Here is a 56,849-nt window from a genome sequence, read left to right as displayed (position 1 = left end):
GATTTGATTTTACTGGGCGCACGTTCTGAAACATTTATGATCTTGGACCCCACGACAACGGACGGGTCACATTATGTGGTGCTTGATAATGATCCGCCCAAACAGGTTGCAAAAGGTGTATTTCGCATCACCACTGCGACGATGTCCGGGTTGGAGGATGAGTGGAAGACGCTGCTGCGAGTGATTGGGCGCCAGATTGGAATGCCGAGCCTGCCATTTCGCGCCAAGGAAATTTTTGAGGAGGGGGAGGATTCCCTCAATATTGATTTCGTCGAATTAGAAGAGAGTATAAAACAGGCGGATGAAGCGCGCATGGAGCGCTATACGCTGACTTTTGCGCGCAAGGCTGGAACTGAGTTTCAGCGCCTTGTTGATGCTGAAGACTATACTGATGAAGCAGGACAGGCCTTTATATCAGCGCGGTATTCAGAGCGTCGCGCCGAGGAGGCGGCGGCTATGGCACGCGAAGAATTGGGAAAGTCATTTTCTCATACAAAACCAAATTCCGCTGGTGTGTGTTGGGGCCGGATCAAATGGAAAAAGACAGAGTTTGTCGAGGATATTCTGTATGAAGGTGAAACCGATGGCATAGATGCGCATGGGTTTGGAATTTTGACGCAGAAAGTGGATGGCAGAGACCAGACCTATAGCGGTCAGTTTATCAATGGCGTAAGGGTTGGTTTTGGTGTTGGGTTTGATGATGTTTTGACATGGGTTGGCGCATGGTTTGGCGATCAGCCGCATGGACATGGTGTTTTCTTGCAAGGAAAAAACAAGGAATCTGCAAACCATGTTCAGGGAGAGGTGTATGTCCCTTTGGAAACGGAAAACTATATGTTCAAAAAAGAGCAGAACAAAAAGTTAGGCCGTTTCAAGGGTAGAAATAGCAAAACTTTATAACACATTATCTGGGGCCAAAATCGGCTTGTCTATTGGCTTCTTGAATATCAGCAAGGCGCATTATTTGTGGCCGGCGTGCTGTGCGTTTTTTGCCTTTGTTTTCCATCATGGCGCGTATGAGCGTTAGGAACATAATACCAAGATCGACGGCGATACTGGCGAAGAGCGCGATAAATTCTTTTTCACCAAAATTTGTTGTTTTGTCCCAAGGGGGTGTGATGGTTTTTGCCAAATTGAAGAAAGCTGCGCGTGTCGCTTTTGGGCCTTCAGTAAATTCAAACTCCGGCGCTTTCATATCTTCGAGGGAGCGCAAGGATTGCGCAGATGCGCGTAGTTTTTCGGTGAGGACCGTATCCCAACAATAAGAAGAATCATTAGTGCGTGACGGATCTGCGCGGTTTGGGTTTTGTGGATCAGGACCAACATTGGCTGCGAGCGTTTCAAGACGGTCAGCAAATAGCGGCGCATTTGATATGCGTAAGGCGTTGGCTTTTGCGGTAAAGGCACGGGCATCATCAAAAACTTGGGTGAAGACGCGTTCTCTATCGGTTGAGGATAAGCGCGGCGCAATGGCTAATTGTTCTAATAGCGCAATTTCTTCAGGGTTTGTGACGCCTGAAGGTACGATGTTTGTGGATAGCGCGCTGATACGGTGCTGCAATATTGTGCGGTCATTTGTGAGGCGGCCAATCCAACTATCGGATACATCATCCCGCAAGGCTTTGGCGCGATCAGCGAAGGCGAAACGTGCGCGGGTGAGGGGGCCATCTCCTTCTTTGGAATTGGGACGGTTTGAACATGTGCCGCCTTGGCTGGCTTCAATGTCTGCGCGCTCGCGAGCGGTGGTGGATGCGCCGATTACGGATGTTTCCACAATGCTGAGGGCTTCATTGGCGGCATCGACAGATGTAGAGACTTTTTCAATGGCAGCGGAAAATTGATTGCGGGTAAATTCTTCACCAGCCAATTCTTTCCAGAAGAAACCATATCCAAATCCAACAGACCAGAAGGCGAAGAATAGGTAAAAGAAGCAGGCAAGAATACGCAGCATGATGCGGCGTTTAAATGTTTTTGGTTTTGCGTCCGGGTTTTCTAGAAGGTCGTTCTTGGTCGGCGTTTCGCGGACCGGCTTCATGCCGACGCCGAGTGCTGCGTTTAAGCCTGCAACCATTGTGAGGACGACAAAAATTGTGATGCCCCATATGGGTGCGGCTTCTGCGAGGGTGAGGGAGGTCTTACCTGCATTTGCCATGCGCAGATCTGAAAATCCCATAGCAGTGGCGATAATGGAGACGACGATAAAACCCGCCAGAGCAACAAGACTTGCGCCGTGACCTGTGAGGAATGACCAGAAGCGACCTATTTTTGACAATGCACTATCGGACACGCAAACTCCTCAAACGTCTAGGCGATACTCTACGACTTAACCAAAAAAAGCCTAGACTGAACAATACAGTTCAGTTGCTTTAAGAAAGCCCAGACCGTGAATCGCTTCAAGGGGGAAACTTATATTCTTGATAAAGTCCTTACGTCACTTCATTGTGAATGCTAGACGTTTTTTAGGTTAAATATGGGACAGAAACCATGACAGACGCCAAAAACATTGAAATAGCGAACTCGACTGCTGAAAAAACTGACGTTTTTATATCTTACAGCTCTAAAGATCGCGATAAAGCAGCAATGGTCGCAAGTGCGCTAACCAAAGCTGGTTTGAATGTTTGGTGGGACCGCTCTTTATTGCCTGGTGATAGTTATGAGATCACTATCGAGAAGGCTTTAAAAGACGCCAAAGCGGTTGTGGTCTGCTGGACGGAGAATGCAGTGGCATCTGATTGGGTGCGCTCTGAAGCTGATGATGCCCGTGTGAATGGTAAATTATGTCCCGTGATGTTGCAGGCATGTGATATTCCAAAACCGTTTGACCGTGTGCACACTGAAATGCTGATGAATTGGCACGGCAATCGTGATCATCATGCATTTCAAGAATTAGAAGAAGCAGTAAAAGCGCGCGTTGAGGGGCGGGCGGCCAAAGCTATTCCGTGGAAACGCAAATGGATTACGCGAGGTGCGCTTGTCTCGTTTCTGGCAATGGCGGGTGTGGCCGCAGCGAATGTGTCGCTAATTAAAGATTTGCTCGTGGATGATGATGCGCGCATTGAAAAACTGGTATCCGAACAAATAGCGGCGGCGTTGGCGGCTTCAGGGCAAGATTTGGATGCACGTAGCGCAGAGTCTTTGAAAGATGCTGTAAATGCTGTGTTTCGCTCTTCTGATGTGGAGAAAGCTGCTGCAAGAGAAGCTTTGGCGGCTGGTAATGTTGAAGAAGCTGCGCTTTCACTGGCGGAAGTGGCGGCAAAACAAGCGCAAGCTGCGGGCGATGCCGTAAATGCAGCGGCACAAAGCTATAGCGAAGCGGGGGCATTGTTTGCGGCAACAGATACTGCAAAGGCCGTTGATGCGTATGAGCAATCGTTAAAATTGGTTCCGAGTAATCCAGACGCTGCCAACGGGCTTGCGCCACTCTATGAGCGTATGGGCCGTATGGATGAAGCTGAAGCTTTGTATAATTCCATACTGACGGGTGCAGGCCAAACAGATGAAAAATGGGAAGCAAAAGCGTTGGGCAATTTGGCGCTTATGGCGCAATCACGTGGTGAATATCAGACCGCTTTAGATGGACTAACCAAAGTTAAAGCGATTTTTGAAAAACAACGTGATCAAGAAGCCGTCGCGCGGGCATTGGTCAATCTTGGTAATCTGACACATGCGATGGGCGATTATGAGAAGTCCATGTCATATTCCAAGCGGGCGCTTGCTTTGTCTAAGCAATTGGGCTTGCCAAAAGGTGAGGCGGCTGCGCTGGGCAATATTGGGTATGCTTATATGTCTATGGGGGATGTGGATGCTGCGCGTGAAAACTATGCCTTATCGCTTGAGGCGATGGACCGCGCAGGTATGGAGACTGAAAAGGGCAATGCCTATCTCAATCTGACATCCATGCTTTCCAATGAAGGCAAGCTTGATGAAGCTGAAGCGATGGCCCGCAAAGCGCTGGCATTGGCTGATAAAATGCAATCGCGTTTGATTGAAGGCGGGGCGTTAAATCATCTTGCGATTATTGCGAGAGAGCGCGGTGAGTTTGATGAAGCTTTATTACACCATGAGCAAGCCATTAGCGCACTGGAGAAAATCAATTCAAGAGAATTGATCGTCAAGGAATTATGGTCGCAATCTTATACCGCCGAAGATATGGGGGATAAAGCTGAAATTGTGAGGCTGCTCAAAGAGGCTGTCTCTGTAGCCGATCAGATGCAAGATCACACGACGCAGGTGCGGGCATTGATGAAACTGGCGCAGGCTGTCGCGATGCAAAGCACTGCTGAAGAAGCGCTTGGTTATGTTGAGGATGCACAGCAACGATGTGTGGAGGCTGATGATGGCGCATGTCTTGGTATGGTGCTGCTCGCACGGTCTGATTATGTTGCTTATATGGGAAATATGCAGGGGGCAGTTGATATGCTGGGCCAGTCTGTTGATGCTTATGCGTCCGTCAATGATGTTGATGGACAATTGAATGCATTGCGTCAGATTGCAAACCTAGCATCGCGTGCGTCAGTGGCCAGTCTTGTTATTCAAGCGACAGATGAAAGCCTTGCTTTGGCGCGGATGCAATCGCCTGTGGATGTGTCGGGCTTGAGCACTGACTTAGAGCGCCGCGTTCAAGCCTTTTATGAGCTGGATGATTACGAAAGCGCGATGGGGGCAGCTAAGGAAAATCTGACATTGCTAAAAGATTATAACGGAGAATATGCGCCCATCATGAAAGCGAATGCGCATGTGATGGTGGCAAATTTATCTAGGGCTCAAGGGGAAACTGAGAGCATTGATGCACATTTCCAATCGGCCATTTCAATCCTCGAAATCAGTGGCACAAACCCTGAGCAATTGGCGAGCATCCGTCAAATGGCGGCGCAATAGGGATTTTGATGGCATTATTAGGAAATATATTCTGGTATTTCCCCTTTTTGGGATTTGTGTCAGCAGCAATTGTTTGGCTTGTAGGAATGTTGTTGGTGTTGACGGTGGTGGGCGCACCATTGGGAACTGGTTTGGTCGAGTTGGGACGATTTTTATTCTGGCCATTTGGTAGTCGCATGGTGGAGGCTAAGCACGCTGGTGGGTTAATCGCTCAAAATGGCTTGTGGCGCGTTTGGGGGTGGTTGGTGCTGCTCTTATGGTTGCCTATAGGCATTGTGGTCGCAATCGTTTTAGTCGTTAAAGGCGTGCTTATGTGTTTGACGATTGTGGGTATTCCCGCTGGGTTGGCGATATTAAAATCTGTGCCCACAGCTTTAAATCCGGTGGGTAAGCGACGTGTATCAAAGATTGAAGCGGAAGAGATTGAACGCGCCCGGTTTTATCAAAATAGGATATGAGCATGGGACCACCAGAGGATGATTATAGGTTTATCGCGCTGGATGTCGAAACGGCCAATAATGATCGCGCGAGTATATGTCAGATAGGTTTGGCATGTGTGGGTTGGGATGGAGAGATATTGATATGGTCTACCTATGTGAATCCAGACGTTTCTTTTTCTGCATTTAATACGAAACTGCATGGTATTGGAGCAGATACTGTTCGGCACGCGCAAATGTTTCCAGATGTGTGGGGACGTCTTCAGCCATTTTTGAAGCAACACGCAATGGTGCAGCATAGTCGTTTTGATGAATTAGCGATAAATGCAGCCTGCCAGATGCATGCTTTGCCTTTGCCTCGATTGGCATGGACAGATAGCGTGAAAGTGGCGCAACAAGCTTGGCCACAATTTAAGGGCAATGGCGGGCATGGCTTATCAAGCCTTAAAAAGCGACTTGGCTTGAAGTTCAAGCATCATGATGCAGGAGAAGATGCGGGCGCTTCAGCGCAAATAATCTTGCGGGCCGAATCTGTCCTCGGCCATGCTTTTGGTAAGGTGACATCTATTCCCACCCAGCGTCAGCTACGTTTGCCGTTTTAAAATACGACGTGCGTACAGGCGTGGTTTAGCGATCTAAAGCTTTGGGAAAGTTTCTTTTAGCCGACCACCAATGCGGATGGGATCAATACGGGTTGCGAGGCCAGTTGCATCATCAGTTTCAACAAATACACCACACATTGTGCCTTCACCATCGGCTGGTTCCATACGCGGGCTTGGGAGGCGCGTTGTTTGGCGTTGAATGATAATTTCTTTTTTCATGCCGATTACGCTGTCATAATCACCGCACATGCCAGCATCGGTCATATAAGCAGTTCCGCCCGGATAAATCTGATCATCAGCGGAAGGTGTGTGGGTGTGGGCACCGACAACAAGGCTAGCTTGACCATCAATAAGGTGTGCCAGACAGGCTTTTTCAGAGGAAGCTTCGGCGTGAACTTCGACGATAATGGCATCCGCGACTACGCCGAGAGGGGCTTCTTGCAATGCACGCAATACGCCTTGGAAGGGGTCGTCTAGACTGTCCATAAATACGCGGCCATGTATTTGGATCACATAGATACGGCGACCATCAGGCAGGGTGTAGAGGTGAGCGCCGCGTCCGGGGATTTCCAATCCTTGGGGGTAGTTGTAGGGTCTTATTAAACGTGGTTCACGCTCGATATAGGTAAGCATTTCGCGTTGGTCCCACGAATGGTTTCCAAGTGTAATACAATCGGCACCAGCGTCAAAAATATCGTTTGCGATTTTTTCGGTTATGCCAAACCCGCCGGCAGCGTTTTCACCGTTTACAACGACAAAATCCAGACCAAGGTCAAATTTGACGTCTGGCAGATTATCAATAACAGCAGCGCGACCGGATTTACCGACCACATCTCCGAAAAAGGCTAAACGCATAGAGAAGTCCACATAGGCAAGGGGCGTAAAAGGGAGGCTTTACGCCTTTGTCGGCCGATTGTGAATAGCCAGGGCGTTGTTAGTGAACCTTCGTGATTTCATCTATCGTGAAAATTTGTAGTCCGTTACAGTGAATAGAGACTGTTTCAAAAGGCGGTCTTGCCATGCCTTCGGAATATTTAGCGCCTGTTTCGTTTGATAAAGTAGTGTCGGATTCGACGATATTGAGAACTAAATTTGTTTCTGTCGTCATCTCATTATTTCGCTCTAAAGCTGCGAAAGTGTCTGCTGGGACGAGCTCGGCTTTGATGTGTACAATCCGATTTTTTTGAGGTGTCTTGGCATTTTCAATGCGCGGCTGAGGCATATGGTTGACCCAAGCATATGCATTTTCGATCTGAAATTTGCAGGCCTGTGTGTCTTTGCCGTGATCATCGTCTTGATTGGCATGGGAGCAAGCGTTCAATCCAATTGTTGCCAATACTGCAAGCGTTATAGCTTTTGATATGGAAGAAATGGTTTTCATCTTGGCTTCCTGTTTTGCGTGTCGCTAAGTGACCGTCTGAATCAATTAGATCATACAATTGGGAAGTATTCGAGGCGCTATTCGTCTTTTTGGTTTTGCGGAGCTGCGCGCGCAAGAAACAAAGGTACAGAATTATTTGGTGTTTCTGCCCAATCCAGCGCGATATCATGCGCTTCGGATGGGACAGCATCCACTTGTTGCTGGGAGTAACCAAGGCCTACAAAAAAGCAGGGGCCATCTGCGCGCAGCACTTTTATAGCGCGATCATAATAGCCTTTACCATATCCAAGGCGCGTGCCGCGTGCATCAAAGGCAAGCATGGGCGCGAGAACAAGTTTGGGGCGGATCTCGATAGCGTCGGAAGCAGGTTGCAGCAAACCAAATGGACCTTTGACGAGATCTTCTGGCTTTTCATGCAGGCGGAACGTCATATCGCCTGAGCTTTCAACGCGCGGCAGAACGATTTTTGCACCTTTTTTTCTCAATCTATTGAGCAGGGGAAGCGGGTCAAGCTCATCGCCAATGGCGCGATATCCCGCCACAACGGGACCAAAGCGATCAAGTAATTTTAATGGAAAACGTTTTGCAAGTTTGTCGGCAGCATCAGGGTCTCGCGCTGCGGATTCGGCGCGAATCTCCTTCATGTGAGCTCGAAGAAGGTCTTTTTGCTGCGCGTTCGGAGATGACAAATTTTATTCCTATCCAGTTTAATAGAGGTGGCGCCACAAACGCCGTGGGGTATGTGTATTCCCATCGACCCAGCAAGCTAGGTGGGCACCAGGTAGTTAGGACCACGATCCAGACCAGAGCCAGCTCCCTGATGAAAATGTAAGGTCGCTGGAATAAAACTTCCCTACACAAACGCCGCAGCAAACCACCAGACTCTCATGTAAGCGCGTTATGTGTTCACAACAAGTGAATGTTTGTACGGAAGCCAATTAAAAGCTAAAAATAAATGAGGAATAGCCAAAGAATGTCTCATCTTCATTGGATGCATTGGGTGAAGTTTTCGCAAAAGCACCTTTGAGAAATACAGATGCACCGACATCTAGACGTAAACTTTCTGGAATGAGCCAATAACGCGCGCGGCCATCGAGTGTGTGTCCGATGAAATCACCTGATTGGCCTGTGATGTCGCGTTGTTTGGCAATTACCCAGTTATCTGTGCTGGACGCCAAGAAAGCGGCAGAATAGGCAAGGCGTGCATCCCAGCGCGAATTGGGTTTTACTTGGATACGCGCACCTGGGGCAGATAAGTTTGCGGGTGTTAGCGGACCGTGAATTGATGTGTTGTTGAGGTCGGTGCGGCGAGATCCAAACAGGCGTTCATATTGGTCATATTTGTCATCATTTGGATCTTCATCGCCTGATGCATAGTAATATTCAAGCGCAAGGCGGGGCTGCCAAGGTGTATCGAATGTGTAACCAATGGCTGAGAAAAGCATTTGTGCATCGACATCTAAATCTGTTGTATCTGATGTCAATGAAGTGGAACGGCGCGTACCGGTTCTCCATACCCCTTCAATATCCATATCCCATTGGCTAGATATTGGTTTGCGGTAGAGTCGGAAGCCGGGGCCGATATACTCTCTATTTGGTGTGGCTGTGATTGCATTGTCTTTTTCATTTAGTCCCGTAAACGAAGATTTCGCCCCATATATCTTTTGCAATAGAAGGTATGAAATCTGAGCGGCGGTAGTGAACGCTCCAGATGTGGCGATCCCATTCTTCACTGTCACCTGAAAGAGAATTGTCATTCAAATCATTTGAAGGATCAGCAGGATTGCGGTCTATTGGTACAACATAAGCGAGATGAAGTTCATCGCCGCGATCATTTGTGGAGACAGCATGGATGCCTGTGTAGGCTTTTATGACATTGGCAAATGAGACACGTTCAATTTGGCGTTTTGAGCCAATGCTGACAGTTTGTCGGCCCAGTGTGATGTCCATTTGTGAACCAGAACCCAATAGGCCTGGTGTTTGGAAATTGGCGTATAATTACAGAATATCGAGCGGGTTGGTGATGCTGCTGGAATTTGGAGAGTCTTTATCGTCTAGATATGTGCGGCTGTCCTGAAGTTCTATACTGAAAGTGACTGGTCCGGTATCCAGTTTTGCGTGAATGAGTGTCCGAAATAACGACATCTGGTCGCTACCCGTACCGCCAGCGCGAAATTGCCCATTAAGCGCTTCATAGCGCATGCGAGTTTCGCCAGACACGCTAATGTTTTCGGAGAGGTGATTGTCAAACCGGAATGGTTCCTCTTGCGCAAAGGCATTGCCGGAAAAGCCGAGCATCAAAAGAGATAAGCCAACACGCAGTGATAACCGGTTTTGTACGGGCATGATAAACTCCACTCATATATGCTCCTGGAAGCATTTTTCCGGCTTTATTTCACATATACCCGAAATAGTGAAGTAATAGTTTAACCGTCAAAGTGGTGAGGAAGAATTAAAGATGCTGGATCTGCTTTGGGGTCACCTCTTGAGGGGGTAGGTTTGCGTCCAAAACGGTCCATGCCAAACCAGTATTGCCCTAAATGTTCACCAATAGATTCAAGGCGATCCATATTGGTGCTGGCTGAATTTTCCAGAGCGCGCATAGAATTGATTAATCCATCAACACCTTTTTTCTCAAAGGCTCCGAGAAAATTTTCACCCTCAAAGGCTTCATCGCCAATAATGTCGCGTACGGCTGGTTCATCAAGGTCCAGATCAATGCGTTGGAAATGGAGTAGGGAGTCATTCATAATGCCCAGATCATCCATATCGCCAAGTTCTGAATTGATTTTGACTGGGAAGGCGGGATCGGACATTGCTTGAAGCCATGTGAGACCATTTGTTGATGTGTCTGGTATCATGCCGCGCAGGGCCTCAATTGCTTTTAGGCCAGCCATTTTGCCTTTAAAATCTTTTACGCTGAATGTTGGCCGGTACGCGCCTGTTCCTAGGGACAATACAGAGATGTTTTCTGGCCCTGTCTTCCACCCAAACCCGAAAGGAGATTTTGGTTCTCCATTCCACTTTGGCCAAGGCTTGGCATTGTCGCGCCACTTTGATGTTGCAACAAGAAAGGCTTGCATGGCCGGATTATTGTGTGGGCTGACACCGCCATCAAAGAATAGCGCTTTTTCGGCTGATGAAATTTGCTTTTCAACAGGGCTTAGAAAGAAGGGAGCTGAGGCTGATGCCTGCACAACTTCTTGAAGGATGTAATGCTTATTGGCGATAAATTTTTCACCGGGGCCGCCATTTGCATCGTAATAGCCTTGCCAATGTGGAGAATTCCACTCCCAATATTTCGATTTGGGATTGTTGGTGAGTACCCACGGGCTGCCTTTATCAATGCGCTTTGAGCAGATCATTAATCCGGTTTGCAGATATTCAGACCCTAATTCTAGCCTATGCGCTGGGTCAGCGCCTTTACTGATTAGGAAATCACGAAAACATGTATTGATCACTTTAGTGAGTTTGCGTGAGTCAAACTTGGGCACCATGCCGATAATGCCGTGTTTTTTCTGACCAAACACATCATTGGCAAGTGTTCTGTAGAGTGATTTTATTTCGCTGACTTTATATCCCATCGCCAGCAGGGTCGCCATGATTGCGCCTGTGGAGGTGCCGGCTATCAAATCGAAATAGTGACACAGACGAAAATCTTCACGTTCTGCTTCAGGCAGTCGTCCGGCAAGTTTTGCTTCGACCTGTTCAAGAATACCGCATGTGAGTATGCCGCGGACGCCGCCACCATCTAAGGCCAATATACGTTTAGGTCCGTCACTAAAAAGGTGTGTCTCTAGTGATTTTGGTCTTAGTCCGTTTCTCATAGCATATCCCTTGCTTTGTCCCCGCATTAACTATGGCAGGAAGATAGAGCGAGGGAAAGTCAGATTTGAAGTCTTGGTGGAAACTTCCCATTCTTAAGGCGTGGATTTATAGGCGATTGCCCTTGGTTTTGTTGCAAATCGCGTGAGCAAGTTGCAGGTTTTCTATTTTGTCATCGCCGTGTTTTGATTTGGGAATGATATGGTCAAATGTCGGTCGCTGTTTTTTCCAAACATTTGCATGTGGCGTTTCAAAGCGTGAATTTGGCATAGGCTCACCGCAAATTGCGCAATGGCCATCTTGCTTGGTCCAAAGAGATTGAAACCAAGCATGGGGGAGGCGATTGCGATGTTTAGAGCCAGACATTTAGCTGTTTAAAATATCGGGTATATTCCAGCCTCGACGTGCGCATGCTGCCAGCACAGTGTTTTGCAAGAGGCAAGCGATTGTCATCGGTCCAACACCGCCGGGAACAGGTGTGATGTGTCCAGCTACAGCCTCGCAGCTGTCAAATTCAGCATCACCGACAAGACGTGTTTTACCTTCGCCGCGTTCAGGGGCATCAATCCGGTTAATACCCACATCAATGACGACAGCGCCGGGTTTTACATATTCGCCCGTGAGCATTTGTGGGCGGCCAACGGCAGGCACAAGAATATCAGCTTCGCGGCAAACAGCTGCAAGGTCTTTGGTGCGTGAATGCGCAATTGTGACGGTGCAGTTTTCAGCGAGGAAAAGTAGAGCAGCTGGCTTTCCAACTAAAATTGAACGCCCAACAACCACAACATTCTTGCCTGAAAGGTCATTTCCTAAAGCGCGTTTGGCTAGGATGACGCATCCTGAGGGTGTGCATGGACGAAGGCCAGGTTTCCCCAAAACGAGACGACCCGCTGAGGCTTCTGTTAGGCCATCTACATCTTTATCTGGACTGATTTTTTCTATCGCTGAGTCAGCGTCCAAACCTTTGGGCAAGGGGAGTTGAAGTAAAATTCCGTCGACTTCAGGATCATCATTTAGTTTAGCGATTTCTGCTTCGACTTGGTCCTGCGTGGCGTTTGCCGGTAGGACATTATGGAGCGAGCGCATACCGCATTCTTGCGTTTGTTTGACTTTGGAGTTGACGTAAACTTGGCTGGCTGGGTCTTCTCCGACAAGAATAACGGCTAGTGTAGGCTGAGATGGGAGTTCTGAGACTGCCTTGGCCACATTGACGCGCACATCTGCTGCAATCGCTTTTCCATCAATTCTTGTCGCCATGTCTATCTCCATACTTTTCTGCAAGTTGGCTGGATAAGTCAGCACCGTCGCTGATGCGAATGGTCTTTAACCGATCCGTGGACCCTTTGACTACAGCTACTTTTGATTTGGGAAGGTTAAAATGGCTAGCAAGTAGTTTTTCTACGGCTTTATTGGCTTTTCCTTTGTCGGGAATAGCGCGCACACGGAGTTTTAGGTAGGTTCTGCCTGCGGCGTCTTGTTCTGGTGCTTCAACGGCGTCTTTTGATGCATTAGGTGTGACGCGCGCGACGATGTCTAAATCATCGTCGCGAGTTTTCCAGAAAGTGGACATCAATTATGCGCTAGATACCTGCGCTGCTGAATGCAGGGTAGAGGTAGCGTACAATGAAGCTTTGCAAGAAGTAGATTGCAAAAATCAGAACAATGAAAGACAGGTCCAAACCACCCATAGAAGGGATAAATCTTCGAATTGGTTTAGTCAGAGGATCAGAGATTTGGTGCGTGATACTATAGATTGTTGAAACAAATTGGTTGCGAGTGTTCACAATCCCAAATGCAATCAGCCAAGATAACACAGCTTGTGCAATGAGAACCCACACCAATAATTGAAGGGCCATCATAACGACATCGAGCACAGCCAGCATATTTCTTATCTCCTTAGGAATATAGTTTGTGAAACTATACGCACAAATCATTCCATTTTCTTAAAACTACTAAGCACTAAAGAGTTATCTGGTGCGATTACAAGAGGAAGAGGTAAGAAGATGAACGCTTTGTGATGTAAAATAGCCTTAATGTGGCCTCAACAGTGTAACGAGTGCTTAAGTGTGTTGGTGTATAAGGGGTGTTATGACATTCTATTCTGCACGATTTGCTCTTATTGCGACTATTGTGTTGGCGTTGGCCAGCCCAATGGCGTATGCATTGGCGCCAGCCGCGAAAGCTTCTTCCGGTCAGATTGATCCAACAGCGAAGAAAATATCTGGCTCTGAGGATTATGTACCATTTTTTGGAATTCGCGTTTCTGTTGCTTCAGGGTTTGCTGTATCCGCAGTTATGGCTGTTGATGCTGGCCTGCACATAGAAAAATCAAAAACACGCAAACATGTAGAGGCAATTCGCCCGCGCATTATGGATAATTTGCGTATTGCTGTGACAGGATATGCGAATGGGCCGTATCGCGAGGGTATGGTGCCAGATCTAGATATTCTTGAAGGACGCATGCAGCGTGCTGTCGATAAACAATTAGGCAAAGGTGCGTCACAGGTCGTTCTGGCGTCTGTGATTGTTTTCAATCAAGATTAAAGCACTAGAAAACTGATATAAAAAAGCCTGCTTGAGTGAGCAGGCTTTTTTGTTTGTAGAATGATTTACTTATTCAGCCGGTATTGCGGTTGGTGCGCAAGCTGGTGGTTTGTCAGCAATCGTACCTTGTTCAACGCCCATAGCAGCAAGCAAGCTGTCATCTTCACTCATTTCTGGGTTGTCTGCCGTAAGCAATTTGTTGCCAACAAAGATTGAGTTGGCACCCGCCAAGATACAGAGCATTTGTCCTTCAGAGGACATGGCTTCGCGTCCTGCGGATAAACGTACCCAGCTTTTGGGGAAGATGATACGAGCTGTTGCAATAGCGCGAACAAGTTCAACGATTTCAAGTGGTTTCGTAGCAGCTTCACCAAGTGGTGTGCCTTCAACTGGCACAAGCATATTGATAGGAACACTTTCAGGGTGAGGTGTAAGTTGAGCAAGCTCATGAAGTAGACCAATACGGTCGTGGCGGCCTTCACCCATACCAAGAATACCGCCGACACAGAGGTTTAAGCCAGCATTGCGGGCTTTGCCAAGTGTCTCGATTCGATCTTCATAAGTGCGTGTTGTCACAACGCTTTCATAATATTCGCGCGAAGTATCAAGGTTGTGGTTGTAATAGTCCAAGCCAGCTTGTGAGAGCGCTTCTGCTTGACCATCTTTTAGCATACCCAAAGTCACGCATGTTTCCATGCCTTCAGCTTTTACTGCTTCAATCATGGAACAGACTTTAGGCAGGTCACGGTCTTTGAGAGAGCGCCAAGCTGCCCCCATACAGAAACGGTCTGCGCCATTTTCTTTGGCTTTGCGGGCTTCTCCAACAACGGCTTCAACATCCATTAGTTTAGATGCTGGAATGCCTGTGTCGAAATGAGCTGATTGGGAACAATAGCCACAGTTTTCGGCGCATCCACCTGTTTTAATGGAGAGAAGTTGCGATTTTTGCATACGGCCTTCAGGCCAATTTGCTTTGCGGACCTGTTGAGCTGCTAGGAAAAGATCTGGTAATGGCAATTCATAAATTGCTGCTATTTCATCCTTCGTCCAGTTTTGGCGTGGCTCTAGGTCTGGCGTGGTCATACTAAACTCCCGATGTCCCGTAATTCTTTTAGAAATAGGACATAGCCCGTCCGAGACAAGACTGCAAACACCTAAGTTGGTCAAACGGACTAAAGTGTTGTCGATATACTAATTTTCCTGAAAAACTTAGTTTCACGGCGTTAGCTATATTCCAATAAGATTGTTGTTTAATGCCTGAGAAAGAAGATTATACGGTCAAACCAGAGACTTTGGCTGGCACCGAATTTGCTGATCTTTGATGAAATTCGCTGAATGAGCGAACATTTATAGCCAATTCGGACACTTAATTGGGGTTTTGAAATGAAAAAGAAGTTATTGGCAGCGGCAGCGATAGCTATAGGTTTTGCTGGGTCGGCCCAAGCAGCCGGACCCCATGCAAATGGACATAGTGCATTTAGCCCTGCCGGTGCTTTGCCTGATGCGCAAGCGGGTCAGTGTTTTGCACGCATCACTTTGCCAGCTGCATATGATATTGTTCCTGAAACAGTTGTGGTGGAAGACGCGCATGAACGTCTTGTCGTCAATGACACTCAATTTGGTCCGTCATCAATTGATGTTCAGGTCAAAGATCAAGGTGTACGCTATGAAGTGCGTCAGCCCGTATATGAAACAGTCACAGAACAAGTCTTGGTGAAACCAGCGCATGAGCGTCTTCAGGTGATTGCTGCTCGATTTGAAGATGTGACAGAAACAATCATTGTTGAAGAAGCCCGCAAAGTTTGGAAAGCGGGTACGAACCTATCATCTCATCGCAAAATAGATGAACAAACTGGGCAGGTTTATTGTCTGGTTGATGTGCCTGCAAAAACGCGCACTGTGACTCGTCGCGTTATGGTTCAGCCTGAGCAGGTGACACGTATCCCTGTAGAAGCACAATATGCGACTGTTCAAAAACAGGTATTGGTCGATCGTGGTGGCGTGGCAGAAATTCCAACACCGCCAGAATTTAAGACATTATCTACGCAAGAAATCATCTCACCGGCAAGTACGTCTAGATCCATGACTGCTCCGCGCACAGCAATTGTAGAACGCACTGTATTGCGTGCGCCAGAGCGTTTTGAGTGGGTTGAGGTTCTGTGTGATACAAATGCTCAGACATCTTCAATAAGTGACTTGCAAATTGCATTGCGCGATCGTGGTTTCTATTCTGGTCCAATCGATGGGATTATCGGCACACAGACTGAAGAGGCTGTGCGTCAATTCCAAGCAGCAAATGGCCTGCCTCATCAGGGGTTTGTAACGATGGAAACAATGCGCCATTTGGGGCTGGGTGGCGGAATTTCTTCACGTCAAGCAATATCTTCGCACTCTCAGACATCGTCTTATTCAGAGCCAGTTTATACAGCGCCTGTGCAAAACCATGTTCAAAATCAATCACATTTCCAACCTGAAATCATGCCGCAATCACACATTATTATGCCTCAAGCACCCGCACATGAAGTGATTTTGGAAACGCGTGAAGCTGAGCGTCACAATGCATATCAAGCGCCAGTGCGCCAAGTTTTACACGAGAAAAAAACAATGGATCGCGCCGAGAGTATGGCGAGTGAATTTGAAGCTTATGCAGCAGCAGTTACAGGACGCCAAGCTGCGGACCAGATGCTTGAGCATGGTGTATCTTCATATAGTTATATGAGTGAAGAAGAGCTTTTGAATGCTGAACACGAAATTGTGGAATCAGGTGATGAGCTTATTCGTCAGCCAGCTCCATTAACAAGCCAAAAACGGTTTCAACGCCCACAAGAATATTCTGTACGGAACCGTTTGAATTGGGATGAAAAATCTACAAATTAGACGCTGATTTCTTCCTTTAAAACGGACTGATAATGCAGCATTAAAAAAGGCCGCATCATTTTAAATATGATGCGGCCTTTTTTGTTTTAAATCCAATTATCAGGATTAGACTGATTTATCTTCTTCAGAAATTTCCGGTGCATCAGGATCACCGTTTTTCTTGTGCATAGCGATAACCACACCTGATAGTGCAATAATCGCAATCAGGTTTGGAATTGCCATTGTCGCGTTGGCAATATCACCTAAGCGCCACAATGAATCTGTGTTTGTGACGAGACTTCCGGCAAAGACAACGGCTACCCAAGCAAAACGGAATGGGTGAGTTGCCCATTCACCGACAAGATATGTGAGTGCTTGTTCCCCATAATAAGACCAACCAATAATTGTTGTGAATGCGAAGAAGAAGAGCGCTATTGGTACAACCCACTCACCACCTGGGAAGGCTGCGCCATAGGCACGTGTGGTAATGGCTGCAGAATCGGCATCCGACTCCCATGCGTGTTTGACTTTTGTCAGAGTTGAATCCGCTTGGGCTTCAATATCTGCAAGTCGTTCTATTGTGGCTTCCAGCAGCGTTGGATCTGTTTCTGAATCTGATTGCGCGGCTATAAGTATGTCATATTGATCACCAGAAATAGATCTAAATACATCTGGGTATGACGCTTTTATAGCTTCGTCAGATACGAGACTTGCATCCGCTTCCTGACATGAAAGCAGTAATTCCTGCGCAACAGCTCCATTATGGGCAAGAAGTGAATTTCGTCCAATTTGTGTTGCTGTAGGGAATAGGTCACCTTTGGAATAGCTCTCACCTTCAATTGGGTGGGCTGGTATTGAAATAAGATCGGCTGCAAAACATGCATCTGCTGCAATTGTTGCAGAATTACGTCTGAAATCACCTTGAACAGTCAGGATCACCAATGCAGTCATCGTACAAATCACCATTGTATCAATGAACACACCAATCATCGCGATTTCACCTTGTTGCACTGGATTTTTGGTTTGCGCAGCAGCGTGAGCGATAGGCGCCGAACCTTGTCCTGCTTCATTTGAGAATAGACCGCGAGCGATACCAAAGCGAACAGCTTGCATCACACCATAACCTGCGGCACCCCCAACGGCTTGTTTAAAGCCAAATGCGTATGTGAAAATATCTGCAAAAGCGCCGGGTACTTTTGTAATGTTCATCATTAGAACGACAAAAGCGATTACGACGTAAAGCCCTGCCATAACAGGTACAACTTTACCGGCAACAGAACCGATAGATTTAATACCGCCGACGATGACTGCGAATACAAGTGCTGCGATGACTGCTCCAACTGCCCAGCCGGGAAGGTGGAAATTAAAGCTCGAAGCGGCCACTTCTTTTGCGGCTTCAGTAATTGAGTTAGCCTGAATCATAGATCCAGTTGCCATCGCTGATGCAAGTGTCCCGATACAGAATAGGACAGCTAGCCAACCCCAGTTTTTGCTTAAACCGTTTTTGATGTAATACATTGGGCCACCGTTTACACGGTCGTATTCATCCCATTCACGATATTTTATGGCTAGACTAGATTCAGAGAATGCGAGTGCCATACCTAATATGGCAGTGACCCACATCCAGAAAATTGCGCCGGGACCACCCAATGCCAATGCAGTGGCAACACCGGCAAGGTTACCTGTTCCAACTTGACCAGAAAGGGCGGTAGAAAGAGCTTGCCACGGTGTAATCGCGCCTTCTTCACCTTGAGCCTTACGGCCATCCCACACTTCTTTCAAAGCAGGAATGAAGCGAGTTAACGGTCGTCCTCCTAAACGGATCATCATATAGATGCCCGTCCCGACCAAAAATACTGCGAGAAGACCAACAGGAAGAATACGTTGATCTCCCCATGTGCCACCCCAAATGAAATTGCTCACATTGTCTATGAGACCGACTAAAGTTTCCACGAAATGCTCCCCGCGTGAACGATCTTTGTTTCTAATACGAAATGATTAGGTGTAATCTAACCAGCCATGGCGATATGTCGATGATTTCGTGTCCGAAATTTCATGAATCTCACAAATGCCTGCTGATTTGCTGCTTTTTTTTGCAGCTATATGTGCTTGTTTCCAATTCTTGAGTCCATTTTTATAAAGTGTTCGCTTGTCTGGCGTATCGATTGCAGTTGTTTTGAAGAATGTTTGTACCGATTTTTCGTTTTGGATAGAGATTTTTATGGCCAATAATTCAAATGCTCAAGAAAGCGCTTCTTCAGTCCGCTATGGAAAAGGTGTCTTTCTAGGACATGATTGTACACATGTTGATGCGCGAAAGCGCACGCTCGCACTAGAGAGTGCAGGGGTTGAATTAAAAGGTTTTTTCTTCCGTCGTGAAAAAAACAACGCTGATTATCAACCCGAATGGGACAATGTTGAGCTGGGGATTACTGCTGATAATAATTACGCAAAGCGGGTGCCGGCCTTGCTTAAAGGTCTAAAGATACTTGTTGATCATAAACAGGATTTACGCAGTGCCAAATTCATAATGGCACGCAATTTTGATATGATGTTTATTGGTATGTTGGCAAAAGTTTTGACGGGTTCAAAAGCGAAGCTGATTTATGATGTTCCTGATATTCAAGAGTTTTTCTTTGGCAAAGGTCTCAAGGGAAAAGTGTTTCGGGGGTTAGAGAAGATCATTCTCAATCAGATCAGTTTACTGGTTGTGACATCTCCGGGGTTTATACGTGGATATTTTGAGAAATATCAAAATTATAACGGCAAGCATTTTGTTTGGGAGAATAAGCTTCTTTCCGAACAAATGGGTGACATGCCAACGCCAGAGCAAATGAATGCCCATCGCGTAAAGCCGGAAGAGGGCGTATCGCCTTGGGTTGTGTGTTGGCATGGAACATTGCGTTGTCCGGCTTCTATGAAAATTCTGGCCGATACTGCTAAGGCTATGGGTTCAAAGGTAAAATTTTATCTGCGTGGTAAGCAGACCATCTATCCTGAGCTTTTTGAGCAGACATTTTCAGGCATTGAAAATGTAGAATTTGGCGGCGAATACCGCACGCCTGATGATTTAGAAGAAATTTATGGATCTGCGCATTTTAATTGGTGTGCTGACTATTTTGACCCTGAAGGTAATTCTCCTTTATTGCTTCCTAACCGTGTATATCAGGGCGGTGCACTAGGTGTTGTCCCACTGACAATATCGGGACAAGAGAGTGCAAATTATGTGGCGCAACACAATTTAGGCTATGTGTTACCAGAGGCAAGTAGCGAGGCTTTGATTGCGTTTCTAAAATCTGCTGATTGGGATGAATACCTAGCTGCGCGAGACCGCAATTATCAGGCAAGAGATACATTGTTTCTTGAGGATGCATCGGATCTACGACAATTGCTAAATGCAATTGATGCTAGCTGATCGAAACAGACACATCAGCTTGATATATATAGCTATTATCTGATTTTGAAGAGATTTTAAACGTGTAGCGGGCAAGCGCATTCATGCGTGTTGCTATGCTCGCTTGTATGATGAGTTCTGAATCAATTGTGTGAAGCCAATCTGTTGTCCAATCAGCTTGTCTAACGGCGACGATAAGCGCTTTTGGGGACTTTTCCGACTGGGATTTATTCATTGCGCCATGAAGTGCGATTGCTTGTGCGCCATATTCCAGTGCGGCGCTAATGGGTAATCCGTGTGCATTTCGTAGTGGGTTTGTGGGCGAAAAATGTGTGTCAGTTGTGCAAATAATGTCGTCTTGGTTGCAAGACTGTACAGTATTTATGAGCACCATGTTTCCGGTATGTGGAATCAGGTCTGATATTGCGGTCATGTTGATCTGTCTTTATTGCGGAAGAAATCTAACAAGGTTGAGCGTAGAACTGGATTAAGGCAAATGCGTGTAAATCAAACTATCAGTTCTGACCATCCTAGTTTACCCGGGCATTTTCCCGGCGATCCGGTTATCCCAGCAGCATTGCTCGTTGAAGCCGCGCAACAGGTCGTTTTGGAGCACGCAAATATTGAGCGTCTATGTGGTTTTTCCAAATTGAAATTGAGGGCGCTTATCAAACCCGATATTGAATTTGAGATAGCGTTTGAGGAAACCAAAACAGGGTATTTCAAAGTGTCCTTAAGTCAACTTGATGTCGTGTGTGTTACGCTTATCTTATCGTCGAGTTAATTGGCATTTATACAGCAATAGCAGCATACAATTGCTTGGGAAAAATCAAATTTGTGTCATTCCGTTGAAATTCCTCAGCACAGGGGTTGGGGTTTTAAGTATAGCTGCTAAATGACTCACGATAGACAGGTGGGATTTCATTTTAGCGCAGTGGGCATTTGGATAACAGTGTCGTACATGTGATGTTCTTTGTGCTGATTGAAGATGAAAAGCACGAGTGATGAGTAGGATGATATTGCCAGTTGGCAATATCGGGTCATGAAGGATATGCGGGGATGCTTAAAGTATTGGCAGTTGGGTTTTCCCAAACAGGTCAACTAAGTCGGTTAATGGATTCAGTTTTGGGGCCAGTAAATGAATCGACTCAGATTGAAGTCACTCGGATTACTTTAGAGACGCACCGTAAATTTCCGTTTCCTTGGAATTTCTTCAATTTCTTCGATACAATGCCTGAATGTGTCTATGAGGATGCGCCGGCAATTGAACCAAAAGACCTGGACCCAGATGCTGAATTTGATCTGATCATTCTAGGATATCAGGCTTGGTTTTTATCACCTTGCCCACCGATTATTTCATTTTTGAAATCTGAAGCAGCGCGTAAAATCATCAATGGCAAACCTGTGATGACGTTAATTGGATGCCGCAATATGTGGTTGATGGCACAAGAGAGCATCAAAGAACGTGTTGACGATCTAGGCGGTCATCTGATTGATAATGTGGTGCTGGTTGATGAAGCGCATGCTGCCTATACATTCTATTCAACGCCGATCTGGATGTTGACGGGAAATAAGGGACCATATTTTAATGGCAAAATTCCCAAAGCCGGCCTGACAGATGAGCAGATTGAAAACGCGTCTCGTTTTGGGGATGCGATTGTGCGTCAATTGCCCAATAGAGATGTTGCTGACACATCACCCATGATGTCTGGTCTTGGAGCTGTGAAAATCTCTGAGGGGCTTATTGCATCGGAGAAAGTTGCCAAGCGTAATTTCCGCATGTGGGGGGGATTGATGCGCAAATTTGGTAATCCAGACGCGATCGCACGTAAGTTTATTTTGATAATCTATTTCACGTTTTTAGCGATCATTGTGCTGACAATTATGCCAATATTGGCGGTCGTCAAAAAATTGTTGAAGCCATTTACAAAAGCAAAAGTGGCAAGTCAGAAAGCATATTTTGCGCGTCCTTCAGGCGAGGGGCGTGAATTATGGGATGTAGAGCAAGCCGAAAAGCTCGAAAAAGGGACAGTGTAAAGTGACTAGATCTGTTTATGTAACGCGTAGTGCGGCATTTATGCCGGGAGAAGCCGTTTCCAATGATGAGATGGAGGCAATCCTCGGGCAAGCTGGTGGACGTCCCTCACGTGCGCGCCGTATGATTTTGCGTTCAAACAAGATCGTTTCACGTCATTATGCTATTGATCCAGAAACAGGCAAACCAACTTATTCCAACGCACAACTGGCAGCCGAAGCTGTTCGTGGATTAGATGAACCATCTAAGCTGAATGAAGTGCAGGTTTTGGCATGTGGGACATCCATGCCGGATCAGATTTTTCCAAACCATGGTGTTATGGTGCAGGGAGAATTAAAATTACCACCTATTGAAGTGAGCGCGACTGCGGGGGTGTGTTTAGCCGGTGTAACGTCTCTAAAATATGCATATATGTCGGTGGCTTCGGGTGAATCAGATACATCTGTGGCAACAGGTTCTGAAAATGCATCGACTATTTTAGCAGCGCATAATTTTGAGGCCGAACTTGATGCAAAAGTAGAAGCTTTGGAAGAAAATCCTGAAATCGCTTTTGAAAAAGATTTTATCCGCTGGATGCTTTCTGACGGCGCTGGGGCGCTTATGCTTGAAAGTGCGCCGCGTGATGGAGCCGTTAATCTGAAAGTGGAATGGATTGATGTCTATTCTTATGCTGGTGAGATGGAAACCTGTATGTATGCAGGGGCGGTAAAAAACGAAGATGGCACGACGCGTGGCTGGACAAGTATGACAGCCAAAGAGCGTGATGCGGATTCCGTGATGTCTGTGAAGCAGGACGTAAAACTGTTAAACGAAAATATCATGATGTATGCCGCGCAAAAGCCGGTGCCTATAGTCGCAGAGAAACACAAAATAACACCTGATGATGTAGACTGGTTTGTTCCACATTATTCATCTGATTATTTCCGCGTGCGTTTGTTTGATGCGCTCAAGGCGGGTGGCTTTGAAATACCCATGGAGAAATGGTTCACCAACCTTTCTACCAAAGGAAATACAGGATCAGCATCTATCTACATTATGCTGGATGAGTTGCTCAAATCAGGTAAGCTGAAATCTGGTGAAAAGATCATGTGCTGGGTGCCAGAAAGTGGGCGCTTTAGCACGGCTTTCATGCTGTTTACTGTCGTCTAAAGGTTTCTAGGAGTTAGCCATCATGAAAAAGGATGAGGTCCCGCAGGATAAATCCCGCACATATGGCGGTGAAAGCAAGCTGATGTATGCCGTTGATAATGATGGTAAATATACAGGCGTTGCATCCTCTGGCTGGGAAGTAGAAACCTATGCAACTGTGGCGGCGGTGGAAGCTTTAGAGGCGCAACGCAATGCGGCTTTATTGCGCGGGAAAGCGGGTGAGACATCGCCGCTAGAATACCATATGTTTGATAAACGCATGGATATGGCGACGCTGACATCATCAACTGGATACGGTGCTTGGCGTGTGAAGCGCCATCTAAAACCTAAAATATTCAATGCATTACCGGATTCGAAACTCGCGCCATATTGTGAGGCAATGGGGATAGATTTGCAGACGCTGAAAAGCCTGCCTGATGCTGATACAGACACGCCGAAAGCCAATTCATGACCCAATTTGAACATCGTCAATCAGCACATTGTGAAAGCGGTGTGGTGGCAAATCTGGTTTCTGCTTCTGGCGTCCCGATGAGCGAACCAATGGCGTTTGGCTTATCATCCAGTTTGATTTTTGCTTATTTGCCGATGGTGAAAATGGCGGGGATGCCGCTGATAGCCTATCGCATGTTGCCAGGGAGCATTATGAAAGGCTCCGCGAAGGCGATGAATGCAAATTGGCAGTCTGAGACTTTTTCGAATGCAGATGAAGGCATGGCAGCCCTAGATAGGGCGCTGGATGCAGGTAAATCTGTGGGGCTGCAAACGAGCATTTATTGGCTGCCTTACGTGCCTGAGGATATGCGGTTTCATTTTAATGCGCATAATTTGGTCGTCTCTCACAAAGAGGGGGATGAATATGTGGTGTCTGATCCGGTATTTCCTGAGCTAAAGCGTACGGATGCGGCATCTTTAAAAAAAGCGCGTTTTGTCAAAGGGGTGATGGCACCCAAAGGGCGGATGTATCAGCTGTTAGAAGCGCCAAATAATATCAATTATGAAAAAGCTATTCCGGCAGCGATTGAGCGTAACCGCAAGCTGATGAAAGCACCCATGGTGCCTATGGTGGGAACTAAAGGCATTCGTTATATGGGGCGTCAGATCCAGAAATTGGCAAAAGACCCAACAAAATCAGACTATCTTAAGCAATATCTGGGGCATATTGTGCGAATGCAGGAAGAGATTGGGACAGGCGGCGCAGGGTTTCGGTTTATCTATGCTGCATTCCTCAAAGAGAGCGCTGAAATGCTTAATTCCAAGCTGCTCGCTGAAGCGGGTGATGCGATGACGGATGCGGGTGATGAATGGCGGCGTTTTGCGCTGAATGCGACGAAGATGTGTCGCGGGCGCAAGGATATGGATGCAGATGCATTATATGATTTGCTGGATGTGTGCGCGAAGAAAGAACAAGCTGTTTGGGATATGCTAAAGGGTGTAAAAACAGCTATTTAGGGCTTTTGAAGTAAGATAAAGCTGAGTTCACCGCATGTGTTTTCTTGGATATAGACAAGCTGAGTTTCGGCTAAGTTTTCGTGTGTGAGATAATCTCTTAAAACATGGCCTGCATTTGTGCCGTAATGGCCTTTGGCGGGCGTGTTTAGAGCATATTCTGAATTTTCAAATTGGCTCATGATTGCTTGTTTGGTTTGCGGTTTTATTCGGTTCCCAAAACTGATTTTATCAGTGTTTTTCAGTAATGGTTTTATATGATTTATCAATGCATTAGCGTCTCTAAATAAGAAAGCATCGATTAGATATCCAAGCGGTTTTTCTGTTGAGGATTTATCGCTATTTGGTTGACCTAAACGAAACCAATGAGAGCCTTGCGCGAGGGGGTCATTTTCCAAGGCTCCGACGCGTATTCTGTGAGTTGTTTCAGGTTGGGTGATGATATCAACACTTCCAACAAGGGCAGTTTCCACGCCCAATGTTGTGATATCCAGACTGGCTTGGATAAAGGCGGATTCCAGTGCGAATTCTCGCGTAGAAAGGAAGCTGGTTGAGCCGCCTATGTCAAAATGTTTGGTGAAATAATAGCACGCAGCATTTGAAACAGTGTTGATGAAGGAAAGAGGTTTTGGGACTTGTCTGTCTCTCACCGTGCGATTTAGTACGTCTATAGTGACGTCCATGTCACCAGACGCTGAGGTAAGATAAACATTGGTGTTTTCAGGCAGGGGGGCGGATCGAATAGTGTCGTTAGCACCGATAAGCGCCATTTGAATGAAAGGACCAATGCGGCGTATTTGTTTGCCGAAAGCCTCTTTGATGAGCGATTTGAAATCGGGCGCTTCTGATGGCCCGTATTCAACACCGCTGACAGCATAGATTGGTAAAGCTGATCTATCCATGGCGCACCACCAATGATGTGTTATTCCCGCCAAAACCAAACTGATTACATAAAATTGTTGGATTGTGCATCTGTTTAGCAGACTGATTAAGTGTGATGCCTAGCTTTTCGCATGGGGTCGCGGACACGCCCGGTGTCGCTGGCAAGAAGCCTTCATTTAGGCAAGCGTTCAAAATTAGCAATTCAGTGAGGCCGCTCGCGCCAAATGTATGTCCAATATAGGGTTTTAAAGCAGTGATGACTGGAAGTGTTTCAAAAATGCGTTGAAGACCCGCGCTTTCACCCTCATCATTGAGGAGACTTGCCGTACCATGTGCCTTGATGGCATTGATATCAGATGCATTCACGCCAGCATGTCGGATAGCCTGTTGGATAACGCGGGCAATGGATGTGCCATCTGGATTGGCAGCCGACATACCATATCCATCGCTTAATGTTGCGCCGCCAAGAAGTTGCATACAGGGTGTGTCTGGCTTTTTCGCACTTAATATGACTGCACTAGCAGCTTCACCAAGTATGAGGCCATCGCGGCGGCTATCAAATGGACGCATGCTCGTTTGGGTGAGGAGTTCAAGCCCTTGAAATCCGTATGCAGTGGTGATGTTGAGAATTTCAGCACCGACAATAAGGGCGTGTTCTAATTTTCCAGCTTTGATGGCTGTTGCGGCATATATTAAAGCATTGGCGCTGGCGGTGCAGGCTGTGTTGACCGACATGCCCATCGGGGAAAGGTCAAATTTGCGGCGTAGATGTGCCCCCAGATTATCCATGCTGCAAAACAGATTTAAAGGCTGTGCGTTTTCATCTTTGCTAAGTGCATCAAGATAAGCTGACTCAATGAGGCAAACATCTGAAGATGAGGTGCCGAGGAATAGGCCAGTACTGCGAATTTGCTCTGGTGTCAGGTCTGCGCTTTGTAGCGTTTCGCCAATAATTGTTTCAAGAATATCAAAATAGCGGGTTTGGGTGTTTTCCAGTGGTTTGCCAGATGCCAAATGATACGGAATTTCTGTTGGGGCATCTGCATCGCTCAGCTGAATGGGTAATTTGATTTTGGGCGGAAGTGCCAAGAGAGCAGGAGAGGGCGCACGCAATGCATCTGCATGTGCTTCCATACCCATACCAAGGCTTGTGTGCAGGCTGGGACCGGTCAGAAATAGATTAAATGACATGTGAAAGATCAGGCAGCCTGTTTGGCCTTTAGGATAAAGTCTGCAAGTGAGGAAACACTGGCCATGGCTTCTCTGGAATCAGGACCGCCTTCAATACGGACGCTGTATTTATCTTTGATTGCTAGAGAGATTTGAAGAGCATCAAGGGAGTCTAGCTCAAGACCTTCACCGACAAGGCGCATATCATTGTCGATTTCATCAGCTTCAACTTCTGTGTCGCATTCATCAACGATCATCGCTTTGAGTTCTGCCATCAAGGTGTCTTTATCTAGCTCGGCCATTATTTTCCCCGTAATCAATCATCACTGTTTAGGCGCGTTGTCGTGATTGTACCAGCCAAGATAATATTAGCATTATGCAACCAAAGCCAATTAGCTTTATCAAAAACGAAGAGATGCTCATCACATCACCGTTTTGAAGGAAGAGTTCGAGGAAGCCGTCTAACCCCCAAGACATTGGGGAAAGACTGGCAAATATCTGCATTTTTTCTGGCATAACAAATTTAGGGATCATCACACCACCAGCGGCTGCCAATAAAATATTGCCCAGACCACTCATCATTGTGGCTTGTTCTGTCGTTTTAGAGATGACTGCAATAAATAGTGCCATACCCAAAGCGGCAAAACTAATGCTGGCGGAGAGCGCCGCCAATGCGAGTGGGTGCCCCTGGATAATAAGAGATTCACCGCCAAATAATGGCACCAAGAATACACCCACAGCCAACATCAAAACGACCTGAAGCTGGTTGACGATGAAATAAGGAATAAGCTTGCTGGCAAATTGAGAAAGCGGCCCTAAATGCGTCGTGCGCAAACGCCGCTGCATGCCTAAATCACGCTCTTTTATAAAGGTGTTTGAAAAAGGGATAGCCACGAAAAAGATTGAGAAAACCAGCCAAGCCGGCACGTTTTGTTGTACGGCTGTGGGCGGTTTATCTGTTGCACCTGAATAGGCATAGGAGACATTGACTGGCGCTTCTAAATCGCTAGCGGATATTTCATCTATGCCTAATGTGTCTGCTTCATCCATCATGCCGCTAATCATGGCTTCTGTTTTGATGCGGCCAATGGCTTCTTTAACAGAAGCAGTGAAAATCAGGGATGTGCGCCGGTCGGATTTAGAAGATACGGCGATATCTATTGTTTTTTGTTCGTCCCTAACCTCAAGCAGGTACTCATCAAACCCAGTGGGAATGGAGACAATAAAGCCAAGATCTTTATTGGCTAGGAGTTGTCCCAGCTCAGCTGGCGCATGTTCTGTTGCGCGTGTTTCAACATTGAAAGCATCATTGGCGTTGAGGCGGGCAATGAGGGCCTTTGAGGCATCTGACTGATCTGCATCGAGTATTTCAACATCTATGCCTTTGCCGCCACGGCTTTCAAAACTGCCTTGAAGAGCAAGGGACATGATGAGGATGAAAACAATCGGCAATATGAAGAGCAAACCTAGACCATGCTTGTCTCGGCTCAAAAGTGTAAATTCTTTTGTGATGGCAGCGCTTAAAGGTTTTATCATTTATTGCGCCTCATTTTGATTGAGGAGATCCAGATAGACATCTTCAAGGCGGCTTTTTCCATAATGGGATTGTTCGATTTCGCCGCCCAATTCGGCGACAAGATTGATCACGTCTGTCATGAGAGCAGGGTTGAGGCCTTCAATGATAAATTCCCGAGGGGAGAGCAGTTTGGCGCGACGTGCAGTTAGTTCGTCTGTGGCATAGCTGGGAAGTGGTTCGCTCATGGTTATGTGCAAGCTTTGGCGACCAGCTTTATCCAGAAATGCTGTTTTCGTATCCTGTGCAATCAATTTGCCGCCATCAATGATACCAATATGATCGCAAATAGCTTCGACTTCTTCCATATAATGGGAGGTGTAAACAATGGTGCAGCCAAGCTTGTTCATTTCGCTAATGGCGTTGAGAATAGTTTGACGCGAGCGCGCATCAATACCGACAGTTGGTTCATCAAGATAAAGGATGTCTGGCTTGTTGAGTAGGGCAATTGCCAGATTGAGCCGTCGCTTGAGGCCACCTGATAGCGTATCACTGCGCCGGTTGAGGACGTTTTCCAGATCACAGACTTTGATAGCGAAGGCTGTTTGTTCGTTTAGCGTTTCTCTTTTTAGATTATAGGCACCGGCAAAAAATGTCAGATTTTCTTTGACCGTCAGCTTGGGATAAAAAGCGAGGTCTTGTGGGGCAATGGCGGAAATGGATTTAAACGTTTTTCCATTTTTATCTATTGCAACATCATTGATTGCGATCGTGCCATCTTGAACTTTTATCATGCCCGTTAAGAGAGAAATAAACGTGCTTTTCCCTGCGCCATTGGGGCCAAGCAGACCAAAACAGGCTCCTTTAGGGATAACGAGACTAATATCGGATAAGGCTGGTTTTGAGGAGCCGGCATAGGAGTGGTTTAAATTGTCCACTTTAACAAAAGACGTCTGACTGGACATGGCTATCAAGGCCTCACGCTACAAGAAACTAGGGGGTTATGCGCAATCACAATTGCTGCGTCTAGTCTTTAATCCGATTGGGATTAGCTCAATTGCTGAAAAATGAGATGAGGAGATTGACAAACAATGTCGAAAACCCCTAGAAACCGCTCTCTCAATGCAGCCGGATGGCTTGCGCGCGGTTAGCTCAGTGGTAGAGCACTACGTTGACATCGTAGGGGTCACAAGTTCGAACCTTGTACCGCGCACCATTGTTTTCAATGACTTAGACGGATTGGGCAAGAGGCAAGTTTTGCTTCGTCCCCTCAATGTCCCCTCAAAATATGACAATCATGGGATATCTACAGAAATGATATCTCGATATAAGTTTATCTAAATGTCACATAAGGGGCCGTTCTCTAGCTTCTTCCATTTAAGCCAGAGCTATTACAATACTTGGACAAATTCTTGGGAAGTAAGCTACGTTAAAGTTTGCATAAGTCGTTTGAAATCCCCTCAACAGTGTTCTTATGTCAAACATAAAAGACGACACCTTTTACGGGTTTATTTGACTTTTAGGCTCATTTCTGCTATAATTTCAAAATTCGAACGTGATAAGTTCTTACAAAAACCGATAACTATAATAATAAATGAGGTTTTCAATGATTAAAGTTATAACACAATTCTATCTGAACATTGCATCTATTGCTGCATGTGATCACGGGTATTCAGAATACTTTTGATTTTTTCGATAGAGTTTAGCGACTGTAAATTCAAAACAACTGCAGAACATACTTTGAAGTGCTTCAATTCTTACAATTGAATTATGAGTTATCGTGGCATTTTGAGTTTAAAAAATGGGTACTGTCGTGCCCCCACATCCAAGCCCCGCAAGAAGGGCGATCCCATAAATATAATAAGAAATAGGGAATAATAAATGAATGAACAAAACGACTATGATGGTAAAGCCATTGCTGCCATCAATAAAAGATTGAGCAACGATACACTGAAGGATGGCCGTGTAGATGCAATCCTACCTTCGACATCGCGTGAAACCTTACCAGGCATTTCTATAGAAAGCAGGGAGGTTCGAAATGGGTAGCAATCTAGACACTTACTCTTCAACTATTTCGAGGCACAGGACGAAGCAAGCTTATTTAGAGTGGTTCAGTGAACTTAACCCTCAGTTTGCTTTCACAGGGACAGCCTTACAATCAATTCCCATAACTGGTGGAGATCATGAGGTCTTGAATGTTGAACTTCTTCGGCAAAATGTTCAGCATTTCATCAAAAACCTGAGCCGGAAACTATATGGCTGTAGAGCAGTCAAGGATGGGAATTGGGTCAAGTACACCGGATCTATAGAAGGCGATCAGGGTGATGCTTTGACATGTAGTCAGCGTTTACATGTACATTTGAGTATCGAGATTGATCAAAGCATCTGCCGAGTGCCTCTAGATGAGGTAACCGAGATTATGCAGGAGAGTTGGCAAGATACAAAATGGGGCCGAGAGATTACCCAAACCGAAGAGATTCATAACCAGTCAGGATGGGATAGATATTGCCTCAAACATTTTGATTTAGAGGACACCTCTCGCATTCTCATAAATATACCTAAAAATTGAAACAGTAGGCGTATAGTCCAATAACTCGGTAAGAAGAGGTAATAGGCCCGAATATCCGAAATTGAGACGTTAGTTTGAATGCAATGGGAGCAATATTCTGTTCCCATTGCGAAGCTATGGAGAAACAGTATTTAGATTATGTCTGGTGAGTTTCACTTGTTAAGTATTACTATGATTCATAGATGAATAATTCAATCAAATCATATGATATCATGCTGATATACGCCAAAGGCGTGTGAACGCAGTTCACTAGTAGAATCCAATAGATATCAATTGTTTTCAAGGAACATCTATAGACCCATAGAGTTCAATAGTGATCTATAAGATCATCTCTATGAAATTGATTATATAACTTAGATGATGGATATCAGAATCTTCTTTATGTTCTCTATAATCCTAAGGGTTCTAAACATCCCCTTAAGGCACCTATGAGATTCATAATGACTTATCTAGTGACCACAAGGACATATGAATATCTACTATATCTAATGATCATATCGATCTAAATGTTATCTGGTTCTTCCAATAGATATCTTAAATTCATATGGATCTATATCAGATACTTCCACATATGAATTCCATCAATTTGCTATCAAAGCAAAGATTCCAAATCCCATTAGAAGCATAACAATCATTGAGACCATCACCCATGTTTTACTAGGTGGTTTAGATCCATAATCTTCTGATTTTTCATACCCTGTCATTAGATTACATCAGACTCTAATCATTTGCATTTTGATGACCGTTAAAGATCATTGCAGAAAGACCAAATGCAACCATGAAGAACCCAATATAAAGTGCGATATCAATTGTAGTAATCATAACTATTACGTCCCCTATAAGAATGATGGGACTTCATATCACATCTTTGGGTTGATGTTAATATTTGATTAACCTTTTGTGGGGGTCCTCTATAGAAGTCATATTATGATCCAGAGGGGGATGGATAATGACCCGGAAAGATTACCTACTCACAAGGGCCTCAACAGTGTCCGACTGATGGTGTCTCCGTATCGGTTCTCATAAGACGCCAGAACAAGCCTCAGAAGACCCTGTATGAGGTTATTGGCAGTCGCCTATGAAAGTCCTTACTTCGTCATAGAGGGGCCTGTGGACCCTAAATCAAGGAGACCGTTTTTTAAATCAGATTTAGAATAGGTAGGTGGGTGGCAAAATTTTGACGTGAAATCTGGTAAATTAACGAAAGTTGGTCTGCGGTATTTTATGAATGCATGCGGCTCAATACAAATTATTTTGAATGTTGGGAGTTGTGAAAGTTCATCTTTTGGTTGAGGGTTAACTATTCTAAGATTTTGAATTCCACGCGTTGTTATGATTTTCAATAAGTAAAGCTTTGTCATAAAAGGAGCAGATGTGCGTTTATTCTTTTTTTCTATATTGTTTTTGTTTATTAATTTTCCGTCCCATAGTTACCCTTCTGATCAGCACGAAGCTGAAACCTCTACATGTTGTGTTAAAGTGGACAAAACAGTAATTAAAGAGGGGACTAATAAGCTAAATTTGATTGATGAACTCAATTCATTCGGGAATGTATCCGGTAACATTAGCGTCTATGATCAGAACATGATTGTTAAAGAATGTGCATTAGATAATCAGATACTCATCGGTCTAGAAGCTGTCTCCGTTTTGAATAGCAACAATTTAAAAAAAGTTGAAAATTTTTATTGCTATATTTATCCGACCAAGGGAAATGGTGGTTGGATGCATGCGAAGTTCCTTCACTATTACGAAGCACCGTGGGAGAGTTTTTGCCTAGCATCGAACAAAGATGAGTTAGACCCAATTGATGTAAAAATACTTTGTTCTGAAAATCGCATAGCAAATTTATCACTTGATGAAATTGCTGCTGTTAAAGACCCAACATTTACGCATGACTATCTTACTATGATGAGTAGGGGAGGGTCTGTCACAAAACTTCATAATAGTAGTGTAGTTCGTTTTAAGATGCAGTGGATGGAAGATGTACTGTATCTCAATAAAGAACATCCTGATTGGGCTTTTCCCGATGTCAAAGAAAAGATGTTTAAACACGGGTACTCCTCGCTACAGCCTTCTACTTGGGAATTAGTTAAACAGCTAAAAGATTTGAATTTTACTGCAAACGAATCTGATCTGCGTTTAAAACAACTCACTAAGATTATGAAGTTCTGTTACTCTCGATTGGAGAGTCTACCGGAAGAATACCAACCATATAAACCTCACGAAAAATGTTTTTCTGCAGTCGTTCAAAGAAAAGTAAATTCTTCAGATTTAAACAATAACTCTCAAATTACCGGTAAATGTTGCACCTCGGTAGGGAAGGTGCGGGCAGGCGACATGTTAAACGTAAGATCTGCACCAGATTCAACTGCAAGAATATTATTTCAATTGGAGCCAGACCACAAACATTTACGAATTTTCCGTTGTACCGGGGATACCGCACTAAATGAGGTTCTGACCAGTTTAGAAAATGAAACAATCATACAAAAAACTTGGTGTGAAATAAGCGATCTTGATTTAGTGAAAAGGGGGTGGGTCAATGCTTATTTTCTGTATGGGTGGGAAAGCTCTAACAAATAAAGGTCACTCTATTTTAAACAAAAGATAACTATGACGAAGTTTGAGCAAATTTTTGGAAGAAACTTGGGCCTCAAGTTACTAAACTTCCCATTTAGCGTTGTATCATTTCCGTAGCTCTTCACCTTTTGTCATCCTTGGCGACAAATGAACTTAATTTATATTTCGAGAGTATGCTCTTTAACAGTATAGTTCAGAGTGAAAGGTAGAGCGGCATTGACAGAAAAAAACAACTTATAGTATGATTAAAAATCATATTGAGGGGAATATTTATGTCATACATGAAGCCATGCGGCACGTGTCGAGTTAAGATTTCATCAGATGCAAACTTTTGTCCTCGATGTGGCAAGAAAAGACCTCATGGAACCATGCTTGGCGGATTGTTAGGGTTGTTTTTTACTATACTTACACTTGGCATGCTTGGTTGAAATTTTAATCTTGATCGTTTGGTAAGTTCCGTTTCGATTTATTAAACGATATTTTTTGTATTCTAATGAAAACATATACGACAGGCATTTGATCTCAGATTGCAAGCCTTGGGATGTTCCCTAAATTGCTAAAGCGAGCGTCTCATGAACACACATGCATATTTTTCACAATTCATCACTCTTCACATGCAGGAGACCGGCTTATCTAAAGTCTCCACTGTGAAAGCGATGGGGTATTCAAATATCGCCAAAGGTCTGAGGAGGCTAGATGCGCTTTTGCAGAATGACCTCAGTCTGGCGATAGCTTTGAAAAGTGAAATTGCAACCGCTTTTAGTATTTCTGAAACAGAGGTGCAGGATGCGATCCGTGAGAGCATACGTTTAAAAACGCAAACGGATTGGCAGGAATATGTGGAACACTTCAAACCGCATGCCATTGTAAAGACTGAATATAACCGACCGCAACAGATTACGATAGCCGGTTTAGTCGGAGCCTCTAAATTTAAGACTATTTCTTTAGTTGAGCAGAGTTCTCCCATTACTTTCGTAGTGCAGGTTTTAAAGGTCCTGCCTGAAGGTGTTCCAACCTTTGGGCGCACCGTTGGATTCTATATAAATTATGCACCAGAGAGATGTGTCGAGTTCAATATACTCGGAGAGCCAGTTGCTATGGATGATGAGGCCATCCAAGTAGAGCAAGTGACAATAAAAGTATAATTGGAAAACAAGGTAAAACGCCAGAACCGTTGAGCGGTTCCAGATCGCGGTAATTTTGCCCTCACAAGAACATTATGGTTTTATGGTGCAGTATTATTGAGATTTGTGCTTGGAAGTGCAGATATTAAATTCTCGGTCAAAAAGGTAGTAAAAGTTGGGTTGCCACAAGTGTATCAGGAGAAGGTATGCTTCAGACCTTTGAAGGGTAGGGTTTGTGCCGACACAAGGCGTCAAGGCATTGTGGAGATGTCACTACCTTCAGGGGCGCTTGGTATCGGTGAGATGCAGATAGGAAGTTTGAAGGCGGGAAATGGCCTTAAGCAGAAACTTTAGCAGTTATCGCATTATTGAATGATGTTGCGAACGAACCGCCTTTCATCTTCGAACGACTGCTGCTTATGAAGCCTAGTGCAGGCCAAGCGGGCACGTCTGTATAAAATCTGCTTCATGAACTTGCTTTAGTCTAACTATGTTGATTGAAATAAGATCGGCCTAGTGAATGAAGCCAAAACGAGGGGGGTATCATGCAGATAGACGGCATTAAACATCTAGTGTTAAAGGACGAATGCTTCACCTGGCGCGCCAGAGATTACCTCTATAACAATGTTTCATGTGTTGAATTCAGCGCTACAGTCACGCAACATAGCGTAAACTTTGTACCGACGGGTAAGTCATTCGATGCCTATTTGTATGTACACACCTACAATGGGGAAGCGAGGATCTCACCGGAAAAAAGTTGGAACGGCAAAATGAAAGAGAGCGGTATGCATGCTCTCCAGCATGCTTATTCAGTCATAGCTCAGATAACCTTCGGCATTCGTATTGCCTTTTATGAACATCAACTCGAGCAAAATGGGTTCTTCGAGTACGGTCGGTTTAAATTTCACAAGGGCGGATCGGTTTACCGTGATCGAAAATTATTGGGTTCAATCTCGAAAGGCGATGTCACTCTGGAACTTGCTCCATTCGAATTGATTATCAAACGCGAGCTGCACAGTTTTAATGAGAGGATAAAAGGTTTTTTTTTCGGTAGCGATTATGTTGTCAGCCTAACGCGAAATAAAGATTGTCTTCTTTACATGATTAAAAAAGTTTATGGCATGTCATGGCCAAACACCTTTATTCCCGAAAAGCCCGTCAATCGACAACAGTTGTTTTATACTACTGTCATCCGTTTCGGCGCATTGCTCGCCAAGGCCGACGGGAAAGCGACTTCAGAAGAACTCATTCAGTTGAAGAAATTCTTCGACCTGGATTCTGACAAGCTTCCTGACGCTGGTCGGCTCTTTAACGTTACTATTGAGACCTCGCCGTCTGTGGAAGAAGTTCTTTCATCATTCGCCCGTGAGTTTGAGGATGCTGAGGAACTAAAGGAAGTCTTCCTTGTAGGTATGCTCACTGTCGCACTAGCGGACGAGTTCTTCGATCGTCGAGAATATCTTCTGATTAGACGCGCCTCTGCAAAACTAAAAATCTCCAAACTGGCGTTCTCGCGAATCCTAGCTACGATGGGCTTTTCAACTGCAGACTTCGAAGCGTCAGAAGGCCAAAATAACAGGCGCACAAGTGCTGGTAGCAGCAGCCGCTCGTCTGCAAGCTGGCGCGCCCGCCACCTTGAGGTACTTGGATTAGATGAGCACGCAGATCAAGAATTGATCGTCACGACATACCGTACACTCGTGCGTCGCTACCATCCGGATCTACTGCGTGGTCAAGGCCTTCCAGAAGATGAGATTGAACGCGCCCAGACGATCCTGGTTAAAATAAATCTCGCCTATGAGGCGCTCAAGTCGTGAACTATTTCTAAAAATCCTCGGCTGCTAACCGCCGCGTCGCTAGGTTTCCGTCGCGTTGAAGGATCAACTCGATTGTGTAACCGCTGACGTAATCACCTGTCATCTTAAAGTCCATGCTTTTGCCAGCAACGCTATAAGTTGTCAGTTCATCGGGCCCGAACAGAGCCTCTTCACCGCGCCAAACCGCGCCTGATGCATATTTGAGGTGATATGAACCAAGTGGAACCTCGACCTCAATCAGTTGACCTCCTCTCACAAAGATTGCCATGGCGTCTCGATCGGTCACTGTGTCGGCCAGTTTGATGTAATAGTCTGCACCTCTGCTCGTCACCAGCTCGAGCGGCGCGATTGCTTCTCGTCCCGTTCTGTTCCACATCACACCGACCGCTTGTTTTACCGGGGGTGGCAGGTCAGCCGGCAGCGGTTTGAAAATGTCTTGCTGATGTTCTGTAGCTGCCTGAGCCGGTGTCACCTGACGCGATGTGGCTAGATTATCCTGCGTGCGCTCGACATTGCTAGAAGTCTTCTTGCTATCCGTGTCTGAAAAAACTGCCCAACCAATTCCGCCTACAATAAGTATCAGTGGAATCAATGAGAGAACAACGCCATTCGTCCGCCTATCTGATGCGTTATCCGGAGACCTAATTGTATCCCCATTAGGAGCTGCCGATTGACCTTTTTTCTTGGAAGGCGCGCTGTTTGCTTCCTCGGGAAATAGCAATCCACTGCACTTGCCACATTTGGCCATAGATCGATTAGAACCCGAACCTACCCGGTTCCGTTGGCCGCATTCGAAGCACACAAAAATATCGTTTGACATACCTCAATCTCCGGATCGCTTCATTTTTTCTGAATTAAAAGACCACGCCCGAAAGCGTGACTCTCGAGAAGTGTCTGTGTTTGGGGCGGGGACGATACCTCTCGTATGCATTGTACTTCTAATAGTGGTTCCCGAAAAGAGGGAATTGGCATGGCACAATGCGCAAAGTGATCTTGCCTAGCGTTTCATACTAACGCTGGGAGTTATTCAATGAATAGCAAGGACGCATTGGCGGCACGCATCGCCGTTCTAGAAAATTATGTAGTTGTATTGGCAGGAATTCTATCGGTTCGAGAGGGCAGACCCCTCGAGGAAGCAACACATATCTATCATGCTGCCCATGATATTGCTGTGAAATGCTATCAAAGTGCTCAACCCGGACCTGAAAGGGATGTTGCGGAATTAGTCTTAAAGGCAACTCATGTGAACTTTGAGCGTATCCAGAGCTTTCTGGTTGGAGAACCTAAATAGGCACCAAAGGACCGTGAAGCGATTTTGCGGTCCAACGCCTATCATAAGACTATAGTTCTATGGCTGATTTGTAATTGTCTATCATATATATCCAATAACATTTATATGATAGGTTTATCATAAGACTAGTTTTATGATAGGATATCACCGTGAAGTACATTTATGCTCGAACATCTACTCAACATCAAAATGTGGATCAGCAAGCAGAACATCTATTGAGAAGTCATTCAGATGCAAAAGTTCTGAAAGAGCAGGAGAGTGGTCGTTCTTTGGACAGACCTGTTTTCAATGAGTTGAAAAACCTTCTGGTGAAAGGCGATGTTGTTGTCGTCCTTTCGGTAAGTCGATTGGGACGTAACACAGAAGAAGTTTTATCCTTCATCAGAGACATGCGCGAAAAAGGTGTCAAAGTCATTGTGGATGATCTTGGCAATTTGGATGTGACGAGTTCAACGGGAAAGTTGGTTCTAACTACTTTGGCGGCGGTTGCTGAAATGCAGCGAGAAGAGATACTTGATAAACAACGTATCGGGATTGAACGCGCAAAAGCTGAAGGCAAATACAAAGGCAAGCAAGCATCACCGGAGACGGTAAGTAAGTGCAAGGAAGCAGTAAAGTACTTGGAGGCAGGGTTGTCTAAGGAGAAAGCTGCCAAAGCTGCTGGGGTAGGGGTGGCTACGTTGTATCGGTTTCTTAAAGAGAAAGTTTGAGCATTGGTCTGTTTCTCACTACATATACCCTCATGAACAGGCAATCTTTCGCCAGAAACGGACATTAATATAAAAGCTGAGGCTGGACACAAACTCAACCCTGTGTAGGTTGTGATCTTCAATGCTGCTGTTTCATCCGAAAAGCGGACAAGACGAAGGCGTGGTTGATGCAATGTCGGACGTTGCAGAGAAATCTTGCAGAATACTTGCCTGATCATTTTTTGTTCTTATGTAACACGGCGCTAGTGACAAAGGATCGAAGATGCCTCTTGCCAGAGACTGGACCGGAAAAATCTATGGGACAAATAATGGCGGCGTTTACCTTTCGATCGAAGATCGGTCCGACCAATCAGTTGTTGGCCACCTAAATATAAATGACGAACAGTGCGGTGTTTCAATCTACAAAGTATCCGGAACTTTCAACGGTTCCGAGGTCCACCTCTCAGGTGAGCCGGTTAAGCTTCCCGAGGGAATCGAGGCTGGATCAATGCATGCGAAAGGGATTCTTACAGCCCAAGGTGGCGTGGATGGAACCTGGAGCACAGTCTTTGGAAGCGCTGGCACTTTTTGGCTAGTTCCTCATGGCCACTCCACCCAACCGGACGGTTCCCCGGATCAGCTTTTTACTGCTCGAAAGGATTGGGGGCCCATAGAAATCACGCGCGACGATATCGTCGCCGTAGCCGAACTGATTCAAAAAGACTTTAACAATCCAGTCGTCGTGACAGTTACCGGCGAGACAGAAGTCAGTTGCTACCTGGAGCGTTTCAAGGGTTTGGAACTAGCGGAACAGCGGGCACGAATAGTCAAGATTCGCGGTGCAGATCCGGAACGTGATGGTATCAATCGTGTCGTGCAAGTCGAGTTCGGGCCTCAAATGAATTTCGCATTCGCCCAAAGCACCAACGAAGCATGGGCAAGGGGCAAGAAGGAGATGCTCGCTCAACATCTCAAAAAATTTGAGCGGAATTATGCCACTTATATTAAGCGGCTTGGTCTCGGCACAAACCAACTGCTCCACAGTGCGACATTGGTTGTTTTGCCGGCGCTTCCAGATTGGTCCCAAAGGGCATTCTTGGTCGTCATCGTCATGTCTATCGCGCTGGCTTTAGCAGCTTTTGACCGACACATTATGCGTTTCGCAAGCATCTGGATCGCGGACAAGCCCAATTTAGCTTTCGGACGTTCGTTCATTTCTTGGGTTGTAAACGTTTTCGGTATGATCGTAGCGGCTCTGGCAGCAGCAGCTATCGGTGGGTGGTTGCCCTGAAGTTAGCGTCAAAAAAGCGAATAGACTGAAAAGTTGCTGGCGGACCTGACTTCCGCCTTTACGTCCGTTCCTGACGCGCCGGACCTTCTTATATTTGCAATTTTTAAGTCTAGTTTCAGTTAAAATGATATCAGTTGATGATCTACAGTCCGCTTGGGGCCACAAATACTCTGATGAACAGGCAATCTTTCGCCAAAAAGGGACCCATTGCTATTTTGGTAATGGGGCTGCATTGGGCCATTTCCTGTCTCATCAACACAATCATTCACCAAGTTTTTGGAAATTAGTTGTCCAAAGTATACCTGATCATAGAGATATCCGAAGATGGCTTAAAATGAACTCTACAAGTTTGACTTTGTAGTTTGAAGTTATCCCCAAAGGGGATGCTTCGCTTGCTTTAGAATTGTTTGGAATAACTTTGTTGGTAACCCATACAAGGCTCTTACAGGAGCCAAGTATGGAGTATATAGGCAGTATTCACACGGCTCCGTAAAGCGCATCTGAAATGACCTGACGGGTAGCATGTTGGTCAGCAAATTTATTTCTCAGTATCCTACAGGATCATATTCGAAGTTCGAGAACCGTAAAAGTACCGATTTCTGTATTACTCTACTTTGGGTGCACTCCATTGTTGCCAGGCGCGAGTAGGTGTCTTACCGTTGAATAAGGTATCGGGAGGTACTGTTAGGTATCGTTGCTGCCCTTGGCGTTTGTTTTGCGTTTGCGCTTATCCATTGATGCTCTCTCATTCTATTGGAGAGAATTGCAATGTATAAAGAATGCCAGTTTGATATGGTGGGTGTGGAGAAATAACAAACTGTTCTTCAATGTTAACTCCCAATGCAATGAGCGTGAGGATCTTCGAGCGCCATTTAAAAGTCTCCGAATTGCTCGGGAAGTATCCTTTATTACCGGATCTAAGAAGTTTCTGATGAACTTCTGCCAAAGACTGATTTCGGAAGCTGATAAGGTCCTGGCAAGCTGGTTTATCAATCCATTCTTCGTTCTCCAAATTAGGAAGGTTGACGTATTCGTCAATTTCAACCGTCAGAGCGTCTATAGGCGGAGAAAAATATTTCATCTAAACCTCCTGTGAAGTGCTGGAGCAAGATTTGCTAGCTAACCACTTTTCAACATCGTCCCAGCGGTATTTCACGCTTCGACCAATTTTTAGGTAAGGAGGGGTGTGGGGTTCACCGCGCATTCGGCGTTTTGCCCAGGTTATTGGCGCAATACCTGTAATTTTAGATAGTTCTTCGGTGTTTATCAGTTTGGTCATGGAGACTCCTTTCAGTCACTCCGTTCGAGAACCTTCTCGAGCGATAAAAGGAGTCTCCCTCTTTAAGAGTGCAAAAAACAGTCGTACTTAATTGCAGCGTTGGTTATCTGTAGTTATGGAGATAGGCTGATAGAAGTTTTTTTGCAGCTTCCGGGGTTGTGTCGTATCCAAGTTGTTCAAATTTTTTAAGGAAACTAGAATGCATCTCTTTCCATTTTGGATCGTGTGTACAATTTGTTTGCCACTTATCTAGCGTACGTTTAGTGTTTAGCTTGATGGCTACATTTTCTTTGTTGACGATCCTTTCGATTTGACTGGCTGCATTCTTAGACGGAATGCCGGCTTTTTTCAGTACATTGTATACTATGACACAATATACTTTTAGCTGTATTTTAGTTAATCTATCTGGGGGTCTATTGTAGACTTCGCCGACCAATAAATCTGCGGCATTACCTGTCTCAATAAGTTCGGTAAGTGCATCGAGTATTGGAATTAACGACCTATGCAAATGACCATTTGAGGTGCCTTCAACGGTATGCAAAAAATTTATTATGTCTATAATTGCGTCGTGAGTCATAATACGCTTTTCGCGGATTACAGTGGCAGTTGGTTTTTTTGCCCTTAATTCATAATGTTTCATTGCATGATTATGTAATTGGAAACATAAGATTCCTAATGTAGAAATAATAAGTTTAGGATCAAAGTTAATGACTCCATCTTGTTTGTTCTTATCAATCATTATGGGTCCCCTCGATCTTTTATATGAAACTAATGGTTGAATAGCTGTAGTCTGGTTAGTTGATTAACTAATCAAGTACTTTTAGTGAACTTTAATTTATTTAGAATTTTTTTCATATCAATTTAAACTATCGTCGATTTTATTGCTAATCGCCTCGACTGCATGTCGCAAAGGGTCGTCAGCTAAGTGAGCATATCTTTGAGTTGTAGCAGGGTTAGCGTGAGTGAGTGCTTTTCCCAGTATATATAAGCTTTTTCCTTCAGCGGCACCCACACTTGCGAAGGTGTGTCGTAGATCGTGAATTCTGACATCTCTTAGATTGGCGTTGGTTCGAATTCTGTTCCAAATTTTCTGCAACCCCGTGAAATGAGTATTTCCATCATTTGAAGGAAAGACCCATCCGTTAGTCCCTTTGTTGGGTAGGTTGTTCAAAATTGAGATCACCACAGAAGGTAAAACTATACTCTTCATATCATTCTTTGAGTCTGGGAGGTTTGCTAGGCTTCTTTGCCAGTCTATGTATTCCCATCGGAGGCTAAGAATTTCACTTTTTCTAGCGCCTGTGAACATAAGAACTTTTAATGCCTCAATTGCGTATGTGTTAGTCCCGTCGCTTCCGGCCTGTCTTAACTCCTGTCCTAGTCGTTGAATTTCCACTTCAGTCAAAAAACGTTCCTTTTTTTCAGTCCGAAATTTAGCAACGTTCTTAGCAGGATTTTTGTCAAGTAAACCTGCTTTCACAGCATGGTTAAGCATTGCGGATAAAATGTCATGAGCTCTGTTCGCTGTTGGTTTTCCGCCCGATACTACGGCTTTGCCACGCGGTTTCGTTTTCTCGACAATGATTTTATCTGGATTGGCAACTTTGCTCATAAAATTACTGATATGGGTCGTATTTAGTTCTTTCAGTTTCACTTTTCCAAGATGAGGAGAGATGTGACGCTTGAATAGAGATTCTTCGAGCTTAATAGTTCGTGGTTTTTTTCGACCGTTGGTCTGGCCGCAGAAAACTTCAAAATAGCTTGCTATAGTGTAGTTGATTTCGTTCGTTTTCTTTCGGGGGTCGATACCTTGCTTTAATTGAAGTAAGAGGAGTGTTGCCTGACTACGCGCATTGCTGGGCGTCCAGGGTTGCCCTAATGCTCCGATGGTAATGTCTAATGTGGTGCCTGTTTCGGTGAAACGAGATTGGCGAACAAAAAATACGACCTTTCCGCTTGGCTGAACGCGAGCACCAAAGCCAGTTAACTCGCTGTCCCAGCAGACATATCTCTTTTCACTTGGCTTTAATGCCTTGAGGTTTGAAAGTGTAAATTTTATTTTCATATAGAGAGACCTAGAGGTGTTGTCCCCTCAATATCCCCTCATTCAGTGGGAATATCAAGCTATATGCAGATGCATTTAGAAATAAAGAGTACAATAATATGTTGTTTTGTATGCTTATATATCTACATAGAAATTGCTATAAATTATAGACCCTCTCGTTGACATCGTAGGGGTCACAAGTTCGAACCTTGTACCGCGCATCATTTATTTTTCAATGAATTTGGTTTTGGCTGATAGTTGTTTTCAGCATATTGTTCTGTAGTTGGTTTCTATTTGTTTTATAGTAAACGTAGAGTAGAAATTTTATGCTCTTGTGAGGGCTATATTTTACATTATTATTGTATGTATCTGAGATGGTACATTCTCCGGTTATACAATTTGTAGATGATGATGGGAACTTGTTGGACAGTCTTGTTCGGCAAGTCAAACGTTCACGACCTGATTGGATTGTTCACAAAAATCAAACACCAGAAAACGCATTGGAAGCATTTCGAAGCAGAGGTGCGGACATTGTTGTGACAGATTTTTGTATGCCGGGAATGGATGGTTTGGATCTAGTATCCAAGATGCAGGCGTTGAATCCAAACATACACACACGCTTTATTATGCTAACGGGGTCTGGTGATTATAGCACCGCGATGACAGCAATTAACCAGCTAAATATATCGCGCTTTCATTCCAAACCATTTTCTTGCAATGAACTTATTGTTGAAATTGAAGCCTGCCTGAAGCTGATAGAAGAAGATGGCTCCCAATCTTATGAGCTGCAAGAAATAACGATGGGAGATATGTGCGCACCTGTTTTTATATTGGATGATAGCGCGCGATTGATTTATTCTAATCAGGCCGCAGATGCGCTTTTCCAGCAAGGAGATGTATTTTCTTTTGGAAATGACAAGGTTTGTAGGATTAATGATAGCACCTACCGAAAACAATTTGAGGATAGTTTAAAGCTTGTTTTCAATGGAAATTGTGATCGACCTATTTGGTTAAGGTTGGAAGTATCGGCAAACCGACTTCCCGTTGGAATGGTGCTTCAACCCAAAATAATGTCAAACGGGCGTAGGGTTGTGTCGATCCTGCTTTCACCATCCCAAAAGGATGCGCATGTATCTCTACAAGCGATTCAAGTGGTTTTCCAATTGTCCACCGCTGAAGCGCGCATTGTGCTTGCATTGATAAATGGTTTGCCTCTCGCAGAAGCCGCGTCCGCTTCAGGTGTCGCACTTTCTAGTGCTAGAACCTATCTCAAGCGTGCGTATCAAAAAACAGGTACTTCAAGCCAAGCTGAACTTGTTGCAAGCATATGCGCTACGACAGGAAATCTTTTACCAACATCGCGTTAGCTCCCGACATTATGGGCTTGAGAATATGATATTTGAATGGGTATCAGTAATTTTACTGAAAAACCGCTGTTTTCTTGATATTTGATAAGTGGTTCTTTTTTCAAATAAGGCGATGATGCTTTTAAAAGGCGTAGCCCTAGTTCCAAGCCATTCAGTTTTTTGCTCGCTGATATGTCTACTAAGGTAAGAGGTGTCTGCGAAACGGGGGGCATCTTTTTCGTCCCAGCTGAGCTGTGATTATTAATTTCCAAGACAATTGAATCAGCGTTCACAAGCCAAGTTTTGATAGAAATCTTGCTGGACGGTTGGGCATGTTTGATAGCGTAAGACATCAAAGTTGATATCAAGAGTGAAAAGATATGCATGTCTGCTTTCACAACTGTGTTTGAGGCTTCCATATCAATATCGAATTTCAAGTCTCGGCTTTTGGCCTTACGTCTTAGCGGATTGGTGTTTTCTAGTATGATATCATGTAAGTCGAATTGACTAACTTGGGACAAATAATCCCCGCTTTCAATTTTTGAAAGGATTGCAAGAGATTGACTTGCAGCGAGAATTTCATTGCCATTTTCAATAATGTATCCCGCATATTCTTTTATGTCTTTTGCAGGTAGATTAGACGTTGAAATGATGTTCGCAAAACCAATAATGTGTTTTAGAGGTGTTTGAAATTCTTCTTCAATATTTGCCAGCAGATGGGACGATGTTGAATTAATCGTGTTCCTTACATCTCTTTCTGCAGCAGTTTCCATTATCGCTTCACATAATTGATCTGAAGAGACGGGTTTTTCAAGAAATTTGGATACTTCAGCTTTATTGACAGCCTGAAGAAGGGTTTCGCGGTCAAGGTCTCCAGTTAGCATGATACGAGCAATGCTTGGGTCGATTTTGCGAACCCTGCTTAGAAATTCAATACCAGACATTTCTGGCATTCGCATATCTGAAATGACAATATCAAAAGGCTTGTCAGTAGCTATGCGCTGCAGCGCCTCAGTTGGGCTAAGAACCGACACAATATCAAAATGCATGCGTAAGCGACGTTTAATTGTCAATAATACAGGCAATTCATCATCAACCATGAGTATCCGATAACTCGTTGATTTATCCGGACGTTGGGGGAAATTCAAAATCTCACTATGGGTGGTCAAATTCAGCCTCCATTCTGCATTTTATCTGATTTTGCATGGCTGAGCGAATAAATCTGTCCCCATATGGGGATAAGTTAAATATCAAATCTGTGAAATATTATGGATCAACTTCAAGCCTTTGGAGGGAGAAGGTTAGCAAGATCTAGGAGGATTTCATGGGGGCCGTTTCAACACATGCAGCGCCACTTTCAGGCAGCAAATCTTATGAACAGTTAGAAAAGCGCCTTCAGCGGGAAATCGCTGCACGTAAAAGTGCTGAGTGTCTTTTGAAGGATAAAAGCAAATCGCTCATCGCATCTAATCAAGCACTCGAAAAAGTTGCGCACCATTTAGAAGAGCAAAGACTGCAGCTTGATATTATTCTTGATAATACAGTGGGCGGAATTTTTCTGACAAATGCAAATTTTCAGATTTTGCGGGTGAATAAAGCTGGCATGGAGATGTTCAATTTGTGTCAGGAAACCCTACTGGACCTAAAAATTATTGATCTTTTCCATGCAGACCTAGATGTGTCTCATGTCGTTCGAGAGGCTCAAAAAGAGCTAGGTCAGGCAAGAATTTACGAGACAATCGGAATGACGATTTATGGAGATCAAGTTCCTATAGAGATTGGCGTTACATTAGTTAAACAAGATGCGCCACGGTCCAAGCAATATGTTTGGATTGTTCGCAATATCACGAGACGTAAACAAGATGATGCAAAACGAGAAGTGCTAGAAAAAGAGCTGGCACAAGCGCAAAAACTTGAAGCATTGGGAACATTAGCTAGTGGCGTCGCGCATGAAATTAACACGCCTATTCAGTATGTTGGAGACAATTTGCGTTTCTTGCAAGACAGCTTTACGGATTTGATGGCATTGATGCGTTTGCAAGATTCAAAGTATTCGGACGCGGAGCTGGAAGCAAAAAAAGAAGAAATTGATCTTGAGTTTTTGGAAGCAGAATTGCCTGCCTCATTAGAGCAGTCGCTCTATGGCCTTGATCAAGTTGCTCGAATTGTAAAAGCTGTAAAAGAATTTTCTCATCCCGGTTCAGGCGATGCTGAATCGATAAATCTAAATGAGCTTGCTTCTTCCTCTTCAACGCTTTGTAAAAATCAGTGGAAATATCTCGCTGATGTTGAATTCCTTTTTGACCCTAATCTGCCTGAAGTTGTGTGTTACCCAGGAGATGTAAATCAAGTTCTATTGAATATGATTGTAAATGCGGCTGATGCCATTGATGAGTTGGGGGCAGGGGATAAAGGCACGATTACGCTGCAAACCAGATTTGATGATACGAGCATTTATCTGGATATTTCAGATACTGGATGTGGCATGGATGAGAGCGTTGTTGGTCGTATTTTTGATCCGTTTTTTACAACAAAAGATGTGGGAAAAGGAACTGGGCAAGGCCTAGCCATTTCTTACAATATAATAAAGCAAAAGCACGGTGGCGATATAAAGGTGGTATCGAGCGAAGGCGCAGGCACTACATTTACGATATCATTACCGCGTGAATTTGGAGGTGTATCATGAGCAATCCCACAGTTTTGTTTGTCGATGATGAGCCAAATGTTTTACGCGGCTTGAAACGCATGTTGCGCCCTGAGAGAAACCGATGGGATATGGTGTTTATGGAAGGCGGTCCCGAGGCCATCCAATGGTTATCTGAGAATGATGTAGATGCCATTGTGAGCGATATGCGTATGCCGGTCAAAGATGGTGCGGATGTTTTAAATTTCGCCGCTGAAAACAATAAGGGATATGTCAGAATCGTATTGTCGGGCGAGGCAGACAAGGAACTTACATATCGAACTGTTCTTAGTTCCCATCAGTTTCTGTCGAAGCCTTGTCAAAATATAGAACTTGTTCGTGCAATAGATCTGCCTGTTTCATTTTTAGGCCGGCTATCGTCCAATGATCAGGCTAGAGTGGCATCTGCTTTGAGAACATTGCCTTGCGCGGCCGACATTGTTGCGCAAGCCAAGAAAGCATTGTCTCGTGAGGCAGGGTTGAGTGAATTTGCGAATATAGTATCCAAAGAACCCACATTGGCCTTACGAATTTTTCAATTAGCTAATTCAGCGTATTTTGGAAAACCGGCCAATACGTTGAGCATATACGAGGCGGTGACAACCATTGGCTCGGATGTTCTTAGATCCTTACTTGAGACGAACCGTCTCGTCGATCAAGTAACCACCGAATCTAATAATGAAGCGCTCAAAGACATTTCCAGTTGCGCAGTGAAGTGTGCGCAAATGTTGTATGAACTGGCCCTTGAACGAGGGACAAGCGAAACCGAAGCAGAGGCAGCTTATTCAACAGGTTTACTTTCGTGGGCCGGAGATTCTCTAGTGGCTGGGACTGATATGGGCTTGGATGCTGCGTCTCTGCATTTGAATGCAATTAGTGTTTCTGGATATGCGGCATGTTTATTGGGTATTCCCGCACATATGAGCGCAGTGATTTCATCTTTGAACACACAACAATCGGATAGATTTGTCGATCCGAGTGATCGCGCCAACGCGCTGGCCTCACTTATGTTTGACAAGGCGGTAGCGTGATGAGTGATAAAATACGTGTTTTATTTGTTGATGATGACCCAGCTCTTTTGCAAGGGTTAAAAAGGAAATTCCATAAAGAGTTTGATCTCACCGTTGCGGAGAGTGCATTGGAGGGTGTGAGGTGTTTGGAGAAAAAAGGTCCGTTTTCGGTTGTTGTTTCAGACCAGAATATGCCTCAAGTTAAAGGCACAACCTTTTTGGCCAAGATCGCCAAGCATTTTCCTTTGACCGTTCGGGTTCTGTTTACTGGGAATAATGACCAAGAAACAGCTGTATCGGCTGTTAATGATGGGGCTGTTTTTAAATTTCTCAATAAGCCATGTACGTCAGATGAAATCCTAGAAGTGGTCAAGCAGGCTCATGCACATCATTTGATGTTGAAAAATGAACGATTAATCCTCGAGGAAACATTGACAGGTAGCATTAACTTGCTGACCGACATGCTTTCTATGACGCATCCCAAAGCATTTCAACGTGCAAATCTCGTCCATGAATGGTCGGTGAAAGCTGCAAAACTTTTGGACATTGATGATGTTTGGGAATTGGAGGTCGCTTCTAAGCTTTGGCCACTCAGCTATCTCTTGTTGCCAGATGATCTGATTGCAAAACGAAATGCTGGCGAGGATTTGAACGCTGAAGATCATAAATTACTTGCGGCATCATATTTGTCTATCTCTCAGTTGCTTAACAACATTCCGCGGGTGAGTGAAATTTCGCGTATTTTGCTGTTGAGTTGTGATGGTGCATGTCAGGCTGTTGAACCAGAGGCACGGCCAAAGTCCGCACTGTTGTTGCAGTTGCTTATAAACGCATCTTTTTATGCTGATTTGAGAACCGGTTCAGTTGAGTTGAAATATCTCGATAAACTGAGCGAGGGACTTGCGCCAGTCAGTCAGTCTTTGTTTGCTTTGATATGCGGCATTTTTAGTGATCAGACGAAAGCATCCAATACGGTTTTGAAAGAGGTTGAAGCGGTTTATTTATTGGAAGATGATGTTCTTGTAGAAGACCTTCATGACAGTAATGGGCGGCTGCTGTTAGCAGCTGGGCAAAATGTGACAAAAAGTGTGATTAGTAAATTGGGGCAAATAAACAGGCATCAAAAAATCACAAATAAAGTGAAGATCGTGCGAGGCATGGGCAATAATGTGTCACGCGAACCGGCGACGGCAGCATAACCCATTGAATATCTGTTTTGTTGGACGTTATATAATGACGAACATATCCAGAGCCAATAATTGACGGTGTGCAGTACAAGGGCGAACCTCATGTTGTACACCGTCGTTTTGAGTCATTATTGTGCCATTAAGAATGCAAGATATTCGTGTGCTCTTGATGCCCAGTATTCTTCTTTGTGACCAGTTCCTTCGTAAACGCGGAATTGAGCGGCATTTTTATCCCAACCATTTTCACGAAACCATGCTTCAATGTCGACTGAATGACGGGCATAGTATTGATCCAGTTCGATAGTGCCGTGATCAAACCAAATGGTTTGGGGATATTCACCGATTTTAGAACTATCAAGGTAAGCCAATATAGCTTGTGTGGCTGCGTTTGCAGCGGGAGATTCAGGACGAGCCAAAACCCAATGCGTGGAGAGGCAAGCGGCTTTGCTAAACACCTCTGGGTATTCAGCAAGGGCATATAAAGAGATGAGACCGCCCATGCTTGAGCCCATGATAGACGTATTTTCCCGCCCGGGGGCGGTGGCGTAGTTGGAGTCGATATAGGGCTTTAGTTCTTCGACGATGAATTTCAGGTATGCATCGCTATATAATTCGGGTTTAACGCCTTCAGGATTATCCTCAGAAACAGCAAAGGCTTCTTCAGGAAGGTTGTTGATGATTTTTTCAGGGGCGTATTCCCACCAACGTTTATCCGTGTTCCATATGCCGACAATAATTGCGGGGCGTGCTTTTTCTTCTTTTATTAGCCGCGTTGAAACTTCATCTAAATTCCACTCAACACCCCGATATGAACCTTCCGTTTCCATAAGGTTTTGGCCATCATGAGCATAAATCACAGGATATTTTTGGTTAGTAGGATCATATCCGGGGGGGAGCCATATTGTTAGACCGCGCGGTTGTATGAATTGTGATTCAAACTCAGCAATTTTTACAAATTGTCCCTTGTCAGAAGCGGCTATAGGCTGAGATATTGGTTCTGAAAGATGCGATACTTTGGCCGTTTCAGGAGGTGCAATCGTTTCGTGACTTGTGCAATGACTTAAAAAGAGCGCGCATAAGCCAATGGATATGAGCGCCGCGTGTGATCTGATCATGAGTGTTTCTTCCCCTCAATATGCAATGCTTTTTTCTGTGCTTTTTCTTAAGGTTTGCATTGAAAATGGAGGTTGAAAACACCTAAATCAAAGCCAGCACAAAAAAGATAAACTTAACGCAGCGTCCTTAGGGCTGTAACCGCTGGGGGGCCTTTAAGCTTAGTCTGGGGGAGATAGAAGTCGCTCGCGGTTTGTAGCACGAGGGAATTAGCCTATAAGCTTGAACGTTGCGACAAGGTGGGAGTTGGTCATGTCGATGGAAAATAGCCTTGTTAGTGAAACTGATAGATTGTCTCCATGCATTGAATTGACGATTGTGGTTCCTGTTTTCAAAGAGGTTGGTAATGTGGATCGCATGGTGGCGGCGCTTGATGCGGCTTTAAACGGTATAAAATGGGAAGTTGTTTTTGTTGATGATGACTCTCCGGATGGAACCGCCAGCGCCGTCAGTGACATCTCTTCAACAGATCGCCGTGTCAGGTTAATTCACCGTGTTGGTCGGCGTGGACTTTCGTCTGCAGCGATTGAAGGCATGATGTCGTCAACGGCTGAATATGTTGCCGTTATTGACGGTGATTTGCAGCATGATGAAACAATAATTCCTCAAATGCTAACAGCTGTAAAAGACGGAGCTGATATCGCTATCGGCACTCGTTATGTGGAGGGGGGATCAACGGGAGAATGGGATGGAACCCGTGAGAAAATTAGTCGCTTTGCAACGTGGGTCTCACAGCAAATGACCGGAGTTAAACTTAGCGACCCGATGAGTGGATTTTTCCTCGTTGGCCGACAAACATTACTTGGTGTCGTGCATGGATTGTCAGGCTTGGGCTTTAAAATTTTACTAGATATTCTGACGACTGCGCGCCCAGCGCTTAAGGTTGCAGAAATCCCATACACGTTCCGCATTCGAGAAGAAGGCGAGAGCAAGCTGGATACTTCGGCAGCATGGGATTTTACGATGCTGTTGATAGATAAAAAAGTCGGTTTTTTGCTACCTGTGCGTTTTGTTTCTTTTGCCTTTGTGGGCGGGCTTGGAATAATCGTGCACTTCCTGACTCTGACTGTGATTTATCAAGTGGTGGAGAAGTCGTTTTTTTGGGGACAGGCTGCCGCGATGGCAATTTCGATGGTCTTTAATTATTGGCTCAATAATAAGCTTACCTATCGAGACAAACGCCGAACGGGAATACATTGGTTCACTGGTTTGTTGAGTTTTATGGGCATTTGTTCTCTGGGAGGGGCTGCAAATGTTGGCATAGCGAATTTCCTGTATGCAGAAGAAATGCACTGGGTGTTGTCGGCTTTAGCAGGCATTATCGTTGGCGCGGTGTGGAATTACGCAGCTACAAGTTTGTATACTTGGCGTAAATAAATTCTAGGTAAGTGTTCGGTTGAGAAAAAAGAGATAATGAGAAGTCGTCAAATTCGTTCTAGAAAAAATCTAGAATTGAAAAGGCGAGAATAGTAGGGGTGGAAATTGTGAGAGAGAATGTTTCTAAAATCATCAAATTGGATGGTCGTCGGGTTAAAAGTCGTCAGAAATTAAAAAAGGCTTTAGCAAAAATACTACGGACGAAGAGCTTAGAAAAAATAACAATAGAAGAAATATCAAAAGCTGCACATGTCACACGACCGACTTTTTATTCCAATTATAAGGATTTGCAGGCGATCGCTATCGAATATGTCGATGAGTTGATGCAAACTTTATTGGAAAAATTTAGGACAATTGATGTGGATCAGAAGTTGTTGCCGCGACAGCGAGTAAAAGTTCTGCTGCTCTATTATATTGAGATGTTACAAGAAAATGATGGAATATTGCTTAGTGCTGCTGCGGGGCGCGCTGGTAATGAAGCCTTGGAATTGATGCGCAGTTACTGGATGAAGATGGTTCTCATTCGGGCTGAAAAAGTACCGCATTCTGGCTTGTCGGCTTTAGATATCGAGGTGTCTACGCATTTTGTTGCTGGGGCAGTGAACTCAGTTTTAGAAGCGCATGCCTCAGGTAAACTTGATATGAATGCTGAAGAGGTTGCTGAAAGTATTTCGTTACTCATTAATCAAGGTTTAGGGCAAACTCTGGGTGCAATTGATTAGAGCTTTTCTGCTGACAATATTGCCAAGGTTGAGTTCATAGAAGCTTCTAATAAATGTTTGCTTTCTGCGCATTGCGAAAGGGCGGTTAAGCCATACATGGTAGTTATAACCATTAGCGCAGCATCCTTTGGCATGATCCCTTCACGAAGTGATCCATCGTCTTGGGCTATCTGGAAAATTTTCTCCATAGCAGAGACTTTTTTGTCCATGAAAACTTTCACGCTTTGGGCAATAACAGGATCGTGTGGTGCCAGCTCAAAAGTTGCCTGACATACTAGTGATCCAGGCATTTCTGAGCTGCAACATGCTCCGACAAGGTCTTCTAGTGGGCCGAGCATGTATTCTTTCAATGTGGCCATTGCAGACGTCTTACGATTTTCCAAGCGGTCTGTTAATTCAGTGATGGTGAGGTCGTGATCACGATGCAAGGCTGCTAGAAATAGTTCTCTTTTGCCGCCAAATTGTTGGTAGATTGCGTATCTATTCAATCCAGTCGCTTCAACTAGACTATCTATTCCCGTGCGCTCATATCCGTCGCGTTTGAATATTTCCATGGAAATATCAATTGCTTTTGCGATTTCTATTTCACTCCTTCCCATTGGGGATCCCTTATATTGAAGCTGGGGGTGTATTAGACCTTTAATATAGGAATGAATTCTTCAAAGTTAAATATTGTCGTAGCGTAAATAGAGCTAGTCTGGTTGAAATGCGCTCGCCGAGATAAACGAGCCTTGAGAAAATATCAACGCGTTTCCCGGTTTTTGACGTGCTCTAAGAACCTCGCCAATGATAATGGAATGATCTCCAGCATCGTGTATTTTATGTTTTTTGCATTCAAAAACAGACAAACAATCATTTATAATAGGTATATTGTATTCGTTTAGAAGATAATCGCAGTGTTCAAATTTGTTTTTGGATTTGGCAAATGCATCACATACAAATTTTTGTTCATAGGTTAGTACGTGAATTGCGAAAAATTCTGCGTTTATAAAGGCCTCATATCGTGATGATTGTTTTGCAGGTGCCCACATGACAAGAGCTGGATTGAGTGAAAGGCTAGAGAAGCTGTTAGCTGTTATGCCGATTGGGCCGTCTTTTGACTGCGTAGTGACAATAGTGACACCAGTTGAAAAGCTACCTAGAGCGCTTCGAAATGCGCGAGCATTTTCTTCGGGTGAAAAAATATCCATTGTTTTTCTTGGGCACCCTTCATCGTGATGTAAATTTCAGTCTATGAATAGAATAGGGTGAGGCTGTTGAAAACCCGCTAAGTCAATATAAACGCAAGTTCTAAATTTCGTAATGTGTTTCTAAAACAAGTTAGAAACATGGTTTCAATTTGTCTGAAAAATGTATTTGGATCAAGTTACAAGGGGCAATGATACAGAGCTAAAAAGATTACATTGTATCTAGGGCGACTTTCTTATGCATTGAATTTCTTATGGTAAATCTGATCTTCAAGATTGATTTTTGACCTCAAATTTGCTTGTGTGAAAAAAAATTAAAAATACAACGAGAATACGGGACAATACGGGCGACCTCCAATTCAATAAAAATAGGGAAAAAGGTATGTCCTTAGAGGAAACGACAAGTGCTCAACCTGATACTCATGGTATCGGTTTAGCTATTTTGATTACAACGGTCGCCACACTTGGCGGCTTTTTGTTTGGGTATGATAGTGGCGTGATTAACGGCACTGTTAAAGGTTTGCAGGTCGCTTTTCAATCTAACTCCGTTGGAACTGGATTTAGCGTGGCCTCAATGCTGCTTGGTTGTGCTGTCGGTGCTGCTGCTGCTGGCCGTTTGGCGGACATGTTCGGACGTAAGCCATTATTGCTAATGTCTGCAGTGTTTTTCGTCATTAGTGCTTGGGGTTCTGGTATTGCGGGCACTACGAATGAATTTATCATTTATCGTATCTTAGGTGGTCTTGCAGTGGGTGCAGCTAGTGTGATGGCACCTGCATACATTAGTGAGATAGCGCCTCCACATCTGCGTGGACGTTTGACGTCTATTCAGCAGGTTGCGATTATCGTTGGTTTGACGGCTGCTTTTGTTAGCAATTATTTCATTGTGAAAGTCGCTGGTGATTCAACGGCTGAATTCATGATGGGCTTTGAGGCATGGCGCTGGATGTTTTGGGTGGAATTAATCCCAGCGGCGATTTTCTTCTTTGCACTATTCCTTATTCCTGAAAGCCCAAGATATCTTGTTTCGGCCGGTAAAAAGGATGAAGCACACGGTGTTCTGACGCGTCTTGCGGGTGAGCAAAAAGCCGGTGTTGTTGTCAAGGAAATTGAAGACACACTTGCAGCTGATCACAAGCCAAGCTTGAAAGATATTTTTGATCCAGAAGGTAAGGGCATTCGTCCAATTATTTGGGTTGGTATTGGTTTGGCCGTGTTCCAACAATTTGTTGGTATTAACGTGATCTTTTACTATGGTTCAGTTCTCTGGGAGTTTGTTGGCTTCACCGAAGAAGACGGTTTGTTGACCAATGTCATCATGGGGGCTGTAAGTATTGGAGCTGTGTTAGTTTCGATGGCGCTTATTGATAAAATGGGCCGTAAGCCATTGTTATTGATTGGTTCTATTGGGATGGCTGTGTCTCTGGCTGTTATGGCTGGTGTTTTCTCTATGGCATCGGTCACAGAAACAGGACTTGCATTACCGGCTGGACTAGGGCCTGTGGCATTGATTGCTGCTGTTATATATGTGGCATTCTTCAACTTCAGTTGGGGACCGGTCATGTGGGTTATGCTTGGCGAAATGTTCCCAAATCAGGTGCGTGGTTCAGGTCTGGCTGTCAGTGGATTCTTCCAGTGGATTGCCAACTTTGGTATCACGATGACATTCCCGATTTTGCTCGCGACAACAGGCTTGTTCAGTGCTTATGCGCTGTATGCAATTGCGGCTGGAATATCTGTGATCTTCGTCTTCAAGTTTGTAAAAGAAACAATGGGTAAAACCCTAGAAGAAATGTAAGCGCAATTTAAAAAACCAGCAACTGGATGTGAAAATCTGGTTGCTGGTTTTATCGTTTTTATCGCCGCTAGACATGTGTTTTGTTCTCTTGAAAGAACAGTTCTAACTCAATTTAGTGACGTGTTTATGTCGAACTTTTGTGCCAAAAATGCGTCGTTTTTGTTGTCGAAGTGGTGCGGTTTTGCGTGCTTTGTATCTAATGAATATCAAGTGAATATCAAATCATCATCTCGAAGAGATAAATCCCTTTCTAAGGAATTAGGCTTTCAGTTTTTTAGCGTGCCATTCGATATGGTCGGCCATGAAAGTTGAGATGAAATAATAACTGTGATCATAACCTTCTTGCATTCGCAATGTGAGTTTCTGTCCTGCGGTTTCACACGCTGATTTTAAGAGTTCTGGCTTTAGCTGTTCTTCCAGAAAATTATCTTTGCTGCCTTGGTCGACTAGCAGATCAGAAACGCGGGCACCATCTTCAATCAATGCGCAAGCATCATATTCACGCCAATTGGATTTGTCGGGGCCAATATAGCCAGTGAGTGCTTTTTCACCCCATGGGCAATTGAGGGGCGACACGATGGGGGCAAATGCGGATACAGATTTGAAGCGGTCAGAATTGCGCAATCCAATTGTCAGAGCGCCATGTCCGCCCATAGAATGGCCCATGATGGATTGGCGAGACATATCGACCGGAAAAGATGAAACGATGAGTTCCGGCAATTCTTTTTCTAAATATGTGCACATTTTGTAATACTTATCGAATGGGGCTTGGGTCGCATCCACATAAAAGCCAGCACCTAAACCAAAGTCCCAGCTCTTATCTGGATCATCAGGCACATTTTCTCCTCGGGGGGAGGTGTCAGGTGCAATCAGTATGACGCCAAGTCTGGTGCAAGCTTCTCTAAACTCACCTTTGTCAGTGACATTGGCATGCGTGCACGTAAGGCCGGACAAATACCAGATGATTGGTAAGGTTTCACCATCTTCATGCGGCGGGACGAACACTGAGAATGTCATATCTGTGTTTGTGGATGTGGAGGCGTGTGAATAAACGCCTTGTACGCCGCCATGAGATAAATTGGTGGAAATTGTTGTCAGGGTCATGAAATGCTCGCTGGGGATAGAATTAAAAATATCCCGAAAACACAGTGCATTTTCGGGATATATGTCAGGTTAAGTTATCCGCGGTGTAACGCGCATAATTTGTTGCCGTCTGGATCTCGCAAATAAGCGAGATAAAGGCGTATGTCTCCGCTTTCGCGCCAACCGGGAGGATCTTCAATCATTTCTCCGCCCGCAGCAGCGCCGGCCTTGTGCCATGCGTCGGCTTCTTCTGGGTTTGCCATCGCAAATCCAATCGTCATGCCATTGCCGCATGTAGCTGGCTCACCATCAATTGGCGGCGTCACAAGGAACACATTATCATTGTGAACATAAACACAGCGACCTTTGGGGTCTATCCGTCCTGGTCTGCCTCCGACCGATGTGAAAAGTGCATCGTAAAAAGTCTTCGACTTTTCCATATCGTTCGTGCCGACCATCATATGACTGTACATTGTTTTCTCCCTATTTAGTAAACCACGACAGAGCGAATAGACTTGCCTTCATGCATCAGGTCAAATCCTTTGTTGAT

At 44.7% G+C, this 56,849-nt stretch carries 59 protein-coding genes, 1 tRNA gene and 1 other RNA gene (2 of these 61 only partly in view); 28 read left to right on the top strand and 33 right to left on the bottom strand.

All coding sequences use genetic code 11. The annotated features are described in order from the left end of the window. Positions 1–900, top strand: the 3' portion of a protein-coding gene (locus HBAL_RS14715; protein ID WP_015828743.1) for an MORN repeat-containing protein. 135 nt of this gene lie to the left of the window's left edge; 900 of the gene's 1,035 nt are visible here — the last part of the coding sequence; its start codon lies beyond the left edge, outside the window; the stop codon is at positions 898–900. A 4-nt stretch (positions 901–904) separates the two neighbouring features. On the opposite strand, the gene HBAL_RS14710 is transcribed toward HBAL_RS14715, so the two are convergent. Then, complete coding sequence (locus HBAL_RS14710) at positions 905–2,287, bottom strand: hypothetical protein (protein WP_015828742.1); 1,383 nt, start codon at positions 2,285–2,287, stop codon at positions 905–907. A 197-nt stretch (positions 2,288–2,484) separates the two neighbouring features. Here HBAL_RS14710 and HBAL_RS14705 point away from each other — a divergent pair, with 197 nt between their 5' ends. The 3 genes from HBAL_RS14705 to HBAL_RS14695 are packed head-to-tail and all read left to right on the top strand — an operon-like array spanning position 2,485 to position 5,917. Next, on the top strand, positions 2,485–4,878 hold the full coding sequence (locus HBAL_RS14705) for a tetratricopeptide repeat protein (protein ID WP_015828741.1): 2,394 nt from the start codon (positions 2,485–2,487) through the stop codon (positions 4,876–4,878). Positions 4,879–4,886: 8 nt separating this feature from the next. Next, the gene (locus HBAL_RS14700) at positions 4,887–5,336 is read left to right on the top strand and encodes a YccF domain-containing protein (protein WP_015828740.1); all 450 of its coding nucleotides are present in this window, start codon (positions 4,887–4,889) and stop codon (positions 5,334–5,336) included. 2 nt (positions 5,337–5,338) lie between these two features. Then, entirely contained in the window at positions 5,339–5,917 is a 579-nt protein-coding gene (locus HBAL_RS14695) for a 3'-5' exonuclease (protein ID WP_015828739.1), read from the top strand. Positions 5,918–5,950: 33 nt separating this feature from the next. Here the strand turns inward: HBAL_RS14695 and HBAL_RS14690 are convergent, their stop codons facing one another. The 12 genes from HBAL_RS14690 to HBAL_RS14650 all read right to left on the bottom strand — a co-directional run bounded on the left by HBAL_RS14690 (position 5,951) and on the right by HBAL_RS14650 (position 13,006). Next, positions 5,951–6,772, bottom strand: coding sequence for a TIGR00282 family metallophosphoesterase (locus tag HBAL_RS14690; RefSeq protein WP_015828738.1), 822 nt, complete (start codon positions 6,770–6,772; stop codon positions 5,951–5,953). 79 nt (positions 6,773–6,851) lie between these two features. Next, entirely contained in the window at positions 6,852–7,298 is a 447-nt protein-coding gene (locus HBAL_RS14685) for a hypothetical protein (RefSeq protein WP_015828737.1), read from the bottom strand. Between the two features lie 77 nt (positions 7,299–7,375). After that, entirely contained in the window at positions 7,376–7,987 is a 612-nt protein-coding gene (locus HBAL_RS14680) for a 5-formyltetrahydrofolate cyclo-ligase (protein ID WP_015828736.1), read from the bottom strand. Positions 7,988–8,013: 26 nt separating this feature from the next. Next, a non-coding RNA gene (gene ssrS / locus HBAL_RS16640) (6S RNA) lies at positions 8,014–8,174 on the bottom strand. Positions 8,175–8,236: 62 nt separating this feature from the next. Further along, the gene (locus HBAL_RS16490) at positions 8,237–8,968 is read right to left on the bottom strand and encodes an alginate export family protein (protein ID WP_159098046.1); all 732 of its coding nucleotides are present in this window, start codon (positions 8,966–8,968) and stop codon (positions 8,237–8,239) included. After that, positions 8,922–9,248: a hypothetical protein gene (locus HBAL_RS16740; protein ID WP_049763166.1), complete on the bottom strand. Its 327-nt coding sequence runs from the start codon at positions 9,246–9,248 to the stop codon at positions 8,922–8,924. Before HBAL_RS16740 ends, HBAL_RS16490 begins: the two co-directional genes overlap by 47 nt. Positions 9,249–9,296: 48 nt before the next feature. Further along, positions 9,297–9,644 carry a hypothetical protein gene (locus HBAL_RS16480; protein WP_049763165.1) on the bottom strand — a complete coding sequence of 116 codons (348 nt, stop codon included), beginning with the start codon at positions 9,642–9,644 and terminating at the stop codon, positions 9,297–9,299. Between the two features lie 80 nt (positions 9,645–9,724). Continuing rightward, positions 9,725–11,125 carry a patatin-like phospholipase family protein gene (locus tag HBAL_RS14670; protein ID WP_015828735.1) on the bottom strand — a complete coding sequence of 467 codons (1,401 nt, stop codon included), beginning with the start codon at positions 11,123–11,125 and terminating at the stop codon, positions 9,725–9,727. 106 nt (positions 11,126–11,231) lie between these two features. Further along, a complete protein-coding gene (locus tag HBAL_RS14665) occupies positions 11,232–11,489 on the bottom strand; it encodes an HNH endonuclease (protein WP_015828734.1) in 258 nt (85 codons plus the stop codon). Further along, on the bottom strand, positions 11,490–12,380 hold the full coding sequence (gene folD, locus HBAL_RS14660; protein WP_015828733.1) for a bifunctional methylenetetrahydrofolate dehydrogenase/methenyltetrahydrofolate cyclohydrolase FolD: 891 nt from the start codon (positions 12,378–12,380) through the stop codon (positions 11,490–11,492). Beyond that, positions 12,364–12,693: a DUF167 family protein gene (locus tag HBAL_RS14655; protein ID WP_015828732.1), complete on the bottom strand. Its 330-nt coding sequence runs from the start codon at positions 12,691–12,693 to the stop codon at positions 12,364–12,366. Before HBAL_RS14655 ends, folD begins: the two co-directional genes overlap by 17 nt. A gap of 10 nt (positions 12,694–12,703) precedes the next feature. Next, positions 12,704–13,006: a YggT family protein gene (locus HBAL_RS14650; RefSeq protein WP_015828731.1), complete on the bottom strand. Its 303-nt coding sequence runs from the start codon at positions 13,004–13,006 to the stop codon at positions 12,704–12,706. 205 nt (positions 13,007–13,211) lie between these two features. On the opposite strand from HBAL_RS14650, the gene HBAL_RS14645 reads away from it, so the two are divergent. Further along, positions 13,212–13,667 carry a hypothetical protein gene (locus HBAL_RS14645; RefSeq protein ID WP_015828730.1) on the top strand — a complete coding sequence of 152 codons (456 nt, stop codon included), beginning with the start codon at positions 13,212–13,214 and terminating at the stop codon, positions 13,665–13,667. Between the two features lie 69 nt (positions 13,668–13,736). On the opposite strand, the gene bioB is transcribed toward HBAL_RS14645, so the two are convergent. Continuing rightward, complete coding sequence (gene bioB, locus HBAL_RS14640; RefSeq protein ID WP_015828729.1) at positions 13,737–14,750, bottom strand: biotin synthase BioB; 1,014 nt, start codon at positions 14,748–14,750, stop codon at positions 13,737–13,739. Between the two features lie 300 nt (positions 14,751–15,050). Between bioB and HBAL_RS14635 the strand changes: the two genes are divergently transcribed. Then, on the top strand, positions 15,051–16,544 hold the full coding sequence (locus tag HBAL_RS14635; protein WP_015828728.1) for a peptidoglycan-binding domain-containing protein: 1,494 nt from the start codon (positions 15,051–15,053) through the stop codon (positions 16,542–16,544). A gap of 105 nt (positions 16,545–16,649) precedes the next feature. Here HBAL_RS14635 and HBAL_RS14630 read toward each other — a convergent pair whose 3' ends face one another. Further along, positions 16,650–18,476 (bottom strand): alanine/glycine:cation symporter family protein, encoded by a 1,827-nt coding sequence (locus HBAL_RS14630; protein WP_015828727.1) that lies wholly within the window; start codon positions 18,474–18,476, stop codon positions 16,650–16,652. Between the two features lie 268 nt (positions 18,477–18,744). Here HBAL_RS14630 and HBAL_RS14625 point away from each other — a divergent pair, with 268 nt between their 5' ends. After that, the gene (locus tag HBAL_RS14625; protein ID WP_015828726.1) at positions 18,745–19,938 is read left to right on the top strand and encodes a glycosyltransferase family protein; all 1,194 of its coding nucleotides are present in this window, start codon (positions 18,745–18,747) and stop codon (positions 19,936–19,938) included. Here HBAL_RS14625 and HBAL_RS16475 read toward each other — a convergent pair. After that, a complete protein-coding gene (locus HBAL_RS16475) occupies positions 19,931–20,350 on the bottom strand; it encodes a hypothetical protein (RefSeq protein ID WP_015828725.1) in 420 nt (139 codons plus the stop codon). The genes HBAL_RS14625 and HBAL_RS16475 overlap by 8 nt on opposite strands. Before the next feature lie 15 nt (positions 20,351–20,365). Here HBAL_RS16475 and HBAL_RS14615 point away from each other — a divergent pair, with 15 nt between their 5' ends. The 5 genes from HBAL_RS14615 (at position 20,366) to HBAL_RS14595 (ending at position 24,550) form a co-directional block, all read left to right on the top strand. Next, positions 20,366–20,701 carry a hotdog family protein gene (locus tag HBAL_RS14615; protein ID WP_267879118.1) on the top strand — a complete coding sequence of 112 codons (336 nt, stop codon included), beginning with the start codon at positions 20,366–20,368 and terminating at the stop codon, positions 20,699–20,701. 275 nt (positions 20,702–20,976) lie between these two features. Beyond that, positions 20,977–21,954, top strand: coding sequence for a hypothetical protein (locus HBAL_RS14610; RefSeq protein WP_015828724.1), 978 nt, complete (start codon positions 20,977–20,979; stop codon positions 21,952–21,954). Position 21,955: 1 nt separating this feature from the next. After that, entirely contained in the window at positions 21,956–23,101 is a 1,146-nt protein-coding gene (locus tag HBAL_RS14605) for a beta-ketoacyl-ACP synthase III (RefSeq protein ID WP_015828723.1), read from the top strand. Between the two features lie 22 nt (positions 23,102–23,123). Next, positions 23,124–23,552: a hypothetical protein gene (locus HBAL_RS14600; RefSeq protein ID WP_015828722.1), complete on the top strand. Its 429-nt coding sequence runs from the start codon at positions 23,124–23,126 to the stop codon at positions 23,550–23,552. Next, the gene (locus HBAL_RS14595) at positions 23,549–24,550 is read left to right on the top strand and encodes a BtrH N-terminal domain-containing protein (protein WP_015828721.1); all 1,002 of its coding nucleotides are present in this window, start codon (positions 23,549–23,551) and stop codon (positions 24,548–24,550) included. The genes HBAL_RS14600 and HBAL_RS14595 overlap by 4 nt, the downstream gene beginning before the upstream one ends. Here the strand turns inward: HBAL_RS14595 and HBAL_RS14590 are convergent. From HBAL_RS14590 to HBAL_RS14570, 5 genes are read right to left on the bottom strand one after another with little or no spacing between them, the layout of a single operon-like run. Then, positions 24,547–25,449: a hypothetical protein gene (locus HBAL_RS14590; protein WP_015828720.1), complete on the bottom strand. Its 903-nt coding sequence runs from the start codon at positions 25,447–25,449 to the stop codon at positions 24,547–24,549. The genes HBAL_RS14595 and HBAL_RS14590 overlap by 4 nt on opposite strands. Continuing rightward, positions 25,442–26,620 carry a beta-ketoacyl synthase N-terminal-like domain-containing protein gene (locus tag HBAL_RS14585; protein ID WP_015828719.1) on the bottom strand — a complete coding sequence of 393 codons (1,179 nt, stop codon included), beginning with the start codon at positions 26,618–26,620 and terminating at the stop codon, positions 25,442–25,444. The genes HBAL_RS14590 and HBAL_RS14585 overlap by 8 nt, the downstream gene beginning before the upstream one ends. Positions 26,621–26,628: 8 nt before the next feature. Then, positions 26,629–26,901, bottom strand: a complete 273-nt coding sequence (locus HBAL_RS14580) for a phosphopantetheine-binding protein (RefSeq protein WP_015828718.1) — start codon at positions 26,899–26,901, stop codon at positions 26,629–26,631. 28 nt (positions 26,902–26,929) lie between these two features. Beyond that, the gene (locus HBAL_RS14575; protein ID WP_015828717.1) at positions 26,930–28,135 is read right to left on the bottom strand and encodes an ABC transporter permease; all 1,206 of its coding nucleotides are present in this window, start codon (positions 28,133–28,135) and stop codon (positions 26,930–26,932) included. Beyond that, positions 28,136–29,077 carry an ABC transporter ATP-binding protein gene (locus tag HBAL_RS14570; RefSeq protein ID WP_015828716.1) on the bottom strand — a complete coding sequence of 314 codons (942 nt, stop codon included), beginning with the start codon at positions 29,075–29,077 and terminating at the stop codon, positions 28,136–28,138. 176 nt (positions 29,078–29,253) lie between these two features. Here HBAL_RS14570 and HBAL_RS14565 point away from each other — a divergent pair. The 6 genes from HBAL_RS14565 (at position 29,254) to HBAL_RS14535 (ending at position 36,199) form a co-directional block, all read left to right on the top strand. Continuing rightward, positions 29,254–29,328, top strand: a tRNA-Val gene (locus tag HBAL_RS14565). A 665-nt stretch (positions 29,329–29,993) separates the two neighbouring features. After that, complete coding sequence (locus tag HBAL_RS16790; protein ID WP_015828715.1) at positions 29,994–30,158, top strand: hypothetical protein; 165 nt, start codon at positions 29,994–29,996, stop codon at positions 30,156–30,158. Further along, complete coding sequence (locus tag HBAL_RS14560; RefSeq protein WP_015828714.1) at positions 30,151–30,681, top strand: hypothetical protein; 531 nt, start codon at positions 30,151–30,153, stop codon at positions 30,679–30,681. The genes HBAL_RS16790 and HBAL_RS14560 overlap by 8 nt, the downstream gene beginning before the upstream one ends. A gap of 1,479 nt (positions 30,682–32,160) precedes the next feature. Next, positions 32,161–33,261: an SH3 domain-containing protein gene (locus HBAL_RS14550; protein ID WP_041301677.1), complete on the top strand. Its 1,101-nt coding sequence runs from the start codon at positions 32,161–32,163 to the stop codon at positions 33,259–33,261. Between the two features lie 569 nt (positions 33,262–33,830). Further along, complete coding sequence (locus HBAL_RS14545) at positions 33,831–34,403, top strand: hypothetical protein (RefSeq protein WP_015828710.1); 573 nt, start codon at positions 33,831–33,833, stop codon at positions 34,401–34,403. Positions 34,404–34,927: 524 nt separating this feature from the next. Beyond that, complete coding sequence (locus tag HBAL_RS14535; RefSeq protein ID WP_015828709.1) at positions 34,928–36,199, top strand: TerB family tellurite resistance protein; 1,272 nt, start codon at positions 34,928–34,930, stop codon at positions 36,197–36,199. A 7-nt stretch (positions 36,200–36,206) separates the two neighbouring features. Here the strand turns inward: HBAL_RS14535 and HBAL_RS16470 are convergent, their stop codons facing one another. Beyond that, positions 36,207–37,019 carry a hypothetical protein gene (locus tag HBAL_RS16470; protein WP_015828708.1) on the bottom strand — a complete coding sequence of 271 codons (813 nt, stop codon included), beginning with the start codon at positions 37,017–37,019 and terminating at the stop codon, positions 36,207–36,209. A gap of 210 nt (positions 37,020–37,229) precedes the next feature. Between HBAL_RS16470 and HBAL_RS14525 the strand changes: the two genes are divergently transcribed. The 3 genes from HBAL_RS14525 to HBAL_RS14515 all read left to right on the top strand — a co-directional run bounded on the left by HBAL_RS14525 (position 37,230) and on the right by HBAL_RS14515 (position 39,470). Beyond that, positions 37,230–37,490, top strand: coding sequence for a hypothetical protein (locus HBAL_RS14525; protein WP_015828707.1), 261 nt, complete (start codon positions 37,230–37,232; stop codon positions 37,488–37,490). A gap of 149 nt (positions 37,491–37,639) precedes the next feature. Next, positions 37,640–38,200, top strand: coding sequence for a recombinase family protein (locus tag HBAL_RS14520; protein ID WP_015828706.1), 561 nt, complete (start codon positions 37,640–37,642; stop codon positions 38,198–38,200). Between the two features lie 262 nt (positions 38,201–38,462). After that, complete coding sequence (locus HBAL_RS14515) at positions 38,463–39,470, top strand: hypothetical protein (protein ID WP_015828705.1); 1,008 nt, start codon at positions 38,463–38,465, stop codon at positions 39,468–39,470. A gap of 745 nt (positions 39,471–40,215) precedes the next feature. On the opposite strand, the gene HBAL_RS14510 is transcribed toward HBAL_RS14515, so the two are convergent. The 4 genes from HBAL_RS14510 to HBAL_RS14495 all read right to left on the bottom strand — a co-directional run bounded on the left by HBAL_RS14510 (position 40,216) and on the right by HBAL_RS14495 (position 42,814). Then, positions 40,216–40,551 (bottom strand): hypothetical protein, encoded by a 336-nt coding sequence (locus tag HBAL_RS14510; protein WP_015828704.1) that lies wholly within the window; start codon positions 40,549–40,551, stop codon positions 40,216–40,218. Next, positions 40,552–40,749, bottom strand: coding sequence for a helix-turn-helix transcriptional regulator (locus HBAL_RS14505; RefSeq protein WP_015828703.1), 198 nt, complete (start codon positions 40,747–40,749; stop codon positions 40,552–40,554). 103 nt (positions 40,750–40,852) lie between these two features. Further along, positions 40,853–41,488 carry a hypothetical protein gene (locus HBAL_RS14500; protein WP_015828702.1) on the bottom strand — a complete coding sequence of 212 codons (636 nt, stop codon included), beginning with the start codon at positions 41,486–41,488 and terminating at the stop codon, positions 40,853–40,855. 117 nt (positions 41,489–41,605) lie between these two features. Continuing rightward, positions 41,606–42,814, bottom strand: coding sequence for a site-specific integrase (locus HBAL_RS14495; protein ID WP_015828701.1), 1,209 nt, complete (start codon positions 42,812–42,814; stop codon positions 41,606–41,608). A 353-nt stretch (positions 42,815–43,167) separates the two neighbouring features. Here HBAL_RS14495 and HBAL_RS14490 point away from each other — a divergent pair, with 353 nt between their 5' ends. After that, positions 43,168–44,160, top strand: a complete 993-nt coding sequence (locus HBAL_RS14490; protein ID WP_015828700.1) for a DNA-binding response regulator — start codon at positions 43,168–43,170, stop codon at positions 44,158–44,160. Here the strand turns inward: HBAL_RS14490 and HBAL_RS16465 are convergent. Next, a complete protein-coding gene (locus HBAL_RS16465) occupies positions 44,157–45,308 on the bottom strand; it encodes a response regulator (RefSeq protein ID WP_015828699.1) in 1,152 nt (383 codons plus the stop codon). The genes HBAL_RS14490 and HBAL_RS16465 overlap by 4 nt on opposite strands. Before the next feature lie 155 nt (positions 45,309–45,463). On the opposite strand from HBAL_RS16465, the gene HBAL_RS16460 reads away from it, so the two are divergent. The 3 genes from HBAL_RS16460 to HBAL_RS14470 are packed head-to-tail and all read left to right on the top strand — an operon-like array spanning position 45,464 to position 49,031. Next, entirely contained in the window at positions 45,464–46,825 is a 1,362-nt protein-coding gene (locus HBAL_RS16460; protein WP_049763161.1) for a sensor histidine kinase, read from the top strand. Next, a complete protein-coding gene (locus HBAL_RS14475) occupies positions 46,822–47,853 on the top strand; it encodes an HDOD domain-containing protein (RefSeq protein WP_015828698.1) in 1,032 nt (343 codons plus the stop codon). The genes HBAL_RS16460 and HBAL_RS14475 overlap by 4 nt, the downstream gene beginning before the upstream one ends. Next, positions 47,853–49,031 (top strand): response regulator, encoded by a 1,179-nt coding sequence (locus HBAL_RS14470; RefSeq protein ID WP_015828697.1) that lies wholly within the window; start codon positions 47,853–47,855, stop codon positions 49,029–49,031. The genes HBAL_RS14475 and HBAL_RS14470 overlap by 1 nt, the downstream gene beginning before the upstream one ends. Positions 49,032–49,147: 116 nt before the next feature. Here the strand turns inward: HBAL_RS14470 and HBAL_RS14465 are convergent, their stop codons facing one another. Beyond that, a complete protein-coding gene (locus tag HBAL_RS14465; RefSeq protein WP_015828696.1) occupies positions 49,148–50,134 on the bottom strand; it encodes an alpha/beta hydrolase in 987 nt (328 codons plus the stop codon). Between the two features lie 250 nt (positions 50,135–50,384). Between HBAL_RS14465 and HBAL_RS14460 the strand changes: the two genes are divergently transcribed. Both HBAL_RS14460 and HBAL_RS14455 read left to right on the top strand, forming a co-directional pair. Then, positions 50,385–51,509: a glycosyltransferase gene (locus HBAL_RS14460; protein WP_015828695.1), complete on the top strand. Its 1,125-nt coding sequence runs from the start codon at positions 50,385–50,387 to the stop codon at positions 51,507–51,509. Positions 51,510–51,616: 107 nt separating this feature from the next. Next, a complete protein-coding gene (locus HBAL_RS14455; protein WP_015828694.1) occupies positions 51,617–52,231 on the top strand; it encodes a TetR/AcrR family transcriptional regulator in 615 nt (204 codons plus the stop codon). On the opposite strand, the gene HBAL_RS14450 is transcribed toward HBAL_RS14455, so the two are convergent. Both HBAL_RS14450 and HBAL_RS14445 read right to left on the bottom strand, forming a co-directional pair. Next, on the bottom strand, positions 52,228–52,830 hold the full coding sequence (locus HBAL_RS14450; protein WP_015828693.1) for a TetR/AcrR family transcriptional regulator: 603 nt from the start codon (positions 52,828–52,830) through the stop codon (positions 52,228–52,230). The two genes, HBAL_RS14455 and HBAL_RS14450, sit on opposite strands and share 4 nt — an antisense overlap. Before the next feature lie 93 nt (positions 52,831–52,923). Continuing rightward, positions 52,924–53,421, bottom strand: coding sequence for a flavin reductase family protein (locus tag HBAL_RS14445; RefSeq protein ID WP_015828692.1), 498 nt, complete (start codon positions 53,419–53,421; stop codon positions 52,924–52,926). Positions 53,422–53,800: 379 nt separating this feature from the next. Between HBAL_RS14445 and HBAL_RS14440 the strand changes: the two genes are divergently transcribed. Continuing rightward, the gene (locus HBAL_RS14440; RefSeq protein ID WP_015828691.1) at positions 53,801–55,216 is read left to right on the top strand and encodes a sugar porter family MFS transporter; all 1,416 of its coding nucleotides are present in this window, start codon (positions 53,801–53,803) and stop codon (positions 55,214–55,216) included. Positions 55,217–55,474: 258 nt separating this feature from the next. Here HBAL_RS14440 and fghA read toward each other — a convergent pair whose 3' ends face one another. The 3 genes from fghA to HBAL_RS14425 all read right to left on the bottom strand — a co-directional run. Continuing rightward, entirely contained in the window at positions 55,475–56,320 is an 846-nt protein-coding gene (gene fghA / locus HBAL_RS14435) for an S-formylglutathione hydrolase (protein ID WP_015828690.1), read from the bottom strand. Positions 56,321–56,394: 74 nt separating this feature from the next. Then, positions 56,395–56,772 carry a VOC family protein gene (locus HBAL_RS14430; RefSeq protein WP_015828689.1) on the bottom strand — a complete coding sequence of 126 codons (378 nt, stop codon included), beginning with the start codon at positions 56,770–56,772 and terminating at the stop codon, positions 56,395–56,397. Between the two features lie 14 nt (positions 56,773–56,786). Next, a protein-coding gene (locus HBAL_RS14425; protein WP_015828688.1) for an S-(hydroxymethyl)glutathione dehydrogenase/class III alcohol dehydrogenase crosses the window boundary here: on the bottom strand, positions 56,787–56,849 show its end. Its footprint extends 1,047 nt past the window's final position; only the last 63 of its 1,110 coding nucleotides appear in the window; its start codon lies off the right edge, out of view — the gene reads right to left on this strand; its stop codon occupies positions 56,787–56,789.

It is taken from the genome of Hirschia baltica ATCC 49814, assembly GCF_000023785.1.
Lineage (GTDB): Bacteria > Pseudomonadota > Alphaproteobacteria > Caulobacterales > Hyphomonadaceae > Hirschia > Hirschia baltica.
Note: the sequence above shows the minus strand (reverse complement) of the source record. Positions and strands in the feature narration are given on the sequence as shown.

What these genes read in the sequence shown, in the direction of transcription:
- HBAL_RS16475 (WP_015828725.1), bottom strand. Translation starts at nt 20,350, where the DNA reads ATGACCGCAATATCAGACCTGATTCCACATACCGGAAACATGGTGCTC.
- HBAL_RS14600 (WP_015828722.1), top strand. Translation starts at nt 23,124, where the DNA reads ATGAAAAAGGATGAGGTCCCGCAGGATAAATCCCGCACATATGGCGGT.
- HBAL_RS14490 (WP_015828700.1), top strand. Translation starts at nt 43,168, where the DNA reads ATGGTACATTCTCCGGTTATACAATTTGTAGATGATGATGGGAACTTG.
- HBAL_RS14650 (WP_015828731.1), bottom strand. Translation starts at nt 13,006, where the DNA reads ATGCTGGCTGTGCTCGATGTCGTTATGATGGCCCTTCAATTATTGGTG.
- HBAL_RS14685 (WP_015828737.1), bottom strand. Translation starts at nt 7,298, where the DNA reads ATGAAAACCATTTCTTCCATATCAAAAGCTATAACGCTTGCAGTATTG.
- HBAL_RS14450 (WP_015828693.1), bottom strand. Translation starts at nt 52,830, where the DNA reads ATGGGAAGGAGTGAAATAGAAATCGCAAAAGCAATTGATATTTCCATG.
- HBAL_RS14695 (WP_015828739.1), top strand. Translation starts at nt 5,339, where the DNA reads ATGGGACCACCAGAGGATGATTATAGGTTTATCGCGCTGGATGTCGAA.
- HBAL_RS16470 (WP_015828708.1), bottom strand. Translation starts at nt 37,019, where the DNA reads ATGTCAAACGATATTTTTGTGTGCTTCGAATGCGGCCAACGGAACCGG.
- HBAL_RS14645 (WP_015828730.1), top strand. Translation starts at nt 13,212, where the DNA reads ATGACATTCTATTCTGCACGATTTGCTCTTATTGCGACTATTGTGTTG.
- HBAL_RS14440 (WP_015828691.1), top strand. Translation starts at nt 53,801, where the DNA reads ATGTCCTTAGAGGAAACGACAAGTGCTCAACCTGATACTCATGGTATC.
- HBAL_RS16790 (WP_015828715.1), top strand. Translation starts at nt 29,994, where the DNA reads ATGAATGAACAAAACGACTATGATGGTAAAGCCATTGCTGCCATCAAT.
- HBAL_RS14535 (WP_015828709.1), top strand. Translation starts at nt 34,928, where the DNA reads ATGCAGATAGACGGCATTAAACATCTAGTGTTAAAGGACGAATGCTTC.
- HBAL_RS14445 (WP_015828692.1), bottom strand. Translation starts at nt 53,421, where the DNA reads ATGGATATTTTTTCACCCGAAGAAAATGCTCGCGCATTTCGAAGCGCT.
- HBAL_RS14525 (WP_015828707.1), top strand. Translation starts at nt 37,230, where the DNA reads ATGAATAGCAAGGACGCATTGGCGGCACGCATCGCCGTTCTAGAAAAT.
- HBAL_RS14560 (WP_015828714.1), top strand. Translation starts at nt 30,151, where the DNA reads ATGGGTAGCAATCTAGACACTTACTCTTCAACTATTTCGAGGCACAGG.
- bioB (WP_015828729.1), bottom strand. Translation starts at nt 14,750, where the DNA reads ATGACCACGCCAGACCTAGAGCCACGCCAAAACTGGACGAAGGATGAA.
- HBAL_RS14670 (WP_015828735.1), bottom strand. Translation starts at nt 11,125, where the DNA reads ATGAGAAACGGACTAAGACCAAAATCACTAGAGACACACCTTTTTAGT.
- HBAL_RS14510 (WP_015828704.1), bottom strand. Translation starts at nt 40,551, where the DNA reads ATGAAATATTTTTCTCCGCCTATAGACGCTCTGACGGTTGAAATTGAC.
- HBAL_RS14505 (WP_015828703.1), bottom strand. Translation starts at nt 40,749, where the DNA reads ATGACCAAACTGATAAACACCGAAGAACTATCTAAAATTACAGGTATT.
- HBAL_RS14595 (WP_015828721.1), top strand. Translation starts at nt 23,549, where the DNA reads ATGACCCAATTTGAACATCGTCAATCAGCACATTGTGAAAGCGGTGTG.
- HBAL_RS14475 (WP_015828698.1), top strand. Translation starts at nt 46,822, where the DNA reads ATGAGCAATCCCACAGTTTTGTTTGTCGATGATGAGCCAAATGTTTTA.
- HBAL_RS14700 (WP_015828740.1), top strand. Translation starts at nt 4,887, where the DNA reads ATGGCATTATTAGGAAATATATTCTGGTATTTCCCCTTTTTGGGATTT.
- HBAL_RS16480 (WP_049763165.1), bottom strand. Translation starts at nt 9,644, where the DNA reads ATGCCCGTACAAAACCGGTTATCACTGCGTGTTGGCTTATCTCTTTTG.
- HBAL_RS14635 (WP_015828728.1), top strand. Translation starts at nt 15,051, where the DNA reads ATGAAAAAGAAGTTATTGGCAGCGGCAGCGATAGCTATAGGTTTTGCT.
- HBAL_RS16460 (WP_049763161.1), top strand. Translation starts at nt 45,464, where the DNA reads ATGGGGGCCGTTTCAACACATGCAGCGCCACTTTCAGGCAGCAAATCT.
- HBAL_RS14570 (WP_015828716.1), bottom strand. Translation starts at nt 29,077, where the DNA reads ATGTCCAGTCAGACGTCTTTTGTTAAAGTGGACAATTTAAACCACTCC.
- HBAL_RS14465 (WP_015828696.1), bottom strand. Translation starts at nt 50,134, where the DNA reads ATGATCAGATCACACGCGGCGCTCATATCCATTGGCTTATGCGCGCTC.
- HBAL_RS14460 (WP_015828695.1), top strand. Translation starts at nt 50,385, where the DNA reads ATGTCGATGGAAAATAGCCTTGTTAGTGAAACTGATAGATTGTCTCCA.
- HBAL_RS14705 (WP_015828741.1), top strand. Translation starts at nt 2,485, where the DNA reads ATGACAGACGCCAAAAACATTGAAATAGCGAACTCGACTGCTGAAAAA.
- fghA (WP_015828690.1), bottom strand. Translation starts at nt 56,320, where the DNA reads ATGACCCTGACAACAATTTCCACCAATTTATCTCATGGCGGCGTACAA.
- HBAL_RS14690 (WP_015828738.1), bottom strand. Translation starts at nt 6,772, where the DNA reads ATGCGTTTAGCCTTTTTCGGAGATGTGGTCGGTAAATCCGGTCGCGCT.
- HBAL_RS14430 (WP_015828689.1), bottom strand. Translation starts at nt 56,772, where the DNA reads ATGTACAGTCATATGATGGTCGGCACGAACGATATGGAAAAGTCGAAG.
- HBAL_RS14515 (WP_015828705.1), top strand. Translation starts at nt 38,463, where the DNA reads ATGCCTCTTGCCAGAGACTGGACCGGAAAAATCTATGGGACAAATAAT.
- HBAL_RS14625 (WP_015828726.1), top strand. Translation starts at nt 18,745, where the DNA reads ATGGCCAATAATTCAAATGCTCAAGAAAGCGCTTCTTCAGTCCGCTAT.
- HBAL_RS14495 (WP_015828701.1), bottom strand. Translation starts at nt 42,814, where the DNA reads ATGAAAATAAAATTTACACTTTCAAACCTCAAGGCATTAAAGCCAAGT.
- HBAL_RS14610 (WP_015828724.1), top strand. Translation starts at nt 20,977, where the DNA reads ATGCTTAAAGTATTGGCAGTTGGGTTTTCCCAAACAGGTCAACTAAGT.
- HBAL_RS14500 (WP_015828702.1), bottom strand. Translation starts at nt 41,488, where the DNA reads ATGATTGATAAGAACAAACAAGATGGAGTCATTAACTTTGATCCTAAA.
- HBAL_RS16740 (WP_049763166.1), bottom strand. Translation starts at nt 9,248, where the DNA reads ATGGACATCACACTGGGCCGACAAACTGTCAGCATTGGCTCAAAACGC.
- folD (WP_015828733.1), bottom strand. Translation starts at nt 12,380, where the DNA reads ATGGCGACAAGAATTGATGGAAAAGCGATTGCAGCAGATGTGCGCGTC.
- HBAL_RS14545 (WP_015828710.1), top strand. Translation starts at nt 33,831, where the DNA reads ATGAACACACATGCATATTTTTCACAATTCATCACTCTTCACATGCAG.
- HBAL_RS14585 (WP_015828719.1), bottom strand. Translation starts at nt 26,620, where the DNA reads ATGTCATTTAATCTATTTCTGACCGGTCCCAGCCTGCACACAAGCCTT.
- HBAL_RS14580 (WP_015828718.1), bottom strand. Translation starts at nt 26,901, where the DNA reads ATGGCCGAGCTAGATAAAGACACCTTGATGGCAGAACTCAAAGCGATG.
- HBAL_RS14470 (WP_015828697.1), top strand. Translation starts at nt 47,853, where the DNA reads ATGAGTGATAAAATACGTGTTTTATTTGTTGATGATGACCCAGCTCTT.
- HBAL_RS14590 (WP_015828720.1), bottom strand. Translation starts at nt 25,449, where the DNA reads ATGGATAGATCAGCTTTACCAATCTATGCTGTCAGCGGTGTTGAATAC.
- HBAL_RS14655 (WP_015828732.1), bottom strand. Translation starts at nt 12,693, where the DNA reads ATGTCCACTTTCTGGAAAACTCGCGACGATGATTTAGACATCGTCGCG.
- HBAL_RS14575 (WP_015828717.1), bottom strand. Translation starts at nt 28,135, where the DNA reads ATGATAAAACCTTTAAGCGCTGCCATCACAAAAGAATTTACACTTTTG.
- HBAL_RS14665 (WP_015828734.1), bottom strand. Translation starts at nt 11,489, where the DNA reads ATGTCTGGCTCTAAACATCGCAATCGCCTCCCCCATGCTTGGTTTCAA.